Here is a 55672-nt window from a genome sequence, read left to right as displayed (position 1 = left end):
GAAGCGGAGCAAGCCGACTTCTGAGCGGCGGAGCTGCCGGTCACAGCAGGAAGGTCAGCACGATGTTCGCCAGCACCGCCGCGACGACGCCGAAAGGGGCGGCGCGGAACAGCAGCCGGGTGAACAGCGTGTTGCGCGCCTTTTCCTCCAGCGCCGAGCCGAGGATCAGGCTACCGCCCGACGAGAAGGGCGAGATCGAGGTCGCCTGCGAACCGACGACGATCGCCGTGAACAGCAGAACCGGGCTGACCGACAGGCTGGTCGCCAGCGTCGGCACCAGCGGGAACAGCGTCGGCGTCACCACGCCCAGCGTGCTGGAGAACAGCGACATCACGGCGGCGACGATGCCGAACACCACCGGCAGGAGCAGGGCCGGGATGCTGCTGCCAAGCCAGGCCGCCAGCGCTGCGATGGTCCCGGCCTTGATCGCGACGGAGATCAGCATCCCCATGCCGGAAATCATGATCAGCGTCGACCACGGCACCGACGCGATGGCCTTGCGCTCGTCGCCGAGCTTCAGCAGCAGGGCGATGACGGAGAAGACGCCGGCGATCAGCCCGATGTCGATCTTCGAATTGAGATAGGCCACCGTGGCGTTGCCGGGCATCGCCAGATGCAGCACCGGGCCGAGCAGGACCAGCGCCATCATCGTCAGAGTCAAGGTCAGCGTCATGCGCTGCCGGCCGTCGAGCGGCTCCGGCCGGCCGGTGTCGGCGAGCGAGGCGTTCAGGCTGCGGTGGTTGCCGAACAGGAACAGCATCGCGGTGATGACCAGGAACGGGATGATCAGCGTCGCCGCGAAGATGACCCCGCTGTAGAGGAAGGCGTCGGCGTCGCTGGTGCCGTTCGCCGTCATCAGGCCGCGGAAGATGATACCGCTCTGGCTCGACATGAAATTGGCGCCGGCCAGCGCGCCGTAATTGGCGCCCATCGCCCCCAGCACCATGTCCAGCCCGGTCCGCCGGCACATCAGCAGCGTGATCGGCGCCATGAAGGCGAGCACGGTGTAATAGCCGGCGCCCATCGCCGCGATCAGCGTCGCCGTCACCAGGATGGCGTAGGGCAGAACCCACGGCACGTTGCGGCAACGGTACAGCATATGCTCGGCCAGCTTTTCCAGCGTGCCGTTGACCAGAGCGAAGCTGTAGAACAGACAGACCGAGAAGATGACGAAGAAGATCTTCAGCGGCCACATCTCGATGACGGCGCCGGGTTTCAGCCCGAGACCGAAGCAGCCGAGGATATAGGCGAAGGCGATGGCGAACAGGCCGATGTTGATCTTGGTGACATAGCCCAGAACGACGGCCAGGGCGATGGCCAGCACGATGACGAGGGTCATCGGTTTCCTCCCAGTTTCTGTATTTCAGTCGAATTGGAAAAGCGTTGCCGGATTCCGGACCAGGATCTGCGCCCGCTCCGCCGGATCGGGGATCAGCGCATGCAGCCGGCTCACCTCGGCGGCATAGCCGGTCTCCGCCTCATGCTGGGTGTGGGGCCAGTCGCTGCCCCAGACGAAACGGTGCGAACCGCCGCAGGCCGCGCGCAGCAGGTCCAGGCTGCGCGCCGCGAGGTCGGGCGTCAGCCCGGCACGGTAGGGGGCGGAGAGCTTGACCCAGACGGCCGGCGTCCGGCGCAGCACATCGAGGAAATCGGCATGGCGGCGGATTGCCGGATCGATGCCGCCCTGCGGCAGGCCGAAATGGTCGATCACCACAGTGACGCCGGAGTCGGCGATGGCAGGCACCACCTCCGCGAGGTCGTCGAAGCGGCGCTGGATCTCGACCTGCCAGCGCCGGGATGCCAGGCGGCGGAAGAAGTACTGCCAGGCTGCCGCCCCATAATCCTCCAGATCCCGCCCGACGAGGTTCAGCCGCGCACCGACGAAGCCGAGGGCGCCGAGCCTGTCCAGTTCCTCCGCAGTCACGCCGGGATCGACGACGGCGACCGCGCGCAGCCGTTGGGGATGGGCGCGCAGGGCGGCTTCGATCAGGCTGTTGTCGGTGCCGAGGAAGCTGGGCTGGATCAGCACGCCATGGCTGAACCCCGCCTTGTCCTGCAGCGCGAACCAGTCCGACAACTCCGCCGCATAGGCCGGGCTGTAGCGCCGGCCGGCGGCCATCGGCAGGTCCGGGCGGAAAATATGGGCATGCGTGTCGATGCCCCTGATCGGGGGGTGTGCGGTCATCGGTCGATCCATACAGGCAATAGGGGGGCGGCCTCCGCCGCGAGGGGGAGGGTCCGGGAAAGGCCGCAATGAGGGAGCGCGCCGGAAACCGGTTCCGGCGCTGCGGGTCAGCTCAGGCGGCTGCGGTACCGGAAGCGCTCGGCGGGGCCTTGGGCGATGCGCCATTCGACCGCGGTGCCGTCCACGGTGAAGGCGGTGCGTTCGATCACCGCGGTGGGCGCCCCCTCCGCAAGGCCCAGCCGCGCCGCGACCTTGGCGGAGGCCGCCGCGAAGCTGACGTCATCGACGGCGCTGGCGATGAAAACGTTGAAGCGCTCGTGATAAAGCGGATAGAGCAGCGGCCCGAATTGGGACTCGTCCAACTCCACGATGCCGTCGAAACGGGCGCGCGGCAGCCAGATCTCCTCCGACAGCAACAGGGCGTCAGACTGGCCGCGCAGGCGGTCGAGGCGGATGCAGTCGGCGGTGCCGAGAATTTTGGCGACGGCGGCCGGAGCGATGGCGGCCGTGCGGGCGATGATCCGGCTCGACGGGATCGTCGCCTCGCCATCGGCGGACTGGACCGCGAAGAAACGGAACAGCGAGGCGTTGAAGGCGCGCTTGCGCAGATAGGTTCCGGAACCCTGGCGCCGTTCGAGAAGCCCCTCGTCGACCAGCGTCTGGATCGCTTTGCGCACGGTGCCGACCGACAGCCCGGTTTCGGCGGTCAGCTGGTTTTCCGACGGCAGCGCGGTGTCCGGCCCCCATTCGCCACGCGCCACCCGGGTGGCCAACGCGTCGCGCAGCTGCAGATAGGCCGGCAGCCGCCGATCCGGCAGTGGGGCTGAAGCAGAATCATGCTGTGGCATCGATATCCTCCCACAGCCATCCTGTCGCATATGGGTGCGGCGGTCAACAAGTTCTATATAGAACTATATGAGCGGCCTGCGGACACGACACGGCCCCCCTTGCGGCAGCGTTTCTCAACGCAGCCGCAAGGGGGGCCAACCGATGATCGGATGCAAAGGCTGTGGGCCGGAACCGCCCGTCAGACCTGGGCCATGCCGCCGTCGGCGAACAGCTCGATACCGTTGACGAAGCTGCTGTCGTCGGACGCCAGGAAGACGGCGGCCTTGGCGATCTCGTCCGGGTCGCCGACACGGCCCAGCGGCACCTGGGCGGCCAGATAATCCACCAGCCCCTGCTGCTGCGCCGCGTCGGGACCGGCCAGTTCGACCAGACCCGGCGTGCGGACCGGGCCGGGGCTCAGCGTGTTGACGCGGATGCCGCGGTCCTTCAGGTCGAGGATCCAGCTGCGGGCGAAGTTGCGCACAGCCGCCTTGCTGGCGCTGTAGACGCTGAAGGCCGCCGTGCCCATGCTGCCGGCGGTGGAGCCGGCGAGGATCACCGAAGAACCGCGACCGAGCAGCGGCAGCGCCTTCTGTACGGTGAACAGCACGCCCTTCACATTGCGGTTGAAGGTGTCGTCGAACTGGTCCTCCGTGATCTCGCCCAGCGGCAGCATGCTGCCGCCGCCGGCATTGGCGTAGAGCACGTCGAGCCGGCCCGCCTCGCTCTTGATTTGCGCATAGAGCCGGTCGAGATCGGCGAGGTTGGACGAATCCGCCTGCACCCCGGTCGCTTTGCCGCCGGCCGCAACGATCGCCGCGACCGCAGCATCCAGTTCGCCCTTGCGGCGGCCGGTGAGATAGACGGTGGCGCCTTCGGCGGCGAACCGCTTGGCCGCGGCGAGGCCGATGCCGCTGTTGGCGCCGGTGACGAGGGCGATCTTGCCGTCAAGCTTGCGTGACATCTGAAATCTCCTTGGGAATGGGTCATCTTCTGGAGACAAATCTATCGACGGCGGATACACACCGAAATAGAAACGGTTGAAAACCATCGTTGCAGAATTGCGCAGGATTGACGATGTCGAAGCTGCCGGATTTCGAAGGGCTGGCGATGTTCGCCAAGGTGGCGGAGGAACGCTCCTTCGCCGCTGCGGCCCGTGCCATGGGGGTGTCGGTCGCCACCGTGTCGCGTGCGGTCAGCCGGCTGGAGGAACGGCTGGGCGCGCGGCTGTTCAACCGCACCTCGCGCCGGCTGGCCTTGACCGATTTCGGCCATTCCCTGGCCGAACGCGCGACCCGTCTCTATGACGAGGCGGAAGCGGCGGAAAACGCGGTGCGCGAGATGTCCAGCCGCCCGCGCGGCCTGATCCGGTTCGCCGTGCCGATGTCGTTCGGGCTGCGCTGGGTGACGCCGCTGCTGCCGGAGTTCTTCCGTCTCTATCCGGAGATCTCCATCGACCTCCACCTGAGCGATGCCACCGTCGATCTGGTGGGGGACGGCTTCGACGCCGCTCTGCGCATCGCGGTGCTGCCGGACAGTTCGCTGGTGGCGCGGCGGCTGTGCGGGGTGTCGCCGGTGGTGCTCGCGGCCCCCAGCTATCTCGCCCGCCATGGCGAGCCGCGCCATCCGCGCGAGCTGAACGGCCATCATTGCCTGGGCTACGCCTATCGCCGGCGGCAGGACATCTGGCACTTCACCAACGGCGCCGGCGAGGAGGAAAGCGTCACGCCCTCCGGCCCGCTGCGCGTCACCAACGCCGACGCGCTGGTGCCGATGCTGCTGGAGGGGCTGGCCATCGCCGAACTGCCGGAATTCATGGCGGCCGAGCATCTGGCAACGGGACGGCTGACCGCCATCCTGACCGACTGGTCGCTGCCGAAGGGCGGCCTCTACTTCATCACGCCGTCGGCCCGCACGCGGCCGGCCAAGGTCGGCGTGCTTGCCGATTTCCTGATAGAGCGCCTGTCGGAACCGGCCTGGCGCCGCCGCATCGACGGTGCCGGAAGTTAGTCCCTCAATCCAGCGCCAGCAGCGGCCCGAACGCCTCCTCCAGGCTGCTGCGGTGCAGGCCGATCTTCGCCGGGTTGCCCGGCGTCACATTCACCGCGCGGATCAGGCGGCGGACCACCCGGCCGGCCGTCACATCCACGTCGATGATGTTGACGCAGCCGTAATCCTGCTCGAACGCCGACAGCGCCGACAGGCCGGCGCCGCAGGCCCAGGACAGCAGCATGCGGTTGACGCCGTCATGGGCGATCAGCGCCAGATGGGTCCAGCCCGGCTGCCGCACCAGCGCCTCGACGGCCGACACCACGCGGTCGCGCACGGCGGCGAAGCCGTCGCCGCCGGCGAAGCGCCCGTCCTCCGTCGCCGCCTCGAAGCCATAGACGTAAGCCGCCTCCCGCTGCTCCTTCGGCACCTCCGACAACCGGCCGGCGCGGATTTCCAGGAAATCGGGGTGGTCCTCCACCGGCAGACGGTGCGGCGCGGCGACCGGTTCGGCCGTCTGCCGCGTGCGGGCAAGGCCGGAACACAGCACGCGGTCCAGCGGCACGCCGGCCAGCAGGGCGCCGGCCGCCTGCGCCTCCGCCCGCCCGCGGTCGGTCAAGGCGGCCAGCTTCGGGTTCAGCGGTTTGCCCTCGGCGTCGTAATAGGCGACATGGCCGTGACGCAGCAGGTAGATGCGGCGGCGCGCGACCGTGCCGGGCAGCGGCGGAAACAGGCTCATCGCTCGGCGTCCTGTCCTTCGGCGGCCAGACGTTTGGGATTGCTCAGCGCCAGCCTCGCCCGCGTGATGTCCTTCAGCACCGCCCGCAAGGCCGCCTGTTGGTCAGGCGTGTCGAAGCGTCCGGCGTCGATGGCGGCGCAGAGCTTCGGCAGCAAATCCGGAAGGTCGCCGTCCTCGCCCAGCAGGCCGCCAACGGCGGCAGCCAGGGCCGGTTCGGCCGCGGTGCCGGCCGCCAGCTCCCGCTCCGCCACCCCCAGCGCATTGGCGATCATCAGCGCGGTGAAGCGCTGCTCGGCCGGAACCACCAGCAGGATCGCCTCGCGGAAGCTGCGGAGCGCGATGGCGACCAGATCGCGGGCGCCGGGATCGTCGTTGATCATGCTCCACCTCCGAACATGGGGAAGCCGCCGACGCGGTCGAGGTGGCGCAGCAGATCCATTTCGATCTCCGGCAGCATCCGGCCGGTCAACGCCAGTTCCAGCGACGGTTCGGTGCCGGAAATGTGGCGCTGCGCCTGCTGGATGGCGATGACCGCCCAGCGCATGCAGGCCGCGGCCTCCCAATAGGCGACGGCGTCCGCATCCACCCGCCGCCCGGCGGTCTCCTCATAGCCGGCATAAAGGTCGGTGCGGTCGGCGATGCCGCCGGCCTCACGGTCGTTGCGGCCGAAGCGCCAGCAGGCGGCGCAGAACCAGCCCAGATCCTCCATCGGGTCGGACCAGCCCGCGAATTCCCAATCGATGATCGCGGTGAGCCTGTCCCCATCGACCATGTAGTTGCCGGTGCGGTAGTCGCGATGGCACAGCACGAGGTCGCCGGCCGGCGGCGCGTTCCGTTCCAGCCAGCGCAGCCCATAGGCCAGCACCGGATCGCTGGCGGCATAGCGCCCGGCCCAGCGGCGGAAATCGGCCGCCGCCTGCAGGGCCGCCGTCGGTTCGGGCAACGCCAGGAACTCCAGCCCTTCCGCACCCGGCCGCACCCGGTGGATCAGGCCGAGCTGCCGGCCGAGTTCACGGGCCAGATCGCGCCGCGGCTCCTCGCTCTTGACCATGCGGAAACCGGCGGCGATGCCCGCCGCCCGCCGCATGATGTAGAAGGGCGCGCCCAGCATCGCCGGATCGGCGCCGACGAACAGCGGCTCCGGCACGGTGGCGCCGACGGCGAAGACGGCGCGCAGGACCGCGGCCTCCTCCGCCTTGCCCAGGCTGGCCGACACGCCCGACGCCGAACCGGTGCGCAGCACGCAAGGGTGGTTCCCCGCCAGCGGGCCGCCGTCGATCTCCAGCGTGACCGCGAGGTTGAGCGAGATGGCGCCGCCGCTGAGCCGCCCCTCGTCGATGACGGCGACCGCCCGCGCTTCCGCCTGCCCGGCCAGCCAGGACTCCAGCGCCGCTTTCCGGGCGGGATCCAATCCGGGAGTGGGCTTCGGAGCGCCGCTCACCGCCAGCCCCAGAAATCGTCGCCCTCGGCGAGGTAGCTGCGGCTCAACACCATCTTGTGGACCTCCGACGCGCCGTCGACCAGCTTGGCCTGCCGGGCGTAGCGGTAGATCCACTCCAGCACCGTGTCCTTGGAATAACCGCGCGCGCCGCAGAGCTGGATCGCCGTGTCAGCCGCCTTGAACAGCGTGTCGGCGACCTGGACCTTGGCCATCGACACTTCCTTGCGGGCGAAGCTGCCGCTGTCCAGCGCGTGCGCCGCCTTCATGGTCAGCAGCCGGCCGATCTCGATCTGCATCGCCGTCTCGCCCAGCATCCACTGCACGCCTTCATGCTCGGCCAGCGGAATCCCGAAGCTCTCGCGTTCCTTCACATAGGCGCCGGCGATCTCCAGACAGCGCTTGGCGAGGCCGGTCCAGCGCATGCAGTGGGTCAGCCGTGCCGGGCCAAGGCGGATCTGCGTCGCCTTCAGCCCGTCGCCGACCTTCATCAGCACATTCTCGTCCGCAATCTCCAGCCCGTGGAAGATCAGCTCGCAATGGCCGCCATGCTCCTCCGGCCCCATGATCGGGATGCGGCGCTCGATGCGCCAGCCGGGCTGGTCCTTGTCGAACAGGAAGGCGGTCAGACCCTTGCGCGGATCGTCGGACGTGCGCGCCATCAGGATGAAGTGCTGCGCGGCGTCGGCCCCGGTGATGAACCACTTGCGGCCCGTCACCACCCAGCGGTCGCCCTTGCGCTCCGCCCTGGTCTTCATCATCGACGGGTCGGAGCCGCCGCCCGGATGCGGTTCGGTCATGGCGAAGGCGCTGCGCACCCGCCCCTCGACGATGGGGGCGAGCCAGCGCTCCTTCTGCGCCGGGGTGCCGACCATGCTAAGGAGCCGCATGTTACCGTCGTCGGGGGCGGCGGCGTTGAAGCAGACCGGCCCAAAGATGGAGCGGTTCATCTCCTCGTAGCAGGCGGCGACGCCGACCATCGGCAACCCGTGGCCGCCGGCCTCCTTCGGCAGTTGCAGCGTCCACAGCCCGGCCGCTTTCACCTTGGCGCGCAGCGCCTCCAGCGGGGCTTCGGCGATGTTCTCGTGCTCGTCCCAATTGGCGCGGTCGGCCTCGACGGGAAGGATCTCCTGCTCGACGAAGGCGCGGACGCGGCGGCGATAGTCTTCCAGCTCCGGCGGAAGGGTGAAGTCCATGGAACCGCTCCTTAATCTTTTTAAAGCGAGGAGACCAGATGGCCGCCGTCGACGGCCAGCACCGATCCGGTCATGTAGGCGCCGGCATCGGACGCCAGTAGAAGCAGCGGCCCGTCCAGATCGGCCAGCCGGCCGAGCCGGCGCTGCGGGATGCGCTTGACCAGCGCCTTGCCGGCGTCGCTGGCGAAGAAATCGGCGTTCAGTTCGGTCTCGACATAGCCGGGGCAGAGCGCGTTGACGCGGATGCCGTAGCGCGCCAGTTCCAGCGCCATCGCCTTGGTCAGCTGCACCAGCCCGCCCTTGGCGGCGATGTAGGACGACACCTGCCCCGCCACCCGCATGCCGAGGATGGAGGCGATGTTGACGATGGCCCCGCCCTGCTTGTCGTCGCGCATGCGCTGCGCTACCGCGCGCGCCACGCGGGCGCAGCCGGTCAGGTTGGTGTCGACCACCCGGTCCCACTCCTCCTCGCTCATGTCGAGGAAGGGGCGCGTGGCGGTGACGCCGGCATTGTTGACGAGGATGTCGATGCGGCCCAGCGCGTCCCACGCCTCCCCCACCGCTGCGGTGACGGAGGCCGGATCGGTCACGTCCATGGCGACGACGACGGCGCTGCCGCCGGCGGCTTCAATGGCGGCGCGCGTTTCGGCCAGCGCGTCGGTCCGCCGCGCGGCCAGCGCGACACGGGCGCCCGCCTTGGCCAGAACACCGGCGAAATGGCGGCCGAGACCGCTGGAGGCGCCGGTGACCAGCGCCGTCTTGCCGGTCAGGTCGATGGAGACGCTCATGCTTCCTCCCATGGTCGGGATTTCCTGACGAGGCGGCCGAGGCACGGCCCCGAACAGCACCCTTGAAAAAACGAGCGAGCGCTCGCTTTATATCCTTACAGCCGATCCTGTGCAAGAACGATCGGTGTCGCAAACGATAGGGCAGCCGGGTATGAGCAGCTTGCGGGATTTCCAGGCACGGCACGATCTGTCGATGGAGGCGCTGTGCGCGCGCATCCTGGAACGGCATGCCGCGACCATCCGGGTGAAGAAGCCGGCGGTCGCCATTGCCAACCTCGCGCGGATCGTCGAAACCACCCTGACGCTGGCGAACCGCAAGGGCTTCCATTCCACCAGCCTGCGCGACCTGACCGAACAGTCGGGGCTGAGCATGGGCGCGCTCTACGCTTATTTCGACAGCAAGGACACGCTGCTGATGATGATCCTGGGTCAGGTCGTCGGCGTGGTGGAGGAGGTGCTGGGCCGCCCGCCCGGCGGGCTGGCGAACGACCCGGCCGGCCGGCTGCGCTGGCTTCTGCGCACCCACCTGTTCCTGACCGAGACCATGCATCCCTGGTTCGTCTTCGCCTATATGGAGGCGAAGTCCTTCCCCAAGGACGGGCGCGACCTTGCCGTCAGCAGCGAGATGATGACGGAGGGCATGATCGCCGACGCGCTGGCCGACGGCGTCGCCCGCGGCCTGTTCGCCGTGCCCGACGTGACGATGACGGCGGCGCTGATCAAGCCGATGCTGCAGGACTGGTACGTCAAACGCGCCAAGCACCGCCGCCGCGGCATCACGCCCGACCTCTATGCCGAGCAGCTGATCGCCTTCGTCGAGGCGGCGGTGGGGCTGAGGCGCGCCTAGGTCACGGACACCTGATCGCGCAGCACCCGCTTGGTCACCTTGCCGTTGGCGTTGCGCGGCAGCGCATCTCCCAGCAGCGTGACGTAATCTGGCACCTTGTACTCGGCGAGATTGGCGCGGCAGAAGTCGCGCACGTCGTCGGCGGTCAGGCTGCCGGACTTGGAAATCACGAAGACATGGATCTTCTCGCCCAGCACCGGATCGGGATGGGCGACCACCGCCGCCTCCACCACGTCGGCATGGCGGACCAGCAGGTTTTCGACCTCGACGCTGTAGATCTTATGGCCGCCGCGGTTGATGACGTCGTTCTTGCGGTCGTAGAGCCGCAGATAGCCCTGCTCGTCCAGCGCGCCGATGTCGCCGGAGCGCCAATAGCCGTCGACGAAGCTGTCGCGGGTGGCATCCTCGCGGTTCCAATAGCCGCGGATGGTCATGGGACCACGGATCCAGACCTCCCCGCTCACCCCCGGCGGGCATTCGCGGCCCTGTTCGTCGATGATGCGCAGGTCGCCGCAGGGCACGCACATGCCGACCGAATCCAGGCAGGCGCGGGTGTGGCCGATGGGGACCACGCTAATGATGGTGGCGCATTCGGTGGAGCCGTAGGCGTTCAGCAGATGCAGGTCGGGCAGACGTTCCGCCATCGCCTCCACCGTCGCTTCGGGCATCGGCGCGCCGCCGAAGCCGCCGATCCGCCAGGATGACAGGTCGTAGCGGCTGAAGTCGGCGCGCAGCAGGCAGAGATTGTACATGGCCGGCACCAGCACGGTGGTGGTCATGCGCTCCCGGCTTGCCAGCTCCAGGAAACCGGCGACGTCGAAGGCCGGCATCATCACGGTGCAGCCGGCGACGCGGATCATCGCCATGATGACGGCGACCAGCCCGGTGACGTGGGACGCCGGAACCGCCAACACCGCCCGCTCGCCCTCGCGATAGTCCCAGCATTCCTCGAAATGCATGGCGGAGTGGATGATGTTCACGTGGGACAGCAGCGCGCCCTTCGGCTTGCCGGTGGTGCCGGAGGTGTAGAGGATGACGGCGGTGTCCTCCTCCCGCTGCGGCGCTGCGGAGTCCGGAAGCGGGGCGCCGGTTTCCAGCAACTCCTCGAAGGGGCGGCAGCCGTCCGCCACGCCGCCGGCCGAGACGCGCGAGACGAGCGACGGCACCTCCCCTGCGTCGGGCATGCGGTCGGCGAGCGCCGCGTCGTGGATCAGAATCGAGGCGCCGCAGTCGTTCAGGATGCCGGCAATGCCCGGCCGCTGTTCCCGCGCGCTGACCGGCACCGCGACGATGCCGGCACGGGCCGCCGCCAGCAGGGCGATCAGGAATTCCGCGCGGTTGCTGAGCACCAGCGCCATGCGGTCGCCCGGCCGGGCGCCTTGCGCCAGCAGGACCGCGGCGGCGCGCGTCACCAGCGCGTCCAGTTGCCCGTAGCTGTACCGCCGCTCCCCATCTACCAGAGCCTCGCCATGCGGCCGGCGGGCGACGGCGGCGCGGAGCATGGCGTCGATGGTGGCGGGACGCTCGCTGTAGCATGGTACGAGACGCGTGCCGAAAAGCAGCTCGCGCCGTTTGGGAACGCCCGTTCCGTCCGGCCAGGCCATGCCCGTCCTCCCTGACGATTTCGTTGAAATGAATGGCGGCGGCATTGCGGTGGTGGTGGTGCCGCCCTTGTCGCTGTTGCAGAAACTATGTCATCCTATGAACTGAGTGTCAAACAGCGGCACCGTCAGTGCAGCAAACAAAATGGGCTGGCGCGGTCCTCGCGCCGGCCGATCGGGAGGAAACCGATGCCGACACCCCATTATGTGACCCTTACCGACGGCCAGATGCGCGTCTGGCGCAGCGGCTCGGGACCGGATCTGCTGGTCCTGCCCGGCCTGATCGAAGCGGCGTCGGTGTGCGCCGACAGGCTGTCGTGCGCCCTGCCGGGCTGGACCGTCACCGCGCTCGACCTTCCGGGAACCGGCGGGTCGGTCACCTGCTGGGCGGAGGACATCGCCGGGCTGGCCCGCCTGATCGCCGATGCCGCCGGCCGGCTCGGCCTGCCCGCCTGTCCGCTGCTCGCCTTCGATCTCGCAGCGCCGCTGGCCCGTGCCTTGCCCGAGGCGGGGTGGAGGCCCGACGAGGTGCTTCTGGTCAATGCCGCCATGGCGGAAGGCTGGAGCGAGCGCAGACTGCACCCCGCCCCGCTGGCGCCCCGCGCCGACGGAACCCATCTGGCGGTGCTGTGGGCGCATCTGCGTGACGCCCATGTGCTGGAACCGCGCGACGCCGGCCATCCGGCCAAAGCCGGCGCCCCCCTGCCCGCCCCCGCCGAACTGGACGCTATGCTGCGCAACGCCGCCGGAGCACCGGCGCGCTACGAGGCGCTGTGGTCCATCTGCCTTGACGCGGTGCGGAGCACGTCAGAGTCCACCGATGGGACGGTTCGGTTCGAGGGGCTGGACGAGGCCGCCGCTCATCTCGCGCCGATGGCCGCCGGCCGAAAGCCCGCCGGGCCGTTGCCGCCGACGCGGCCCTTCGCGGATCCGCTGCGGGTCTGGCACGACTACGCCGACACGCCCGCCGGCCGGGTCCATCTGCGCCGCGCCGGGCGCGGCCGGGCGCTGCTGGCCTTCCAGTCGGCGCCGGGGTCGTCGGCACCGCTGCTGCCGCTGTTGCATGGGTTGGCGCCGGGACGGGAGGTCATCGCCCCCGACTATCTCGGCAATGGCGACTCCGACAAGCCGGAGCGCGCGGTGGACATCGGCGTGCTGGCCGACGACATGCTGGCGCTGGCCGATGCGCTTGCTCTGGAGAGCTTCGACCTGTGGGGAACCCACACCGGCGCGCTGGTCGCGCTGGACCTGACCGTGCGCCATCCCGACCGTGTCGGCCGTGCCGTGCTGGAGGCGCCGGTGCTGATCCCCGCCGACTTCAGCGCCGACATCCTCGACCACTATTTCCCGCCGCTGGCCCCCGACCGCTGGGGGCTGCATCTGCTCCAGGCCTGGAACATGCGGCGGGACATGTTCCTGTTCTGGCCGTGGTACCGGCAGGAGCGTGCCGCCGCCCGCGCCATCGGCGTTCCCGACGCGGCGGTGCTGCATGACTGGACCATGGGCTTGCTGGCGAGCGGCGGGCATTACGACCGCTCCTACCGCGCCGCCTTCCGCTACGACACCCGGGCGGCATTGGTGCGCCTGACCCGGCCGGCCCTGATCTGCGCCGGCCCGGCCGACATGCTGGTCGAAGGGCTGGCGGAGGCGCGGACGCTCGCCCCGGCCGGAACCGAGGTCATGCCGACCCCCGCCACCGTCTGGTATCCCGGCCAGGGTGACGAGGCGGTGCGGGCGACCATCGACTGCTACGCCGCTTTCCTGACTGCAGGGTCGGACATGGCGAATCCGCACCCGGTGGCATAGCGTGACACCACGCCCGCCCCCGCCTCAGCCGCCGATGGCGGATTGGGCGCGGGCGGCGCGGTGCAGCGGCGGCGCCGACAGGGAATAGAGGTTGGCCGAGATTTCGCGCACGGCCTCGCGCATCTCCTCCAGGAAATTGGGCTGGCCGTTGCGGACGATGTGGGGGGTCAGGCCGGTCAGGCTGACGGCGGCCACCAACCGGCCGTCGGGATCGAACAGCGGCATGGCGATGGCGGCCAGCCCCTCGATCACGTCATCGACCGCCACCGACCATCCGCGCCCGCGCACCTCCTCCAACTCCTTCGCCAACTGGCGCGGGTCGGTGGTGGTGTGGGGGGTGAGGCGCGTGGTCCCGCGCGCCAGCACGCGGTCGACCTCCGTCTCCGGCAGATAGGCCAGCAGCACGCGCGGCGCGGCACCGCAATTCATCGGCAGCTGCCCGCCGACGATCCACCAGCGCACCTCCACCGAGCGGTCGCTGTGGAACTGGTCCAGGCACACGGCCGATCCGTCGTGATAGACCGACAGGAACACGGTGCTGCCCGTGGTCTTCGCCAGCCGCGACAGGATGGTGGAGGCGATCTGGCGCAGGTCGCGCCGTTCCGGCACCGCCCCCGCCAGCTTCAGGATCTCCAGACCCAGGCTGTATTTCTGGCTCTGCGCATCGAAGACGGCGAAGCCGTCCTGCACCAGCGTCAGGAGGATGCGCCGCGCCGTCCCCTTGTCGAGCTTCGCGGCGGTCGCGACCTCCGTCAGGGTCAGGGTCGGTCCCTCCTGATAGAAGCTGCGCAGCACGGCCAAGGCCCGCGACACCGCGCGGACGCTCAGTCCGTTCTTTTCCGTGCCCTGGTTGTCGTCCTGTTCGGTGTCCATACGCTCAAGCCCCTTATGGATGTCCCGCATCTCGAGTCCAGGCGGAAGCCCCGCCGCCCGGCACAGCCGACGGAGGGTGGCGAAACCGCCCTCATCCCGTCGCGGTAGCAGCGCGCCGGCTAGCATTGAAGAGCCGCGCTCCCTTGCGCAACCCCTTTCCGCCATCCCCGGCGCGGCCCACCGTTCGTGTCAAACAGTGACACCATTTTTGCCTGTTGACACTGCAGAGCGCAAATGGTTTCCTTTGCCAACAAACAGAACAAGCGCGCCGCCATCGCCTTCGCGGATGGCCGGCGCCCCATGTTCCGGCCCGCCGCTGTCCCCCGCTTTTCCGGACCGGCCGCCGGCACCCTGCACGAGGGGAGGACAATGCACACCATCGCCCTGGGTGCGTTCACGGTCACGCGGATCGAGGAAATGCTGACGCCGGGTTTCGACCCCGGCTTCCTGTTTCCGGCCTATGACGAGGCGATCCTGACCAGGAACCCCGAACTGGCCGAGCCGAACTTCCTCGACCCGGCGTCGCGGCGCCTGATGTCGAGCATGCACAGCTGGCTGATCCGCACCGGCCGCCATGTGATCCTGATCGACACCGGCTGCGGCAACCACAAGGAACGCCACACGCCGGGCTTCGAGCGCTTCCACATGCTCGACAAACCCTATCTGCGCCACCTCGCCGAGGCCGGCGTGCGGCCGGAAGACGTGACGCTGGTCATCAACACCCACCTGCACATCGACCATGTCGGCTGGAACACACAGCTGGTCGACGGGCGCTGGGTCCCGACCTTCCCCAACGCCCGCTACATCTACGGCGCGCAGGAGTTCAAGCACTGGCGCAGCCCGGAGGGCGGGCTGATCGGCATGCCGGGCAACGGCCCGGTCATGGAGGACAGCGTCATGCCGGTGTGGGAAGCCGGTCAGGTCGACCTGATCGAGGACGGCGACAGCATCCTCGACGGCCTGTCGGTGGAGCTGGCCCCCGGCCACACCGCCGGGCAGATGTTCGTCCGGCTGGAGTCGGACCGCCATGCCGCCTACTTCACCGGCGACTGCCTGCACCAGCCGATGCAGGTGGCGCGTCCCGACTGGAACAGCCGCTTCTGCGAGGATCAGGTCCAGGCGGTGGCGACCCGCCGCCGGCTGCTCGACCATGCCGCCGACCGCGGCGCCCTGGTCTTCCCCGCCCATTTCGGCGCGCCCCACACCGGCTATGTGCGCCGCACTGGCGAGACCTTCCGGTTCGAACCGCTCGCGGCCTGATCGAAGTCAGTCCGACCTTACCCGAAAGGGACATTCCATGAGCATTGCCGCCCTCGACGGCCCGGCCACCCTGCTCGACACCCTGCGCACGGCGCTTGGGTCCGACGGCCTGCTGGATGACGAGACGAGCCGCAACTTCTACGCCAACGACGTGTTCTGGCAGCCGGGCATCCCGCCGCTCGCCATCGCCCTGCCGCGCGACCGCGACGCCGTCGCCGCCACCGTGCGCGCCGCGCATCAGGCCGGCGTGGCGGTGGTGCCTCGCGGCGGCGGCATGTCCTACACCAAGGGCTACCTGCCCGAAGGCCCGAACTCGGTCGTCATCGACAGCCGCCGGCTGAACCGCATCCTCGACCTGAACACCGACAGCCTCTATGTGACGGTGGAGACCGGCTGCACCTGGGCCGCGCTGAACGAAGCGCTGGAGGGCACGGGCCTGCGCACCGGCTATTGGGGGCCGCTGTCGGGCATCAACGCCACCATCGGCGGCGCCCTGTCGCAGAACAGCGCCTTCTTCGGCTCCGCCCTGCACGGCACCGTGGCGGAAAGCGTGCTGGGCGTCACCGTGGTGCTGGCCGACGGCCGCACCGTCACCACCGGATCGGGCGGGCGCGTCGGCACCAAGCCCTTCACCCGCTCGGGCGGTCCCGACCTGACCGGCCTGTTCCTGGGCGACAACGGCGCCATGGGCTTCAAGGTGGCGGCGACGCTGCGGCTGCACCGCCGGCCGGAGCACACCGATTTCCTGTCCTTCGGCTTCGCCACCATGCAGGCGATGGCCGCCGCCCAGGTGGAGATGGCGCGGGCGCGCTGCGTGTCGGAAGGCTTCGGCATCGACCGCACCAAGGTCGAGCATTCGGCCAGCGTCAACAAGCTGTCGGACGGGCTGAAGACCCTCGGCAACGTGGCGAAGGCCGGCAAGTCGCTGTTCCAGGGCGCCAAGGAGGCGCTGAGCGTCGCCACCGCCGGCACCGCCTTCCTCAAGGACCACAACTTCACCCTCCATCTGGTGGTGGAGGGGCGCAGCGAAACCCAGCTGCGCGAAGCCATGCAGACGGTGCGCGAGATCGGCGCCCGCCACGGCAAGGAGATCGAGAACAGCGTGCCGAAGGTCATGCGCTCCAAGCCCTTCGGGCCGGTGCGCGGCATGCTGGGGCGCGAGGGCCAGCGCTGGGTCCCGATCCACGCCATTTTCCCGCTGGGCGACGCCGACAAGGTGGTCGCCGCCAACGACGCCTTCTTCGCGGAGAAGCGCGGCTTCATGGAGCAGCACGGCATCATCTATTCGGTGATGACCATGACGGTCGGCAACGACTTCTTCCTTGAGCCGGCCTTCTACTGGACCGACGAGATCACGCCGCTGCACGCCGCCAGCCTGGGCGACGAGGTGGTGAAGCCCTGGCGCGACCGCCCGGCCAACCCGGGGGCGCGCAACGCGGTGGCGGAGCTGCGCCGCGCGACGCAGGAGCTGTACTGCAGCCTGGGCGGCGTCAGCTGGCAGGTCGCCCGCGACTATCCGTTCCGCGAGATCATGACCCCCGAAACCTGGTCGCTGCTGGAGGGCGTCAAGCGCGCCGTCGATCCGCAGGGGCTGATGAATCCCGGCTCCCTCGGCCTCGGCCGCTGAGGACCGGGAGCGGAGACATCCACGCCATGGGCTACACCATCACCGAGAAGATCCTGGCACGCGCGGCGGGGCTGCCCGCGGTGCGCGCCGGACAGGACATCAAGGCGAAGCCGGACTTCGTGCTGGCCTACGATTTCCCCGGCTACACCGACGTCTATTTCAAGACGATGAAGGAGGATTTCGGCATCGAGCGGGTGGCCGAGCCGGAACGCTTCGGCATCTTCATCGACCACATGGTGCCAACCGCCACCGCCAAGGAGGAAGAGCTGCACATCAACACGCGCACCTGGTGCGCGGAGAACAATGTGCCGCTGTTCGAACGCCACGGCATCGGCCATCAGGTGGCGGCGGAGGTCGGCTATGCGACGCCGGGCGCCTTCGTCGTCCATTTCGACGGCCATGTCAGCCAGCTCGGCACCTTCGGCACGCTCGCCATCGGTCTGCGCCGCAATGTGATGGAGGCCTTCGTCAGCGACACCGTGTCGATCCGCGTGCCCGATACGGTGCGGGTGAACCTGCGCGGATCCTTGCGGCCCGGCGTGATGGCGCGCGACGTCTTCCACCATCTGGTGCGCCGGCTAGGGCCGAGTTCCTGCCGCTTCCAGGTTCTGGAGCTGGGCGGCCCGTCGGTTGCGGCGATGTCGACGGAAGGGCTGCAGACCATCACCGGCCTTGCCATGTTCACCGGCGCCCTGACCGCCATCGTCAATCCCGACCCGGTGCGGCTCGACTATGCCCTGCCCCGCGCCCGCAAAAAGCTGGAGCCGGTGTCGAGCGATCCCGACGCCCGCTATTCCGCCGTTCACGACATCGATTTGTCGGACCTGGAACCGATCGTCGTCGTGCCGCCAACCCCGGCGGACACCCACGACCTGACCGAGTTCCTCGGGCTGGAGATCAATGCCGGCTATCTCGGTTCCTGCGCCTCGGGCCGGCTGGAGGATCTGCGGGCGGCGGCCAAGGTGCTGGAAGGCCGGCGGGTCAAGACCGGCGTCTCGCTGCACATCGTGCCGACCAGCCAGGAACTGATGGCGGCGGCGGCGCGCGAAGGGCTGGTCTCCACCCTGGTGGAGGCCGGGGCCTTCGTCTCCTCGCCCAGTTGCGACTATTGCTTCGGCCGCATCGCGACGATGACGGCGGGCCAGCGCGCGGTGTCCACCGGCACGCTCAACGTCCGCGGCCGGATGGGCAGCCCGGACTCCGAAATCTACCTGTGCAACGCCGCGGTGGTCGCCGCCTCCGCCATCGAAGGCCGGATCGCCGATCCGCGCCCCTACCTGTGAGGCCGGCGATGAGCGAAGCCACACTGAATATGCCGGTGATGAAGGGCCGCGTCGCCTTCATCTTCGACGAGGTGAATTTCGACGTCGACCAGATCGTCGGCGTCAAGAACATCAAGATCACCGACGTGGCCGAACTGGCGCAGCTCGCCATGCAGACCTACGACCCGGATTTCGCCAAGTCGGTGCGGCCGGGCGACCTGCTGGTCGGCGCCGACAATTTCGGCTACGGCCACCCGCACTACCCGCCGATGAAGGCGATGCGCCATCTCGGCATCGCCGGGGTGATCGCGGAGTCCTTCTCCCCCGGCTATTGGCGCGGCGAGGTCAGCATGGGCTTCCCGCAGGTCAGCTGCCCCGGGATCCTCGGCTTCGTCCGGCGCTGGGACGAGATCGAGGTGGACTGGGCGGCCGGCGTGGTCCGCAACCACAGCCAAGGCACCGAAATTCCCTATGAGCCGCTGCCGCAGGCGGATGCCGAGATGATCGAGGCCGGCGGCCTCGTCCCCTTCCTGAAGCAGCAGGCGGCCCAGCAACGCGAACAGAAGGACCATGCCAATGTCTCGGGGACCTGAATTCCGCAACCGCATTCTGGCGCAGAAGACCGTCTGGTCGGCCGGCGCCTATGACGCCCTGTCCGCCCGCTTCATCGAGGCGGCCGGCTTCGACGCGCTGATGACCTCGGGCTTCGGCGTCTCGGCCTCCTTCCTCGGCCAGCCGGATGCCGAGCTGTACACCATGTCGGAGAACCTGACGGTGGTCCGCAATGTGGTGTCGGCGGTCAACGTCCCGGTCATCGCCGACATCGACACCGGATACGGCAACGCCATCAACGTGATGCGCACGATCCGCGAGTTCGAGGCGTCGGGCGTCTCCGCCGTCATCATGGAGGATCAGGTGGCGCCCAAGCGCTGCCCGATCTGCGTCGGCGGGGTCGAGGTGATCCCGATGGACGAGGGCGTCGCCAAGATCCAGGCGGCGGTCGAGGCCCGGCGCGATCCCAACATGCTGATCATCGCCCGCACCGACGTGGTCGATCCGGCCGCCGCGATGGAACGCGGACGCGCCTATGTCGCCGCCGGCGCCGACATGATCCAGCCGATCAGCAAATGCTTCAAAGATATCGACGGCTTGCGCGCCATGCGCGAGGCGGTCGGCGTGCCGCTGTCGCTCCAGCTGCTCGGCTGGCTGGAGAAGCTGTCGGCCGACGAGGTCGAGGAGGTTGCCGGCATGGCGACCTACGCGCTGGTGCCGCTGATGACCGTCGCCTCGGCGCTGAAGGAGAATCTGGCGGCATTGGCGGAGCGCCGCTCCACCCGCGACCTGCCGCGGCCGGTGACCGACCACAACAGCTTCATCGACTTCATAGGCTTCCCGCAGATCGAGGAACTGCAGAAGCGCTACCTGAAGACCGCCTGACGATCCTTTGCCGGCGCGCACCACCCGCCGGTCCCAGGGCCAATCAAAAAGCGGCCAACCAAAAGACGACCAATCCACGGAGGAACCCCATGTTCGGTAGGCGCACTCTCCTTGCCGCCGCGGCGGCCCTGGCCCTGGCCATTCCCGTCGCCGGCACCACCGGCGCCCAGGCGCAGCAGCCCCCGGTCCGCATCGCCGTCATCGGCCCGATGAGCGGCACCGGCGCCTTCGAAGGCCAGCTCGGCCTGGAAGGCGCGCAGGCGATGGCCGCGGTCATCAACGCCAAGGGCGGCGTCGCCGGCCGCAAGCTGGAACTGCTGACCTACGACGACAAGGGGTCCCCCGAGGACGGCGTCAGCGCCGCCAAGCGGGCGATGGAGCAGGACAACGTCGACATGATCATCGGCGGCTGGTTCAGCGCCGTCGCCCTGTCGATGAAGGAAGTGACGCGCGACAAGATCATCACCGTCATGACCAGCTCCCAGCACCCGAAGGTGACGGAGGAGGGGCACAAGTACCTGTTCCGCCTGAACGCCACCTCGGCGATGATGTCGGAGTTCTATTCGAAGGCGATCTGCGACCGCATCAAGCCCAAGTCCATCGCCTTCATGAACGTCAACGACGACTGGGGCCGGTTGGAGCTGGACAACTACACCAAGCTGCTGACCGCCTGCGGCATCGAGGTGAAGGGGCACGAGTTCTACAACCGTACCGACACGGACTTCACCACCGCCCTGACCAAGCTGAAGTCGCTGAACGCCGACGCGATCTATGTGGCCGCGATCAACACCTCGCAGGGCGCGACGATCTACCGGCAGATCAAGCAGACCGGCTACCGCGGCAAGGTCATCGCGTCGGCCGGCAACATGAACCCGAAGCTGGTCGAGCTGTCCGGCAATTCGCTGGAGCAGGTCTACTCCGCCTCGCCCTTCACCGAGGACGGCAGCGCCCCGTCGCTGAAGCCGTGGCTGGAGCAGTACCGCAAGGACTATAAGAACGAGCCGTCCTTCATCGCGGCACTCGGCGCCCAGGCGGTGCAGACCCTGGCCTTCGGCGTCGAAGCCGCCGGCGGCGACCCGCGCGCCTACGACAAGATCGCCGCCGCGTTGAAGTCGCAGGAGGTGCCGACGGTGATGGGCGAGCTGCGCTTCTCCGACAAGGGTCAGGCGAGCCAGGCGATCCATCTGGTGCAGGTGCAGAAGAAGCAGATCGTCAGCGTCCGGGACTGAGCGGCCGGTAGCGAAAAGCCCTCTCCCGTCCCGGGAGAGGGAGGGGACCCACGAAGTGGGGAGGGTGAGGGGTAGGGCAAGACTCCCGAACCGCATGGTTCCTTGGATCACCCCTCACCCTTCCCACCGCTTCGCGGCGGGCCCCTTCCCTCTCCCGGGGCGGGAGAGGGGGACTCCCGACAGGAAGAATCGACATGGATTTCACCGTCTTCGCCCAGCAGATCGCGAACGGCCTGGTCAACGGGATGGCCTATGTGCTCATCGCCACCGGGCTGACGCTGGTCTTCGGGGTGCTGCGCATCGTGAATTTCGCCCATGGCGAGTTCTATATGCTCGGCGCCTACATCACCTATTTCGTCGGTACCCTGCTCGGGCTCGACTACATCGCTGCGGCGGCGATCTCGGCCGTGGTGGTGGCGGGGCTCGGCGTCGTCGCCAACAAGCTGATCTTCTGGCCGCTGCGCCGCGACCATGAATTCACCATCCTGCTGTCCAGCCTGGGTCTGGCCCTGCTGATCGCCAACGGCGGCGAGCTGCTGTTCGGCGCCGATCCGAAATATGTCGAGAGCCCCTTCGCCGACGAGGTGCTGGACATCGGCACGGTGACGCTGACCCAGCAGCGCATCCTGGTCTTCGCCGCCGCGGTGGTGGCGCTGGTCGCGGTCTATCTGTTCATCCGCTATTCGCGCTTCGGCAAGATGATGCGGGCGACGGCGCAGAACCCGGACGGCGCGGCGCTGACCGGCATCAACATCGGGCTGGTCCACACCTACACCTTCGCGCTGGCCTGCGGGCTGGCGGCACTGTCGGGCGCGCTGGTCGGCCCCACCGTGATGATCTTCCCGACCATCGGCAACTGGGCGGTGCTGAAGGGCTTCATCGTCGTCATCATGGGCGGTCTCGGCAGCGTCACCGGCGCCCTGTTCGCCGGCCTGCTGCTGGGCGTCATCGAATCGCTGGGCGGCGGCTACATCTCCCTCGGCTTCATGGAGGCGATCGGCTACGCGATGATCATCGCGGTCCTGCTGTGGCGCCCCAACGGCCTGTTCAGCACGGCGCGGGGTCTGCGATGAACACCAACTCTCATGGGCATTCCCTGGCGATTGCCGGCGGCGTGGCCGCGCTGGCGGTCCTGCCCTTCCTCGCCGGCAACGCCTATCTGGAACATCTGCTGGTGCTGTGGATGCTGTATGCGCTGCTCGCGCTCAGCCTCAACATCGTCATCGGCTATCTCGGCGAACTCACCTTCGGCCATGCCGCCTTCGTCGGCGTCGGCGCCTACACCTCCGCCATCCTTTCCACGCAGCTCGGCCTGCCGCCGCTGCTTGGGCTGCCGATGGCCGGATTGGTGGCCGCGGCGTTCGGGCTGGTGATCGGCTATGCCGCCCTGCGGGTGGTCGGGCCGCAGTTCGCCATCCTGACGCTGGGCTTCGGCGCCATCCTGTTCACCATCACCAACCATTGGGTGGACCTGACGCGCGGGCCCATGGGCATCACCGACATCCCGCCGATGGCGATCGGTCCGCTGGCCTTCGACAGTGCCCGCCCGACCTATTATCTGGTGCTGGCGCTGGTGCTGGCGACCGCGTGGCTCTGCCATGCGCTGGTCAGCAGCCGCACCGGCCGCGCCTTCCTGGCGGTGCGGGAGAATGCGCCGCTGGCGGCCTCGCTCGGCATCAACGTCTTCCACACCAAGCTGCTGGGCTTCGTCGCTGCCACCGCCATCGCCGGCATCGGCGGCGCCATCTACGCCCACTATATCCGGGTCATCACCCCCGACATCATGGGCGTCCACAATGTCGCCGCCCTCATCATCGTCGTCATCATCGGCGGGCGCGGCACCATCCTGGGGCCGATCCTGGGGGCACTGGTCTATATCGGCCTTCTGGAATCGCTGCGCGTCGCCGGTCCGCTGCGCATGGTCATCTTCGCGGCCCTGCTGACCGGCACCGTCGTCTTCCTGCCGGGCGGCCTGGTCAGCCTGTGGCAGCGCTGGCGCAACAGCCACAAGGCGGAGAACAACCTGCCGGCCACGCCCACCGGCCTGCCCAGCACCGAGGGAGGTGCGAAATGAACGCCGCCGCTCAGGAAATCCCGGCAAAAGAGATTTTGGCGGTCAGCAACCTGACCCGCATCTTCGGCGGCCTGACCGCGGTGCGCGACGTCACCATGACGGTGCAGGCCGGCGAGGTGGTCGGGCTGATCGGGCCGAACGGCGCCGGCAAGACGACGCTGTTCAACATGCTGGGCGGCTCGCTGCCGCCCTCGTCCGGCAGCATCCGCTTCGATGGCACCGACTGCACCGGCGCGCCGTCTCACGTCATGGGCCAGCGCGGCGTGTCGCGCACCTTCCAGATCACCAGCCTCTTCCCCAGCCTGACGGCGCTCGACAATGTGCGCAGCGCCGCCTACCGCACCACGCGGGCCGGCTGGGGCGCGTCGATCCTGCGCAACGCCGCCTACCGCCGGGAAGAGGCGGAGCTTCGGCGCAAGGCCATGGACATTCTGGTCTTCTGCGATCTCGACCACCGCGCCGACACGCTGGCCGACGCCATGTCCTACGGCGAGCAGCGCCGGCTGGAGATCGCCATCGCGCTGGCCGCCGAGCCCCGCCTGCTGCTGCTGGACGAGCCGGCCGCCGGCATGAACCCGGAGGAGGGCCAGCGGCTGGTCGAGATGATCCGCCGCATCCGCGCCCGCGGCGTCACCGTGCTGCTGGTGGAGCATCACATGCGGGTGGTCGCCAGCGTCTGCGACCGGCTGGTGGTGCTGGACCATGGGGTGAAGATCGCCGAAGGGGCGCCGGCACAGGTGCTGAACGATCCGGAAGTGATCCGCGTGTATCTGGGACGGGAGCCGGTCGATGCTTAAGGTCGAAGGTCTGAAGGTCCGCTATGGCCACCGCGAGGCGGTCCACAATGTGTCGCTGACCGTCGAGGAAGGGGAACTGGTGACGCTCGTCGGCTCCAACGGCGCCGGCAAGACGACGACGCTGAAGGCGATCTCCGCCCTGCTGCGGCCGAGCGGCGGAACGATCACCTTCGACGGCGAGCGCATCGACCGGCTGGCGCCGCATCAGGTCATCGAACGCGGGCTGGTCCATGTTCCGGAAGGTCGCCAGCTTTTCCCCGAGATGACGGTGCTGGAACATCTGGAGCTGGGCGCGCTCCGCGGCCGGCCGGGCAGCATGGGCTTCGCCGAGCGGCTGCGCTGGGTCTACGAGCTGTTCCCCATCCTGGCCGAACGCCGCACCCAGAAGGCCGGCACCATGAGCGGCGGGCAGCAGCAGCTGGTCGCCTTCGGCCGCGGGCTGATGGCCAACCCGAAATGCCTGATGCTGGACGAGCCGACGCTGGGGCTGGCGCCGATCATCGTCGACACGCTGGCCGACACGATCAGGAACCTGCATGGCTCCGGCATCACCATCCTGCTGGTCGAACAGCGGGTGGATCTGGCGCTGCGCCTGGCCGACCGCGCCTATGTGCTGGAGACCGGGCGGGTGGTGATGGAGGATTCGGCCAAGACCCTGCTCGCCGATCCGCGCATCAAAACAGCATATCTCGGGCTGTGACGGCCATGTCCGGCACGGAGGTGGTGGAGCGGGCGCGGGCGATCCTCGGCCCGGCGCATGTGCTGGTCGAGCCGGCCGACATGGCGCCCTTCCTGGCGGACTGGCGCGGGCGCTACCGGGGCGCCGCGCTGGCGGTGGTCCGCCCGGCCGATGCGGCGCAGGTTGCGGCCATCGTCCGGCTGTGCGGCGAGACGGGCACGCCGCTGGTGCCGCAGGGCGGCAACACCGGGGTGGTCGGCGGCGCCATTCCCGACGACACCGGCCGCAGTCTCGTGCTCTGCCTGTCGCGCCTCAACCGCATCCGCGAGGTCGATCCCATCGGCGACAGCCTGACGGTGGAGGCCGGCTGCACCCTGGCCGCCGTCCAGGCCGCCGCCGAAGAGGCCGGCCGGCTGTTCCCGATGAGCCTGGGCAGCGAGGGCAGCTGTCAGATCGGCGGCACCATCGCCACCAATGCCGGCGGCACCGCCGTCCTGCGCTATGGCCCGATGCGCGACCTCGTGCTGGGGCTGGAGGTGGTGCTGCCCGACGGCACGCTGTGGAACGGGCTGCGCGCGCTGCGCAAGGACAACACGGGCTACGCCCTGAAGCACCTGTTCATCGGGGCGGAGGGAACGCTGGGCATCGTCACCGCGGCGACGCTGAAGCTGTTTCCCCGGCCGCAGAGCGTCGCCACCGGCTTCCTCGCCCTTCCCTCTTTGGAAGCAGCCTTGCAGGTGTTCGCCCGCCTGCGCGGCGCGCTGGGCGACCGGGTGACCACGGCGGAAGTCCTGTCGGAGGCGCAGCTTGCCTCGGTGCTGACCCATGTGCCCGGCACCGTCCGGCCGCTCGGCACCGTCATGCCCTGGTATTTGCTGGTCGAGATCACCGATCCCATGCAGGGACTGGATCTTTCCGGCCGGCTCGAGGACCTGCTGGGAAGCGGACTGGAGGACGGCAGCATTGCCGACGCCGCCGTGGCCCGCAGCCATGCCCAGGCCGCCGCGATGTGGACGTTGCGCCACAGCGTGTCGGAGGCCAACCGCAAGAGCGGCATCGTCATCGGCCACGACACCGCGGTGCCGGTGGCCCGCATCCCCGACTTCGTCACTCGCGCCACCGCGGCCATCGAGGCGGTGCGGCCGGACGCCCGCGTGGTGGCGGTCGGGCATATCGGCGACGGCAACATCCATCTGGTCGCCATCCTGCCGGAAAGCCTCCGGACATCGGCCGAACCGCTGGACCGCATCGCCCACGCGGTCAGCGCCGCGGTCCACCGCGAAGCCGTCGAACTCGGCGGCACCATCAGTGCCGAGCACGGCATCGGCCAGAGCATGCGCGACGCGCTCGCCGCCTTCAAGGGACCGGCGGAGATGGCGCTGATGCAGGGCATCAAGCGCCTGTTCGACCCGCAGGGATTGATGAACCCGGGCAAGGTGGTGGCGGCGGTCCGACGCTGACGACCGTGCCGACGGCTCAGGCCACCGCCGTTATCACATGCGCCTGGATCTTGCCGTCGATAGGGCCGTCCGCGAAATGCCGGGCGACAGCCTGGGCAGCGAGATTCGTCACTTCGTCGAGACGGCTTGCATCCCGCGCCTCGATCTCAAGGCGCATGGGCGTTCCCTGGCAAAAGCCGGTTGCCGGATCGGCAGGCGTTTCCGCCCGGCTGCGCAGAGTCACGGTCTCGATCCCGATGTCGGAGAAGCCGGCTCCTTGAAGTTCGTCGCGGATCCGCCCGGTGTCATGGTAGCCGTGCGGCGTCCGCGCCATGAAACCGGGCGGATCATCGGGAAAGGCCGCAGCGACGGCGGCGCTGACGACCCCGGCGATCTCGTTGTCTTCGATCCGGTCCCACACGCTGAACAGGAAGCGGCCGCCCGGTTTCAGCACCCGGCGCGCTTCGGCGAAACCCGCGGATTTGTCCGGAAAGAACATCACGCCGAACTGGCAGACGAGGGCATCGAAGCCGGCGCTCTCGAAGGGCAGGCTCAGCGCGTTCGCCTGCTGCCATGTCACCTGCGGCGCGTCCAGTTTCTTGGCCGCATGGTCGAGCATCGGCTGATTGAGGTCCGTCGCGACGAGTTCGACGCTTGCCGGCAGTGTCTGGACCAGGGCGCGCGTCACGATTCCGGTTCCGGCCGCCGTTTCCAGAATCCGTCCCTCCATCCCCGCAAGCCGCCGCGCCATGTCGCGCGCGTAGGGTTCGAAGAGGAGGGGGCCGAGATAGCGGTCATAGATCGCCGGAATCGCCCCCGCGAATGCCTTGTCCACGTCGGCCATGTCGCCCCCCATTTCAAAATGCGGGATCGCTCAACATATTCCCCGCTGACGATGCGGGCGACGGCCATTTGGGGGCGGAGGCATGCTCCTTGGATCCGGCAATCGACGAAATCGCAACGAAAAAGGCCCCCGAAGCCGTGCGTCGCGGCATGGCTCCGGGGGGCTTGCGGTCTTCGTGGAAAATGGATGGCTCAGCGATCCGACTTGGTGACCAGCCGCAGGACCAGCGCGGCGGCCGAGGCGGCGGTGGCGACGGCGACCACGCCGTTCCAGCCCCAGGCGGCCAGGGCCTGACTGCCCAGCGTGGCGCCGGCGGCCATGCCGATGAACATGCCGACCATCAAGACTGCGTTCAGGCGGCTGCGGGCGGCCGGGTCGATGCCGTAGACGATGGTCTGGTGGGCGATCAGCGAAGCCTGGACGCCCAGGTCGAAACCGACGGCGCTCGCCACCAGCAGCCACAGGCGGGCCCCCTCGGGCAGCAGCGGCGACAGGGCCATGGCGGCGAAGGAAACCACGGCCAGACCGGCGCCCAGCCGGGTCATCAGGGCCGGACCGCGGCGGTCGGCGATGCGGCCGGCGACCGGCGCCACCAGCGCACCAGCCGCGCCGGCCAGACCGAAGGCACCCGCGGCGGCGGCACCCAGATGGAACGGCGCGCCATGCAGCATCACCGCCAGCGTCGACCAGAAGGCGCTGAAGGCCAGCGACAGCAGCCCCTGCGCGATGGCCGCCCGGCGCAGGCCCGGATGACCGGCCCACAGCGTGACGAGCGACCCCAGAAGCTCGCCATAGCCGAGATCGGTCGTCGGCGTGAAGCGCGGCAGACCGCGCCACAGGGCGGCCCCCAGCAGGGCGATGCTGCCGGCGGCGGCGACGAACACGGCGCGCCAGCCGAACTGCTCGGCGATGACACCGCTGACCACCCGCGACAGCAGGATGCCCAGCAGCAGCCCGGTCATCACCGTGCCGACCACCCGGCCGCGATGTTCGGCCGGCGCCAGCGTCGCGGCGGCGGGAACGATGTCCTGCGCCAGCGTCGCCGACAGGCCCATCACCAGGCTCGCCGCCAGCAACCCGCCGATGGAGGGCGCGAAGCCCGCTGCCAGCAGGGCCGCGACCAGGACCGCCGCCTTCGCCAGGATGATGTTGCGGCGGTCGAAGCGGTCGCCCAGCGGCGCCAGCAGCAGGATGCCGAAGGCGTATCCCAGCTGCGTCAGCGTCGGCACCCAGCCGACCGTCCGGTCCGCCGCGCCGATGTCGGCGCCGAGAACGCCCAGCATGGGCTGGCTGTAATAGAGCGAAGCCGCCGCCAGGCCGGCGCCCGCCGCCAGCAGAAAGACCAGCGGCCGGCTGATCCCGGTGTCGCGCGCCGCTGCCCGCGACAGCGGTGTTGCCAGCGGGCTTGCATGCGCGGATTGAATGGTTGACATCGGTCTAATCCCCCTCAAGAGCGTGCGAGTGCGTGATTGATGGGGAGTATGGCGGCCGGTCCGATCGAACGGTAGCCGAACCCAGTGTAGATTTTCTATACGTTGTACGTATGAGCGCTGATCTTTCCGCGGTCGGTAGCGACCGCATCGCCCTGCTTGAGACCTTCGTCCGCATCGTCGAGTCCGGCAGCCTGTCGGCCGCCGCGGCGCAGATGGGCAGCACCCAGCCGACGGTCAGCCGCCGGCTGCAGCAGCTGGAGCGGCTGCTGGGCATCCGGCTGTTGCAACGCTCCACCCACCGGATGAACCTGACGGAGGACGGCACACGCTGCTACGAGCGGGCCAAGGATCTGCTGGCGGGCTGGCAGATGCTGGAAAGCGACGTGCGCGGGGCCGACGACCAGCCGTCCGGCCATCTGCGGATCGTGGCGCCGCACGCCTTCGGGCAGCAGCAGCTGATCGGCCCGGTGGCGGATTACCTGCGCCGCTATCCGAGCATGACGGTTGAATGGTACCTGCACGACCGCATGCCGGACTTCATCGGCGAGGGCATCGACTGCGCCATCCGCGTCGGCGAGGTGGCGGATCCCTCGGTCGTCGCCCTGCGGCTGGCGGAGGTGCCGCGCATCGTCGTCGCCTCCCCCGACCTGCTCGGCGACCGGCCGTTGCCGCGCCATCCGGACGAGCTGGCGGAGCTGCCCTGGCTGGCGCTGCGCACCTTCTACCGGGACGAGGTGGAGCTGACCCATGCCGGAACCGGCGAGACGGCCCGCTTTCCCATCCGGCCGCGCCTGTCCACCGACGGGCTGCAGGCTATCCGCAACGCGGCGATTCTGGGACTCGGCGCCGCCATCGGCTCGCAATGGGCGTTGGTGGACGATCTGGCGGCCCGGCGGCTGGTGCAGCTGGCGCCGGACTGGCGGGCGGCGACCCTGCCGGTCAGCCTGGTTTATCCGCCCTCCCGCCACCAGCCGGCCCGCCTGCGCCGCTTCATCGAGGTGATGCGCGTCGCCGTGCCCATCGCCTTCCGCGCGGTCCAGGCTCCCTAGCGCAAGACCGCGCGGGATTTGCTATGGTCGCCGCGACCTGTTCAGGAAGGCCGATGTTCATGCACGAGTATGTCCGCAAGATCCTCACCGCGCGCGTCTATGACGTCGCCATCGAAAGCCCGCTCGATCCGATGCCGCGGCTGTCGCAGCGCCTGAACAACATCGCGCTGCTGAAGCGCGAGGACTTGCAGCCCGTCTTCTCCTTCAAGCTGCGCGGCGCCTACAACAAGATGGTCGGCTTGGCCCCGGAGGTGCGGGAACGCGGGGTGGTGTGCGCGTCGGCCGGCAACCACGCTCAGGGCGTGGCGCTGTCGGCGCAGAAGCTGGAGATCAAGGCGGTGATCGTCATGCCGCGCACGACGCCCGCCATCAAGATCCAGGCGGTGAAGAGCCGCGGCGGCAAGGTCGTCCTGCATGGCGACGTCTTCGACGACGCCTATCTCCATGCCCGCCAGATTGAGGCGGAGAAGGGGCTGACCTTCATCCACCCCTATGACGACCCCGACGTGATCGCCGGCCAAGGCACCGTCGGCATGGAGATCCTGCGCCAGCACCCGCACCCGCTGGATGCCATCTTCGTGCAGATCGGCGGCGGCGGGCTGGCCGCCGGGGTGGCCGCCTACGTCAAGTTCCTGCGCCCCGACGTGAAGGTGATCGGGGTGGAGCCCGACGACGCGGCCAGCATGGGCGCGGCCATCGCGGCGGGGAAGCGCGTGCAGCTCGATCAGGTCGGGCTGTTCGCCGACGGCGTCGCCGTCCGGCAGGTCGGATCCGAGACCTTCCGGCTGTGCAGCGAGCTGCTGGACGAGGTCATCACCGTCAACACCGACGAGATCTGCGCCGCGGTCAAGGACATCTTCGAGGACACCCGCGCCATCACCGAACCGTCGGGCGCGGTCGGTCTGGCGGGCCTGAAGAAATACGCGGAGCGCGAGGGGCTGCAGGGCAAGGGGCTGGTGGCGATCGGCAGCGGCGCCAACATGAACTTCGACCGGCTGCGCCACATTGCCGAGCGGGCCGAGATCGGCGAACGGCGCGAGGCGCTGCTGGCCGTCACCATCCCGGAGCGGCCCGGCGCCTACCGGCAGTTCATCCAGGCGCTCGGCAAGCGGTCGATCACCGAGTTCAACTATCGCTATGCCGACGACCGCGAGGCGCAGATCTTCGTCGGCGTCCAGTTGACCGAGGGTGATGCGGAAAAGCGCCAGATCATCGAATTGCTGCGCGGCCTGGACTGCCCGGTGCTGGACATGAGCGACAACGAAATGGCGAAGCTCCATGTCCGCTACATGGTCGGCGGCCGGGTGCGCGGGCTGAAGGACGAACTGCTCTACCGCTTCCAATTCCCCGAACGGCCGGGGGCCCTGCTGAAGTTCCTGAACGGGCTGGCGCAGGACTGGAACATCTCGCTCTTCCATTACCGCAACCATGGTGCCGATTACGGGCGGGTGCTGGCCGGCATCCAGGTGCCGGAAAAGGACCGCGCGCGGTTCCGGCGCTGCCTCGACGATCTCGGATACCCGTATTGGGACGAGAGCGGCAACCCGGCCTACCGGCTGTTCCTGGCCGAACCGCAGCCAAGCTGACCGGGGCGGCGGCCGAACTTGACCCCGACCATCGTTGCGGTAAGCCTGAGCCTGAATCCGTCATGAGGAAAGATTACGCGATGTCGAACACTGCCTCCAAAACCGCAATCGTCACCGGCGCCACCTCCGGATTCGGCGATGCCATCGCCCGGCGTCTGGTCGCGGAGGGCTGGCGGATCGTCGCCACCGGCCGGCGCCAGGACCGGCTGGATGCCCTGGTCGAGGCGCTGGGCGGGCCGGCGGTGGTCCACCCGCTGTGCTTCGACATCCGCGACGAGGCGGCGACCCGCACCGCGCTGGAGTCGCTGCCGCAGGAGTTCGCCGACATCTCCGTCCTGGTCAACAATGCCGGTCTGGCGCTCGGCACCGCGGCGGCGCAGGACTGCGACCTGGAACAGTGGCGGACGATGATCGACACCAACGTCACCGGGCTGGTGACGATCACCCGGCTGCTGCTGGCCCGGCTGATCGCGCAGCGCGGGCTGATCGTCAACCTTGCCTCCGTCGCCTCCAACTGGCCCTATCCCGGCGGCAACGTCTATGGCGGCACCAAGGCTTTCGTCCGGCAGTTCTCGCTCGGCCTGCGTAGCGACCTGTCGGCCCAGGGCGTGCGTGTGACCTCCATCGAGCCCGGTCTGGCGGAAAGCGAATTCACCCTGGTGCGCACCGGCGGCAACAAGGACGCCTACGACGCGCTCTATGCCGGGGCCAACCCGCTGCAGCCGGAGGACATCGCCGAGACGGTGCGCTGGGTGGTCTCGCTGCCCCCACACGTCAACATCAACAGCGTGGAGATCATGCCGGTGAGCCAGTCCTGGGCCCCGTTCAAGATCCACCGCGACACGCCGGCCTGAGGTCGGGCGAGGCGGTCAGAACCCACGCGGTTCGTCCAGCCAATCCTCGCACCGCAGACCCGCCACACGGTCGAACTCGCCGAGGTTGCCGGTGACCACGACCAGCCCGCGGCTGCGCGCGTGGCCGGCGATCATCAGGTCATACGGGCCGATCACGCAGCCCCGGCGCTCCAGATCGGCCCGGATGTCGCCGTAATGTCCGGCCGCCTCGTCATCGAAGGGCAGCACTTCGAGCCGGGCGGTCAGCCGTTCGACCTCCCGGCGTTTCTCGGCCGGTCGGTCGGACTTGGCGGCGCCGTGCAGAAGCTCCGCCAGCGTCACCGCCGAGATGCACAGGCCGTCCGCTTCCGCATTGAACCTGACACGGGCACTCTGGGGACGGTCGCGCAGGACGCGGATGCAGACATTGGTGTCCAGCATGTAGCGCAGCATCACCACGCCTCGCGCTCCTGCATCTCCGGCTGGTCGCGGTCGGGGAACGCGATGCCGGGAGACTGGAAGAAATCGTCCCACACGCTGTCGGCCGGCACGATCAGCCGCCGCGCGCCATCGCGCAGGATGACCACCTCGCGGACATGCGCGGGAAAGGACACGTCCTTCGGCAGGCGAACGGCCTGACTGCGGTTGGACTGGAACAGGGTCGTCCGGACCGTCATGGCGCACCTCCCTTGTATATCCCTATCGTATATCCCAGCGGTTTCCGGGTCAACCCGACACGATCCTGCGGAAGCCGACGTCCTGGCACGCGGTCACCGCTGCAAACGCGGAAAGATTGCGCCGCATCAGATATATTAGTATCCATTGACCCCGGCCAGGGTCACGCGCCGGCTTTCTCCCACCGGAACGCGTCTGCCCAACCATGCCCCTTGCCTTCCACATGATGCCGCTTGTCGGCACGATCCTGCTGCTTGCCTCCCGCCGTGTCAGCCTTCTGTCGGCGGGCGTCGTCGGCATGGCGCTGGCGCTCGTCACGATGATCGTCACCATGGCCGCTGCCCAGCCGTCGGCCGGTCCGGTGTTGGAGATGGCGGCGGCCAAGGCGGGTGAAGGCGCGTGGCTGGCATGGCACGCGATGTCGATCATCGCCGCCGGACTGCTGTTCCACCGCGCATTCGAGGCGCGCGGCGCCCGCTCCGCCGCGGTCGCACAGGAGAACCGCCGGCGCGCCGTCTTCGTCGCCTGCTTCCTGGTCGGCCCCTTCGCGGAGTCGGTGACAGGGTTCGGCATCGGGCTGGTCGTCGCCCTCGCCATGCTGCGCACCATCGGGCTGCCGCCGGTGCAGTCGGCGGCGCTCGGCCTGTTCAGTCAGGTGCTGGCCGCCTGGGGCGCGATGGGCGTCGGCACGCGGGTCGGGGCCGAGCTGATCGGCGTGTCCTTCACCGAACTCGGAACCGCCAGCGCCCTGCTGATGGCGGTGGTTCTGCCCTGTCTTCTGCCGGTGTTCTGGGGGTTGATCCACTCCTCCGGACTGCGCTCCGGCTTTGCCGACCGGTTGTCGGACGTCGCGCTTCTCCTGTGTCTGGCCGGGCTGATCTGGCTCACCAACCTGTTCGTGGCGCCGGAACTGGGCGGCGGGCTGGCGACCGGCCTGCTGTTGCTGGTGGTGGAGGGGCCGCGCCTGCTGCGCAGCGGCGTCCGCGTCCGGGATCTGGTCGGGCGGCTCTGGCCCTACGGGCTGCTGATCGCGGCACTGATGGCCACCCGCCTGCTGCCACCGCTGTCCGACTGGACCGGGCGGTGGCTGGTGCTCGACCCGTTCGACGGTCTCGCCCCGCTGGCGCTGCTGCGCCATCCGGCGACGTGGCTGGTGCTGATCGCCGGCATCCTGCTGTCCGGCTTGCCCTCGACCGAGGCCGGAAAACTGGTCCGCGCCTCCCTGCGTGCCGCCCTGGTGCCGATGGCGGCGACGTTGGTCTTCGTCGAGTTCGCCACCTTCATGGCCGCGTCCGGCGGAGCGGCGATGTTCGGCGAGGCATGGCGCGAGGCGGCGGGGCGATTCGCCGTTCTGGCCAGCCCGGTCTTCGGCGCCGCTGCCGGGATGCTGACCGGCTCCAACACCGCCTCCAACGCCCTGATGATGCACATCCAGCTGAGCCTCGCCGCCGAAAGCGGCCTGCCGCCGATGCTGATCGCGGCAATCCAGACCGTGTCGGGCAGCATCTGCACCATGCTCACCCCTGGCCGCATCGTGCTCGCCGCCGGCCTCGTCGGACTGGAGCGGTCGGAGGGGGCGATCTACCGCCGCGCCCTGCCGATCGGGCTGGCCACCATCCTCGCCCTGCTCGCCGTCATCGTCGTGATGGCCGGCGTCAAGGCGCATGGACTGGCATAGCCGCCCCGCTCAGGCGAACCGCTTCGCCCCCGCGACACACAGCACGACCAGCCCGGCGGCGGCGATCATCGTCCAGGCCACCGGCTCGCCCAGCAGCAGCCCGGCCAGGATCAGGCCGAAGGCGGGCTGGAGCAACTGCAGCTGCCCGACCCCGGCGATGCCGCCCAGCGCCAGCCCGCGATACCAGAAAACGAATCCCACCAGCATGCTGAACACCGAGACATAGCCGAGCCCGATCCAGGCCGGCGCCGCGATGCCGGTCCAGTCGTCCGGCATGGTCGCCAGCGCCACCACAGCCATTGCCGGCAGCGCCAGCAGCAAGGCCCACGAGATCACCTGCCAACCGCCCAGCCGGCGCGACAGGGCCGCCCCCTCGGCATAGCCCAGCCCGCAGAGCAGGATCGCCAGGATCATCAGCAGGTCGCCGGCCAGCGACGCGCCGCCGCCCTGCCACAGGGCGAAGCCGGCGACGGTCAGGCTTCCCGCCGTCGCGAACAGCCAGAAGGCGGGCCGTGGTCGCTCCCGGGCCCGCAGCACCCCGAACAGGGCGGTGGCGAGCGGCAGCAGGCCGATGAAGACGATCGACTGCGCCGACGTGATGTGCTGAAGCGCCAATGCGGTCAGCAGGGGAAAGCCGGCGACGACGCCCAGCGCCACGATGGCGAGGGAGGGAAGGTCGCGGCGCGCCGGCCGTGCCTGCCGCAGCAGCGCCAGCAGCGCCGCCGCCAGGGCCGCCGCGATCACCGCCCGCGCCGCCGTCAGGAACAGCGGCGTGAAGCCGCCGACCGCGACCCGCGTCGCCGGCAGCGACCCGCTGAAGATGAGCACGCCGAGCAGCCCGCTGCCCCATCCTGCCGCCCCTCGTCCCGCTATCGACCGTCGCATCCCGTCTTCCCTTCCTGCACCGAACCTCGTGCCGCGATGCTAGCGCGAAGGCCCCTGGCGGAGACAGCGACAGTCCAATACAATTCCACCGAACTGTACTGGCTTACAGAGCAATACACTTTCCTGTGACGGAACCATGACGGGCAGAACGGGCACGCGAACCGCCGAGGTGATGGACGCGATCCGCCGCAGGATGGCGAGCCGCACCCTGTCGCCGGGGGAGAAGCTGCCCTCGATCCGCGGCTTCGCCGCCACCATGGGCGTGTCGCCCTCGACCGTAGTGGAGGCCTATGACCGGCTGGCGGCCGAAGGCGTGATCCGGTCACGGCCGGGGTCCGGCTTCTATGTCGGCGGCGCCACGCCGCCGCTGGCACTGGCGGAGGCGGAGCCGAGGCTCGACCGCGCCATCGATCCCTTCTGGGTGTCGCGGCAGTCGCTGGATGCCGGGGCGGAGATGCTGAAGCCGGGTTGCGGCTGGCTGCCGGCCGACTGGATGCCGAACGCGGCGATCCGCCGGGCGATCCGCCAACTCGCGCGCGCCGACGACGGCCTGCTGGCGGATTATGGCGGCACGCGCGGATCGCTGCCCTTGCGCCGGCTGCTGGCCCGCCAGTTCGCCGACGAAGGGATGGCGGCGGGCGCCGACCAGATCCTGCTGACCGCCTCGGGAACCCAGGCCATCGACCTGATCTGCCGCTTCCTGCTGCGGCCGGGCGACACGGTGCTGGTCGACGACCCGTGCTACTTCAATTTCCAGGCCCTGCTGCGCGCCCATCAGGCGCGGGTCGTCGGCGTGCCCTATACCCGGACCGGTCCGGACACCGACCTGTTCGCCCAGGCGCTGGCGACGCACCGACCGCGCCTCTACATCACCAACTCGGCGCTGCACAACCCGACCGGCGCGACGATGACGCCGCAGACCGCCCACCGGCTGCTCTGCGCCGCGGCAGCCCATGACCCCGCCGCCGATACCCTCACCATCATCGAGGACGACATCTTCGCCGGTTTCGAGCCGGAACCGTCACCCCGCCTCGCCGCCCTCGACGGGCTGGCCCGCGTCATCCGGATCGGCAGCTTCTCCAAGACGCTGTCCGCCTCGATCCGCTGCGGCTACATCGCGGCGCGGCCGGACTGGGTGGAGGCGCTGGTCGATCTGCAGGTGGCGACGAACTTCGGCGGCCCCAGCCCGGCCGCGTCCGAACTCATCCTCGCGACCTTGAACGACGGCAGCCATCGCAAGCACCTCGACGGTCTCCGCCGCCGTCTGGCCCGGCTCCGGCGCGAGACGGCCGCACGGCTGGAATCCCTCGGCCTGCGGCCATGGCTGATGCCACGCGGCGGCTTCTATCTCTGGTGCGGCCTGCCGGACGGGCGGGACGCCGCCGACGTCGCCCGCGCGGCATTGCGCGAGAATGTCGTGCTCGCCCCCGGCGACGTGTTCAGCGTCTCGCAGTCGGCATCCGGCTTTCTGCGCTTCAACGTCGCCCAGATGGGCGACCCGCGGATCTACGAGGCTTTGGGACGGGCGATGGCGAATACTCCCTCTCTACCCCGGGGAGAGGGTCGGGGTGAGGGGGATGCACATGCTGGATTTTCGGGAGAGTGCCGCCGCGCGCTCCCCTCACCCTAACCCTCTCCCCGGGGGAGAGAGGGGATTTTCCTCAGCGCCTCGTGCAGCGTCTGCAGCAGCGTGTCGATCCGGTAGGGTTTCGACAGCACCGCGATTCCTTCGGTGCGGGCCACCTCCTCGCTGTAGCCGGTGGTCAACACCACCGGCAGGCCGGGCCGCAGGACGGCCGCCTCGCGGCTGAGGTCGATGCCGCTCAGCCGGCCCGGCATCACCACGTCGGAAAAGAGCAGGTCGATCCGTTCGTCGCCGGCCAGCAGCGGCAGCGCCTCGTCGGCGGAGCCGGCGCGCAGAACGGTCCAGCCGCTCTCCTCCAGCGCAGCGGCGACGGAGGAGGCGACGACCGGATCGTCCTCCACCATCAGAACCCGTGCGCCCGCGATGAACGGCCGGGCCGCGTCGGCGGCGACGGCCGGCACCCGCGGCACCCCCGCCGTGGCGCGCAGCAGCAGGACGATGCGGGTTCCCTCCCCCGGCCGGCTTTCGATCCAGACGGTGCCGCCCGCCTGCCGAGCCAGCCCATAGACCTGCGCCAGACCGAGGCCGGAGCCCTTGCCGACCTCCTTGGTGGTGAAGAAGGGGTCGAAGGCCTTCGCCGCCACCTCCGGCGTCATTCCCGTTCCGGTGTCGGCGACCGTCAGCCGCAGGAACTCCCCCTCCAATCCCGCCCCATCCAACCCAGATGCATCGCCGGGACCCAGCGTCCGGTTCTCCGCCGCGATGGACAGGGTGCCGCCCTCCGGCATCGCGTCGCGGGCGTTCACCGCCATGTTGATCAGAGCCAGCTCGAACTGCGTGGGGTCCGCCTCGATGGGGTGGAGGCCGGGGGCGAAACGGGTTTCCAGCCGGATGTCGGCGCGGAGCGCACGTTCCAGCAGGCCGGCCATGCCGAGCACGCGGTCGCGCACGTCGATCGGCTCAGGGCGCAGGCTGTCGCGGCGGGCGAAGCCCATCAGCTGCTGGACCAGCTTGGCGCCGCGGTCGACCGCCTGCATGCCCGCCTCCAGCAGCGGCGCCAGCTTCGGCTCGGCGCTGCGGCGGCCGATCATGGTCAGGCAACTGCTGAGCGCCTGGAGCAGGTTGTTGAAGTCGTGCGCCACGCCGCCGGTCAGCTGGCCCACCGCCTCCATCTTCTGCGCCTGGCGCAGCTGGTCCTCGGCCCGGCGCAGCGCCGCCTCGGACTCCTTGCGCGCGGTAACGTCGCGTCCCACCGCATGGATGAAGCGGTCGTCCGGCACCGCGGTCCAGGAGATCCAGCGATAGGATCCGTCCTTGTGGCGATAGCGGTTCTCGAACCGCAGGGTGGTCAGGCCGCATTCCAGCCGGCCGGCCTCCGCCACCGTCGCCGCAAGGTCGTCGGGATGGACGAAGTCGAGGAACGCCACATCCTGCAGCTCCGCCTCCTCCCAGCCCAGCAGGGTGGTCCAGGCCGGATTGACCGCGGTGATCGTGCCGTCGAACCGCGCCACCAGCATGATGTCGGTCGACAGCCGCCACATGCGGTCGCGGTCGGCGGTCCGTTCCGCCACCCGCTGCTCCAGCGTCGCGTTCAGGGCGCGCAACGCGTCCTCGGCGCATTTGCGGTCGGTGATGTCGTAACAGGCGCCGAGAATCCGCGCCTCCCCATCCTTTTCCCCCGCCATGGCCTGCGCCCGCCGGGCGATCCAGCGCTCCGCCCCGCTGTCCGGCCGCCTGATGCGGTATTCGACATAGCCCACCCCATCCGTCGGCACCTGTCCGGGGCGCAGCGTGTTCAGATTGGCCCGGTCGTCCGGGTGGATCAGGGCGACCAGCTCCTCCAGCCGCACCAACGGGCGTTCCTCGATGCCCCACAGGCGGCAGAACTGGGGCGATACCGCCAGCATGCCGTCGACGCGCAGTTCGAAGGTGCCGACCCCGCCGGCGTCCTGGGCGATGTGCAGCCGCTGCTGGCTCTCGCGCAGCGCCTCCTCCGTCCGCTTCATGCCCGTCACGTCGCTGCCCTGGACGAACATGCCCATGACCCGGCCCTGGTCGTCGCGGATCGGCTGGAAGACGAAGGTGACGAAGCGCTCCTCCAGCGGCGCGCCGGGACGCCGGGCGATTCGCGCCGGCATCCCCTCGCCGACGAAGGGCTCGCCCGTCGCATAGACCTGATCGGCCAGCTCGAAGAATCCCTGGCCGACGATCTCCGGCAGCGCCTCCCGCGCCGGCTTGCCGATGATGTCGCGGCGGCCGATCAGGTCGAAATAGGCGTCGTTCGCCATCTCATAGACATGGTCGGGTCCGCGCCAGACATACATGAAGCCCGGCGCCTGCCGGAACAGCGCCCGCAGCCGCTCGTTGGCGAGCCGAATCTCCTCTTCCGCCCGCGCGCGCTCCACTGCCGACGTTGTCTCGGCGACGATGCAGAGGAAGCCGCCGACCCGCCCGGCCTCGTCGGTGATCGGCGTGTAGGAGAAGGTGAAATAGCAGTCCTCGGTTGCTCCGTTCCGCTCCAGCGGGACCCGCAAATCCTCGTGCCGCAACGGCTCCCCGTCATAGACGCGGCGGACGAAGTCGCCGGCCACCGGCCAGGCGTCGGGCCAGACCTCCCTCATCGGCCGCCCCAGCGCCTGCGGGTGACGGGCTCCCAGAATGTCCAGATAGGCGTCGTTGTAGAGGAAGGTGACGTCCGGGCCCCAGCCGATGAACATCGCCTGCCGCGACCGCAGCATCAGGCCGACCGTGAAACGCAGCTCCTGCGGCCAGTCATCCATCGGGCCGAGCGGCGTGGACGCCCAGTCATGGCCGCGCATGAGCGCACCCATCCCTGTCGCCCCGGTCGAAAAGACAGGCGGAGACTCTCCGGCCGACAGCGGGCTCACCGGCGCCGCCCGGCGCCGGCAGGAAGCGGATAAGCTTGGACGTTCATCAATGCGGGCGAGCGATCGGGGATGGATTGACAGCCTTATCCCACGCAAACGGAGCATTGTGATAGCTGTCCAATCGTCAGCCCCGATCAAGTTTCAGCGATGGATTTTCCTGAGGAGACAGGTCAGCCCACCGTCCGCCTGCCGGCGACCGCGTGGTAAATCCACAGGACGACGATGGCGCCGAAGATGGCGACCAGAATGCTCCAGATGTTGAAGCCGGTGATGCCGGCACCGCCGATGATGCTCATGAGGAAGCCGCCGACCAGCGCGCCGACGATCCCCAGCACGATGTCCATCATGACACCCTGCCCCGACTTGTTCACGATCTTGGAGGCGATGAAGCCCGCGATCAGGCCGAGAATGATCCAAGCGATGATACCCATGGCCGTTACTCCTCTGCGGTGAGTGGTTGTTGGTTAGGGCCCCCGCCGTATCGGCGCCACAGAACGTTGATCTCCGAACCGAGGAGGATCACCAGCCCGGCGATGTAGAGCCAGAGCATCAGCGTGATGACCGCGCCGATGCTGCCGTAGGTGGCGTCGTAATCGGCGAAATGGCCGGCATAGAGCGAGAAGCCGAGCGAGGCGGCGATCAGCAGGGCGGTGCCGACCACGCTGCCGGGGGTGATGAAGACGAAGCGCTCCCTGATGTTCGGGCCATAGCGGTAGATCACCGCGAAACCCAGCAGCAGCGCCAGGACGATGACGACCCAGCGGAAGGTCGCGAAGAATGTCAGCAGCACGCCGGAAAAGCCGTACCGGTTGCCGATCCAGTCCTGCAGGATGCCGCCCAGCACGATCAGCGAGAAGGCGCCGATCACCATGACTTCGAACAGCAGGCTCAATCCCAGCGCCACCAGCCGGGCGCGGACGAAGCTGCGCGCCTCCTTGACGTCATAGGTGATGTTGAGCTGCTGCATGACGGCATACATGCCGGTGGTGGTCGCCCACACCGTTCCCAGCAGGCCGAAGGACAGCAACCCGCCGCGCCGCTCCCCGGTCACCTGCCCCACCACGTCGCGGACCATGCCGGACGCCTGATCGGGCAGCGCCTGCCCCAGCAGATCCATGATCGCCCGATCGACATTGTCGATGGGCAGGTAGGGGATGATGCTCATCGTCGCGATCAGCGCCGGGAACAGGGCGAGCGTCAGGTAGAAACCGAGTGCGGCTGCCCCGTTGAAGACATTGTCCTCGGTGGTGGCGTGATAGAGGTCCCGGAGAAATCGTCCGGGAGACACCCCATTGAGCATGGCGGGATTTCCCTGCCGGGGAGCGGCCCCGCGGCGGACTGTGCCGCGCGGGGCCTTGCGTCCTCAGCTCTTGCCCTTCAGGGCGTCCTTGACGCCGCCGACGGCGTTCTCTGCCTTGCCCTTCGCCTTGTCGGCCGCGCCCTCGGCCTTCATCTTCTCGTCGCCGGTGACCTCGCCGACGCCCTTCTTGATGCTGCCCTTGGCCTTGTCCATGGCGCCTTCGGTGCGGTCCTTGTCCATGTGGTCCTCCTGATCGTAAGGATTCGGCCGGAATGAAGCCGGCCTTCGCCATAGACAACGCTCCAACGGGCGGATCGTTACGGTCAGGCCGGCTGTGACATCGCCGCCGGCGGCGATTCCGCCGCCTCGCCGGCCAATTCCCTGGCCGGCGCCGTCGCCAGCGCCGTCTGCAGATACTCCAGGAAGGCCCGCTCGGCGCGGTTCAGCTTGGCCTGCTCGTTCCAGATCAGGTGGACGTTGACCGGCGCGATCCCTTCATAGGGCGGCAGTTCCCACAGCAGCCCGTCATCGACGTCGCGGGCGGCGATGTGTTCGGGCAGCGGGCCGATGCCGAGACCGCAGAGGATCATCCGCCTCACCTCCTCCAGATTGGCGGAGGACGCGACGACGCGGCCGGCGAATCCCTCCCGCGCGCGGAACAGGGTCAGCGGCGACAGGGCGCCGTCGATCTGGTCGGAGGTGAAGGAGACGAAATTCTCGTGCCGCAGCTCGGCTATGTCGATGTCGTGCTGACCGAACAGCCGGAATCCCGGGCCGCAATAGAGCCGGTAGGTCTGGCGCAGGAAAATCTGGCTCGACAGCCCCGGAATCGGTTCGCGCAGCAGGCAGATTGCCATGGCGCCGACCCGCTGCTGCAACGCGATGTGCGCGTCGGCAGACGCCATCACGTCGATGCGGAAGGTCACCTGCGGGTACATCCGGTGGAACTCCCGCAGCGAGCGGTCGAGCAGCGGCGTCTGGATGCGGCTGGTCATCAGGATATGGACATGGCCGCTGATCTCGTCCTTGGCGTCGCGCACCAGCGCGCCCAGGCGCGACACGGTGGCATGGATCGACACCGCCTCGTCATAGACCTGCTCGCCGGCGGCGGTGACGGCGAAGCGTCCGGGGCCGCGGTCGATCAGCGTGCGGCCAAGCTGTTCCTCCAGCCGCTTCAGCGCGAGGCTGACCGCCGGCTGCGTTAAAAACAGGCGGACCGCGGCCTTGGTGAAGCTCCCCTCCTGCACGATCACCATGAAGGTGCGCAGCAGGTTCCAGTCCATCTGCTGGCCAAGACGGGCCAATGCCTGCCGTTCCGCCTCGCTTTCGTTCAACGCCCTGCCCTCTCCGTCGGTGCCCGATTCCGGTGCATCCCTGCCGCCGCCCAAATTCTACGCACATGATCGCACTGTGAGCAACTGCGGCATAAATCAGATTCATGGGGGAAATGAAAAATGCTTATTTGCCTGATCGATTTGTTCATCGCCTAATCGACACATGGCGACCCTCAAACATCGCCAAGCCGCACACTGCATAACGCGCCGATATGGCGGTCATATCCATTAGGGATAGGCCGCAACGCAACAGATTCGTCTTTTTCCACTCGCCCGCGCAATCATACCGCAGAGGCGAAAAGGATTTGGGCAGAGGATTCGGAATGACACGAGATACGGCAGCCCGTCTCGACCATGCCTTGCCGGACCCCGGCCTGCGCGCCGCAATCCTGGATGCCGCCGATGCGGCGCAGGGCGGGTGCGTGTCGCATCTCTCCGACCTCGTCCGCCAGCCGTCGCTGCTGGGGGAGGAATCCTCAGCCCAGGCGCTGATGGCCGAGCGCTTCGCCGCGCTGGGGCTGGAGGTCGACCGCTTCGACATCGACGAGCAGGCGATCTCCCGCATGCCGGGCTTCTCGCCGCCGGTGCTGCCCGGCGCCTATGCCGGGCGCGAGAACGTCGTCGGCGTGCACAAGCCGCGCGAGGCGAAGGGCCGCTCGCTGATCCTGAACGGCCACATCGACGTGGTGCCGGCCGGCCCGGCGGAGCTGTGGACCACCCCGCCCTTCGAGCCGCGCATCGCCGACGGCCGGCTTTACGGCCGCGGCGCCGGCGACATGAAGGCGGGCATCGCCGCCTACACCGCCGCCTTCGGCGCCTTGCGCACGCTGGGCTACCAGCCGGCCGCCCCGGTCTATCTGCAGTCGGTGATCGAGGAGGAGTGCACCGGCAACGGCGCGCTGGCCTGCCTGCACCGCGGCTATCGCGCCGACGCCGCCGTGATCCCGGAGCCGTTCAACCATTCCATCTCCGTCGCCCAGGTCGGGGTGATGTGGCTGCGGCTGGTGCTGACCGGCACGCCGGCCCATGTGCTGGACACCTCGGCCGGCGTCAACGCCATCGAGGCGGCCTACGCCCTGGCCGCCCACCTGAAGGCGCTGGAGGTGCGGTGGAACGAGCCGTCCTGCCGCCATCCCGCCTTCTGCGGCCATGCCCATCCCGTCAACATCAATCTCGGCCGGATCGAGGGCGGCGAGTGGCCGTCGTCAGTCCCGACGCGCTGCACGCTCGACCTCCGGCTCGGCTTCTTCCCCGGGCAGGAGCCGGAGGCGGTCCGCGCCGAGGTCGCCCGGGCGGTGGAGCAGGCGCGCTCCACCGACCCGGCCCTTTCCGGCGTCGGCGTCGAGTTGCAGTGGAACGGCTTCCAGGCCGCCGGCTGCGAGATCGACCCGGCCCACCCGCTGGTCACCATGCTGGCCGACAGCCATCGCGCCGTGCGCGGCGGCGATCCGGAACTGGTGGCGCTGACCTGCACCACCGACGCCCGCTTCTTCCAGCTCTATGGCGACACGCCCGCCACCTGCTACGGGCCGGAGGCGACGCGCATCCACGGCATCGACGAGTCGGTGTCGCTGGACAGCCTGCGCGACGTGACCCGCGTGCTGGCGCTGTTCATCGCCGGCTGGTGCGGCCTGGAACCCATCTGACCTCTTATCCGACGAGACCCGCCCGATGATCGCCGCCACCTTGAAAGCGAACGCCGCCCACGCCCCCCACGCCACGCGCGACTGCTCCGACGTGGAGTGGAAGGTGCGCACCGATCTGGCCGCCGCCTACCGGCTGTTCGACCGGTTGGGCATGACCGACCTGATCTACACCCACATGTCGGCGCGGATCCCCGACACGCCCGACCATTTCCTGATCAACCCCTATGGCCTGATGTTCCACGAGGTGACGCCCGACAACCTCGTGAAGGTCGACATCGACGGCAATCTGGTGGACGGGCGCGACGGCGACGCCATCAACCCGGCCGGCTTCACCATCCACAGCGCAGTGCATCATGCCCGCCCGGACGTCGGCGCGGTCATCCACCTGCACACCGACGCCGGCATGGCGGTCAGCGCCCAGGCCGACGGGCTGCTGCCGATCACCCAGCATTCGCTGCGCTGGTACAACCGCCTCGCCTACCACACCTACGAAGGCATCGCTTTGGATCTGGCGGAGCGGGAGCGGCTGGTCGCCGATCTCGGCAGCCATCACAGCATGATCCTGCGCAACCACGGCCTGCTGACCGTCGGCCAGGACGTCGCCGAGGCGGCGGTGCTGATGTACTATCTGGAGCAGGCCTGCAAGCAGCAGATCATGGCGATGGCCGGCGGCCGGCCGCTGATCTATCCGTTGCCGGAGGTCTGCGAGCACACCGCCCTGCAATATGAACGCGCCTATCCCCGCGCCGGGGTGCTGGAATGGGACGCGCTGCTGCGCTGGCTGGACAGCACGTCCGGGCCGGTGGGGCCGCGGTGAGTGGGTAAGTTAGACCCCCACTGGAGTTAGACCCCCACCCTGACCCTCCCCCGCTGGGCGGGGGAGGGGACAAGCGCTGATACGGGAGAGTGGCGGCAGTCCCTCCCCCGCCCAGCGGGGGAGGTTAGGTGGGGGCAATCGCCAGCCCACACCCTCCCAATCAAAAACCATCGACACGACAGGGTCGCTAACACCACCGAAACACTTCTGGAGACGAGGACACCCGATGACCAGACGCCTTACCGGTATCCCCGCCAGCTTCCAACGCGGCTTCCGCCGCAGCGTCCACCGTGCCGCCGCCGCCGGCCTGCTGGCAGCCGCACTCGCCATTCCCGGCACGGCCGCCCTGGTCGCCGCCCCGGCCATCGCCCAGGAGACGCCTGTCCGCGGCGGTGTCCTCAACTCCATCGTGCAGCCGGAGCCGCCGACCCTGATGCTGGGCCTGAACCAGCAGGGCCCGACCCAGACCGTCGGCGGCAAGATCTATCAGGGCCTGCTGACTTACGATCAGAAGCTGAACCCGATGCCGTCGCTGGCCAAGAGCTGGACGATCTCGCCGGACGGGCTGACCTACACCTTCAAGCTGTTCGAGAACGTCAAGTGGCACGACGGCAAGCCCTTCACCGCCAATGACGTGGTCTTCACCACCTCCAAGTTCCTGATGGAGGTCCACCCGCGCGCCCGCGCCGTGTTCAGCCGTTGCGAATCGATCACGGCGCTGGACGACCACACCGTCGAGTTCAAGCTGAAGGAGCCGTTCCCGGCCTTCATCCAGGCCTTCGAGGTGTCGTCGGCGCCGATCGTCCCGGCCCACATCTACGAGGGCACCGATTACCGCGCCAACCCGGCCAACAACACCCCCATCGGCACCGGCCCGTTCAAGCTGAAGGAATGGGTGAAGGGCAGCTATATCCAGCTCGTCCGCAACGAGGATTACTTCAAGGAAGGCCTGCCCTATCTGGACGGCATCACCTTCCGCGTGATCCCGGACGCCGCCAGCCGCTCGCTGGCGCTGGAAAGCGGTCAGGTGCAGCAGACCCAGTACAGCGACCTGGAGCCCTTCGAGGTTCCGCGCATGAAGACGCTGCCGAACCTGACCATGACCACCGCCGGCTACGAGTTCGTGGCGCCGATGGCGTGGCTGGAGATCAACCACCGCGTCAAGCCGCTCGACGACAAGCGTTTCCGCAAGGCCATCGCCTACGCCATCGACCGCAAGTTCATCCGCGACAAGATCTGGTTCGGCCTGGGCCGCGTGCCGACCGGTCCGATCAACTCGGTGGTCAAGTTCTATGACCCCAAGGTGACGACCTACGAGCCGAACCCGGAGAAGGCCAAGGCCCTGCTGGACGAGATGGGGCTGAAGCCCAACGGCCAGGGCGTGCGCGCCACCGTCAAGCTGATGCCGATGCCCTACGGCGAGACCTGGACCCGCCTCGGCGAGTATATGAAGCAGGCGCTGGGCAAGGTCGGCATCGCCGTGGTTCTGGAGAGCACCGACGCCGCCGGCTGGGCGCAACGCGTCGCCAACTGGGATTACGAGATCACCACCAACTTCCTCTACCAGTACGGCGACCCGGCGCTGGGCGTCGCCCGCACCTACATCTCGTCGAACATCCGCAAGGGCGTTCTGTTCACCAACACCATGGGCTATTCCAACCCGAAGGTCGACGAGCTGTTCGCCAAGGCGTCGCAGGAGATCGACCCGGCCAAGCGCCAGGAACAGTACAGCGAGGTCCAGCGCATCCTGTCCGACGAGCTGCCGGTCGTCTGGCTGCTGGAGATGGAATTCCCGACCTTCCTCGACAAGCGGGTGAAGAACGCCAACACGACGGCCATCGGTGTCAACGACACCTATGAGAGCGTCTGGCTGGCGAAGTAACGCGACGCTGCACTTGCCCCCACCCTAACCCTCCCCCGCTGGGCGGGGGAGGGGACTCGGACCTTTCCCCGAAAAGCGCCCAATCTCCCTCCCCCGCCCAGCGGGGGAGGGTCGGGGTGGGGGCAAGCGGTCCAGGGGCTCGCACACAGGATTTATGCCCATGCTGGGATTCGCCCAACTCTTCGCGAGCCGCCTGGTCAAGGCCGCCGCGATCCTGATCGCCATCGTGGTGATGAACTTCTTCCTCGTCCATGCCGCCCCCGGCGACCCGGCCATGGTGATGGCGGGCGAGGCGGGGGCCGCCGACGAAAAGTTCGTGACGCAGCTGCGCGAGCAGTTCGGGCTCGACCGGCCGCTCTACGAACAGCTCGGCACCTATGTCGGCAAGATCGTGCAGGGCGATCTCGGCTTCTCCTACCGGCAGCAGCGGCCGGTCTGGGACATCCTGGCGGAACGGCTGCCGGCCACGCTGGTGCTGACGCTGACCGCCTTCATCCTGGCGCTTGCCGCCGGCGTGGCGCTGGGCACGCTGGCGGCGGTCACCGTCGGCACCTGGGCCGACAGCGCCATCACCGTCGTCGCACTCCTGGCCTACGCCACGCCGATCTACTGGATCGGCCTGATGCTGAGCCTGTTCTTCTCCATCCAGCTCGGCTGGCTGCCGGCCTTCGGCTACGAGACCATCGGCGCCGGCTATACCGGGCTGGCCCATGTCGCGGACGTGGCGGTCCACCTGATCCTGCCGGTCATCACGCTGGCGCTGTTCTACATGGCGAGCTACGCCCGCCTGACCCGCGCCTCGATGCTGGAGGTGCGCAGCCTCGATTTCGTCAAGACCGCCAAGGCCAAGGGGCTGTCGCAGAGCCGCATCGTCACCCGCCACGTCCTGCGCAACGCCATCCTGCCGGTCATCACCGTGGCGGGCATCCAGGCCGGGCAGCTGGTCGGCGGGTCGATCCTGATCGAAACGGTGTTCGCCTGGCCCGGCATCGGCCGGCTGGCCTTCGAGGCGGTGCTGCAGCGCGACTATCAGGTGCTGCTGGGCATCTTCCTGGTCACGTCGATCATGGTGATCCTGTTCAACATCCTGACCGACATCCTCTACGGCCTCGTCGATCCGCGCATCCAGGTGTCGCAATGATGATGAAATCCGATTTCTGGCGGGCCTTCGCCCGCAACAAGGGCGCGGTCCTGGGGCTGGTGATCCTGATCGCCATCGTGGTGCTGGCCGTCTTCGCCTCCGTCCTGTTCCCCGGCGATCCGTGGGACATGGCGACGGCCCCTTTCCAGCCGCCGCTGTCCGACGACGCGCTTCTCGGATCCGACATGCTGGGCCGCGACATCGCGTCCGGCATCGCCCACGGGGCGCGGGTGTCGCTGCTGATCGGCCTGACCTCCACCGCCGCCGCGCTGGCCATCGGCGTCACGCTGGGGGCGCTGGCCGGCTTCCACGGCGGCAAGGTGGACGACGCCATCATGCGCTTCACCGAGCTGTTCCAGACCATCCCCAACTTTGTGCTGGCCGTGGTGCTGGTCGCCATCTTCACCCCCAGCCTGACCACCATCGTCGCCGCCATCGCAATTGTCAGCTGGCCGCCGCTGGCACGATTGGCCCGCGCCGAGTTCCTAAGCCTGCGCACCCGCGAGTTCGTCCAGGCCGCCATCACCACGGGTCAGAGCAACACCACCATCATCCTGCGCCAGATCCTGCCCAACAGCCTGTCGCCGATCATCGTCTCGGCCTCCCTGATGGTGGCGACCGCCATCCTGCTGGAAAGCTCGCTCAGCTTCCTCGGCCTCGGCGATCCCAACGCCATGAGCTGGGGCTACATGATCGGCGCCGCCCGCACGGTGATCCGGCAGGCCTGGTGGATGAGCGTCTTCCCCGGCCTTGCCATCGTGCTGACCGTGCTGGCGCTGAACCTCGTCGGCGAGGGGCTGAACGATGCCCTGAACCCGAAGCTCGCCCGGTCGCGGGGCTGATCCGATGAGCCAGTCCGAAATGCTTCGCACCGCGACGGAGACCGCAGCCATGACGACCACGCCGCTTCTCGATGTGCGCGGCCTCAGCATCGCGCTGCCGCCGGGCGCCGACCGTCCGCTGGCGGTGGACAACCTGACCTTCACCCTGAACCCCGACGAGATCCTCTGCGTGGTCGGCGAGTCCGGCTCCGGCAAGTCGATGACCGCGCATGCGATGATGGGCCTGCTGCCCGCCCCCCATGTCCGCGTCGCCGGCGGCAGCCTGCTGTTCAAGGGCAAGGACGTGCTGACCATGCCGGAGGCGGAGCAGCGCGCCCTTCGCGGCGGCCGCATCGCCATGGTGTTCCAGGAGCCGATGACCGCGCTGAACCCGCTGATGCGGGTCGGCCGCCAGATCGGCGAGTCCTTGCGCGAGCACACCGACCTGCCTGCCCCCGCCCGCCGCGCCCGCGTGGTGGAGCTGCTGGCCCAGGTCGGACTGCCCAACCCGGCCGAACTGGCCGAGGCCTATCCCTTCCGCCTGTCGGGCGGCCAGCGCCAGCGCGTGATGATCGCCATGGCGCTCGCCTGCCAGCCCGACATCCTGATCGCCGACGAGCCGACCACGGCGCTGGACGTCACCACCCAGAAGCAGATCCTCGACCTGATCCGCTCGATCCAGGCCGAACGCCACATGGGCATGATGTTCATCACCCACGACTTCGGCGTGGTGGCGGAGATCGCCCACCGGGTGGCGGTGATGCGCCACGGCAAGCTGGTGGAATACGGCCCGGCGTCGGACGTGCTGAACCGGCCGCAGCATCCCTACACCCGGCAGCTGATCGCCTCCGTCCCGCACTACATCGAACACCGCGACGACCACGCCAAGGCCGGCGCCCCGCTGCTGGTCGCCGACAAGGTGCGAAAGGTCTTCCATGTCGGAGGCGGCCTGTTCAAGAAGTCCAAGGAGGTCATCGCCGGCGACGACCTGTCGCTGACCATCCACCCCGGCGAAACCGTCGGTCTGGTCGGCGAATCCGGCTCCGGCAAATCGACGCTCGGCCGCTCCATCGTCGGCCTGATCAAGCCGGATTCGGGCCGCATCCTGTTCGAGGGCACCGACCTGCTGTCGCTCGACCGCCGGGGCTTCCGGCCCTATCGCCGGGCGGTGCAGATGGTGTTCCAGGACCCCTACGCCTCGCTGAACCCGCGCCACCGCGTCGGCGACATCGTGGCCCAGGGGCCGGTGGCCTTCGGCGAGGACCGGGCCAAGGCCTTGACCCGCGCGCGGGAGCTGCTGGCGATGGTCGGCCTCGACGGCTCGGCCGCCGACCGTTTCCCGCACGAATTCTCCGGCGGCCAGCGCCAGCGCATCGGCATCGCCCGCGCGCTGGCCATGGAACCGAAGCTTCTGGTCGCCGACGAGCCGGTGTCCGCCCTCGACGTCTCGGTCCAGGGGCAGGTGCTGGAACTGCTGGACGACATCCGCAGGCGGCTGAACCTCGCCATGCTGTTCATCACCCACGATCTTCGGGTGGCTGCCCAGGTCTGCGACACCATCGCCGTGATGCGCCGCGGCAAGATCGTGGAACTCGGCACGGCGCGGGAGGTGTTCACCCACCCGCGCGACGCCTACACCCGCAGCCTGCTCGACGCCATTCCCGGCAAGGCCTGGCAGATTCCGGACGACCTGCAACAAGTTCCGGCAGGAGCGCACTGAATGAAGGTCGCCATCATCGGGGCCGGCGCGGTCGGCGGTCTGCTGACCGCCCGGCTCGGCGCCACCGAAGCCGAAGTGACGCTGGTCGCCCGGCCGAACTCGGCCGCCGCCATCCGCCGCAACGGCCTGACCATGGTGACGCCGCTGAACCGCGTCGCGCGGCTCAACCCGCGCGTTACCGACGACAGCCTGTCGCTGGGGCCGCAGGATCTGGTGTTCCTCTGCGTCAAGTCCCATGCGCTCCGCGGCACCATCGACACGCTGACCCCGCTGCTGGGGCCGGAGACCGCCATCGTGCCGATGGTCAATGGCATCCCCTGGTGGTACCCGCACCGCCAGCCGGAGCCCCTGGCCGACCGGCCGCTCGCCAGCGTCGATCCCGACGGCCTGCTGTGGCGCTCCATCGACCCCGACCGCGTGGTCGGCGCGACGACCTTCGTCGCGGTGGAGGGCGACGGCCCCTGCCGCCTGCGCCATGTCAGCGACCAGCGCTTCGTCTTCGGCGATGTGGCCGGCCGCGACAACCCGGCGGTGGACCGCATCGTCACCCTGTTCGGGCAGGCCGGCTTCCAGCCCGCCAAGACCACGGATATTCGCCAAGCGATCTGGGTGAAGCTGTGGGGCAACCTCGCCTTCAACCCATTGAGCGTGCTGACCGGATCGACGCTCGGCCGGCTGTGCAACGATCCCGGCACCCGCGAGACCGGCCGCGCCATGATGCTGGAGGCCAAGGCGGTGGCCGAAAAGCTGGGCGTGGTCTTCACCACCAGCGTCGACGAACGCATCGCCATGGCGGCCGGCGTCGGCGACTTCAAGACCTCGATGCTGCAGGACTACGAGGCCGGCCGCCGGCTGGAGCTGGAGGCGATCCTGGGGTCTGTGATCGAGCTGGCGGAGCGGACCGGCGTGCATGTGCCGATGCTGCGCGCCGTGCTAGCGATGGTCGACCTCAGGGCGCGGGAGCGGCGGGAGGTGGCGGCTTAGTCCTCGCTCACTTACTTGCCCCCACCCTAACCCTCCCCCGCTGGGCGGGGGAGGGGATAAGTGCTTGATCGGAAAAGCGGCGGCAGTCCCTCCCCCGCCCAGCGGGGGAGGTTAGGTGGGGGCATTCGAAGCCGACACCTCTCAAATCAAACGTCAGAAATAATTTCTCCGGAGCCACCATGCCTCTCCCCTCCAACCTGCCGATCGACGCCGACCGCCTGTGGGACAGCTTGGCCTCGATGGCGAAGATCGGCGCCACCGCCAAGGGCGGCAGCTGCCGCCTCGCTTTGTCGGACGAGGACAAGGCCGGCCGCGACCTGTTCGTCTCCTGGTGCGAGGCCGCCGGCTGCACCGTCAGCGTCGACCGCATCGGCAACATCTTCGCCCGCCGCAGGGGCCGTGACGACAGCCTGCCCCCGGTGGTGATGGGCAGCCATCTCGACACCCAGCCGACCGGCGGACGCTTCGACGGCGTGTTCGGCGTGCTGGCGGCGCTGGAGGTGGTGCGCTCGCTGAACGACCGCGGGGTGGAGACCCTGCACCCGGTCGAGGTCGCGGTCTGGACCAACGAGGAAGGCTCCCGCTTCTCGCCGCCGATGATGGGCTCCGGCGTCGTCACCGGCGTCTTCACCTTGGACGAGATCCTCGACAAGGTGGCGCAGGACGGCGCGCGGCTGGGCGACGAACTGGTCCGCACCGGCTATGCCGGCGAGGCACCCGTCGACCACCCCATGCACGCCTACCTTGAGGCCCACATCGAACAGGGCCCGGTGCTGGAGGTCGAAGGCAAGGAGATCGGCGTCGTCACCGGCGCCCAGGGCCAGCGCTGGTACGAGGTGACGGTGACGGGGGTGGAGGCGCATGCCGGCCCGACGCCGATGCGCCTGCGCCGCGACGCGCTGGTTGCCGCCTCGGCCATGGTGCAGGCGGTGCAGCGTGTCGGTCTGGAGACGGCCGGCGATCCCTGCGCCACCGTCGGCATCCTCGATGTCCACCCGCATTCGCGCAATGTCATTCCCGGCCGCGTCTTCTTCACCGTCGACCTGCGCCACCCGAATGCCGACACGCTGGCCGACATGGACCGCCGCTTCCGCACCGCGGTCGCGGAGATTGCCGAGCAGCATGGGGTGAGCGCCGAGATCGCCGATTTCTGGCACTTCCCGCCGACGCCCTTCGCCCGGCCGCTGGTCGACAGTGTGCGCGACGCCGCCGCCGGCTTCGGCTTCAGCCACCGCGACATCGTGTCGGGCGCCGGCCATGACGCGGTCTATGTGGCGGGCAAGGTGCCGACGGCGATGATCTTCATCCCCTGCGAGGACGGCATCAGCCACAACGAGGTCGAAAACATCTCCCCCGCCGACGGCGCCCGCGGCGCCGCCGTGCTGTTCGAAACACTGGTCGCCACGGCCGGACGGCCCTGAGCACGTCCGCTCTCTGGAGAGTCCCCCCATGAAGTTCGTCCATCACCCCGATGCCGCCCTGCACCGCCCCGCGACCTATTTCAACAAGGGTCTGCTGCGCGCCCTGCCGGAGAAGCCGGAGCGGGTCGGCGCGCTGGCCTCGCTGATCGAGAAGCGGGGCGAGACGCTGATCCGGCCCGACGATTACGGCCCCGCCCCGCGCGCCGCGGTGCACACGCCGGCCTATCTCGCCTTCCTGGAGACGGCGCACGCGCGCTGGGTGGCGGAGGGCGACATGGGCGATGTGGTGCTGCCCAACGTCCACCGGATGCAGGCCGCCCCCAACTACCCCACCAGCATCGTCGGTCAGGCCGGCTGGCACATGTTCGACACCGCCTGCCCGATCGGCGAGGGCACCTGGGCCGCCACCTGCGCCGCCACCAACGCCGCCATCCATGCAGCAAAGCTGGTCGCCACCGGGGCGGACAGCGCCGCCTACGCGCTGTGCCGGCCGCCGGGGCACCATGCCACCCGCGATATGGCCGGCGGCTTCTGCTACCTGAACCATGTCGCCGTCGCGGCGGAATCGGTGCTGCCACTGCTGCGCGCCCAGGGCCGGCCGGCGCGCGTCGCCATCATCGACGTTGACGTCCACCACGGCAACGGCACGCAGGACATCTTCTACGAGCGCGACGACGTGTTCTTCGTCTCGGTCCATGGCGACCCGGCGGAGTTCTATCCGCACATGGCCGGCTACGCGCAGGAACGCGGCATCGGCCGCGGCGAGGGCTATAATCTGAACCTGCCGCTGCCCATCGGCAGCGACGAGGCGACGGTGCTGGCGACCATCGGCAAGGGCCTGGACGAGATCCGGCGGTTCGCGCCGGAGATGCTGTTCGTCTCGCTGGGCTTCGACACCTTCATCGGCGACCCGCTGGCCGCCTTCGGCGTCACCACGCCGGGCTTCGCCCGCATGGGCGCGCTGATCGCCGCCGCCGGCCTGCCGACGGTGCTGGTGCAGGAGGGTGGCTACGCCATCGACGACCTGTCGGCCAACCTGTCCAGCTTCCTCGACGGCTTCGAAGGCAAGACAGCGGCATGACCGCCATCGCCGCCACCGGAGCCGGCCGCGATCCGGTCAAATACCTGCTGATCGCCGTCATAAGCCTGTTTTGGGGCCTGAACTGGCCGGCGGTGAAGACGATCCTGACGCAGGTGCCGATCTTCAGCCTGCGCGCCATCGGCTTCACCGCCGGGGCGGTGCTGCTGCTGGGGGCGGCGCGTCTGGCCGGGCACCGGCTGCGGGTGGAGCGGACGGAATGGCCGTCGCTGGTGGCGGCGGGGCTGTGCAACGTGCTGGTCTTCAACCTGTGCACGGCGCTCGGGCAAAGCCTGATGGCGACCTCGCAGGCGGCCATCGTCGCTTTCACCATGCCGGTGTGGGCGACGCTGCTGGCGATCCCGCTGCTGGGCGAAAGGCCGGGGCCGCGTCAGATCGTCGGGCTCGCCAGCGGGCTGGCCGGGCTGCTGGTGCTGCTGGGACCGGCCGCACTGTCGGCGCCCCCATCGGAACTGGCCGGGCCGGCGGTGATGCTGGTGGCGGCGGTGGCCTGGGCTTTGGGCACCATCGTGATGAAGCGGCGGGTCTGGCGCACCCACCCGATGGTCATCACCGGCTGGCAATATGTGCTGTGCGCCCCGCCGATGATCCTGCTGGCGGCGACGGAGACGAGACCGGCGCTGTCCGAGCTTCACCCTGCGGTGTGGGTCGGCTTCACCTGGCACATTTTCTGTTCGCTCTGCGCGGCGCAGGCTCTGTGGTACGTCACCGTCCGCCGCCTGACGGTGGGCGAAGCGGCGGTCAGCACCCTGCTGATTCCGGTGGTCGGGGTCGGCGGCGCCGTGCTGCTGCTGGGCGACCCGGTGACGCCGCGGCTTGCGGCAGCCCTGGTGCTGATCCTCGCCGCCGTCGCCTGCGTGCTTGGACCGAAGCCGGTCGGGCGCAAATAGCTCCCTCTCCCGCCCCGGGAGAAGGCGATTATCACCCGAGTTGCCGCTCCACCCAAGCAGCGGCGCCGGACAGGCTGCGGAAATCGGCAACGGCACGGACGGGCAGGCCGGGATGCCGCTCGGCGGCCATCCGCGCCAGCGCGTTACCGGGGCCGGTTTCCAGCAGGACGGTACAGCCCATCTCGATCAGCCCGTCCAGGCAGGCCGCCCAGGCGACTGTTTCCGTCATCTGCCGGGTCAGCGCCGCGACCGCCCGCTCGCGGGTGTAGACCGGGGTGCCGTCGATGCCGGCCAGCACCGGCAGCGGCGGAGCCTGCAGGCCGCTCGCCGCCAGAATCGGTGAGAACTCCGCCGCAGCGGGCGCCATCAGCCGCGTGTGCGAGGCCACGGTGACCGGCAGCGGCGTCACCGCGGCGCCCAGCGCCAAAGCCGCCGCCTCCACCACCGCCAGCACGGTCTTGCGCCCCCCAACCACGAAGCGGTCGGCACCATTCTCGATGGCGATGTCGGCACCGCAGTCGCGGCAGACCGCCTCCACTCGCGCCTTATCCAACCCCCGCACGGCCAACAACCCACCCGGCTCGGTGTCGGCGCGGTCCATCGCATCGGCCCGCCGCACCGCCAGCCGCAGCAGTTCGTCCACATCGAGTGCCCCCGCGACATGGTAGGCCGACAGTTCCCCCAGGCTGTAGCCGGCGACCGCGCGCACCGGCGGCAGATGCAGCCGCAGCGCCGCCCAGATCGCCGTCTGGACCGCGCAAAGCAGCGGCTGGGCGACGGCATTGCGCTGCATCTCGGCCTCCGGCCCGGCGACCAGCGCGCGCGGGTCCCGCCCCATGACGCCGGCGGCCCGATCCAGCACCGCCTGTGCCGCCGGCTCCCGCCGCAGCAGGTCGAGCATGCCCGAACCCTGCCCACCCTGGCCGGAGCAGAGAATCCCCAGGCTCATGGCCAGCCCGCCCGCAGGGCGTGGACGAAATGCGCCGCCGCCAGCATGTCGGCGCTGCCGCCGGGCGACAGCCGACGGGCGACGCAGGCGCGGTGCAGGGCCAGCGCCTCGTCCCGCC

Annotated in this window: 53 protein-coding genes (1 of these 53 cut by a window edge); 30 read left to right on the top strand and 23 right to left on the bottom strand. The window is 69.1% G+C overall.

Going from position 1 to position 55672, the window contains the following annotated elements; translation table 11 throughout:
* Positions 1-24, top strand: the final stretch of a protein-coding gene (locus B9N97_RS00265) for an MBL fold metallo-hydrolase (protein WP_085082171.1). Its footprint begins 987 nt before the window's first position; 24 of the gene's 1011 nt are visible here — the last part of the coding sequence; the start codon falls outside the window, past its left edge; it ends in the stop codon at positions 22-24.
* A 16-nt stretch (positions 25-40) separates the two neighbouring features.
* On the opposite strand, the gene B9N97_RS00260 is transcribed toward B9N97_RS00265, so the two are convergent.
* The 4 genes from B9N97_RS00260 to B9N97_RS00245 form a co-directional block, all read right to left on the bottom strand.
* Entirely contained in the window at positions 41-1339 is a 1299-nt protein-coding gene (locus B9N97_RS00260; protein WP_085082169.1) for an SLC13 family permease, read from the bottom strand.
* Positions 1340-1363: 24 nt separating this feature from the next.
* Positions 1364-2185, bottom strand: a complete 822-nt coding sequence (locus B9N97_RS00255; protein ID WP_085082167.1) for an amidohydrolase family protein — start codon at positions 2183-2185, stop codon at positions 1364-1366.
* 107 nt (positions 2186-2292) lie between these two features.
* Entirely contained in the window at positions 2293-3033 is a 741-nt protein-coding gene (locus B9N97_RS00250) for a GntR family transcriptional regulator (RefSeq protein WP_085082165.1), read from the bottom strand.
* Positions 3034-3212: 179 nt separating this feature from the next.
* Positions 3213-3977: an SDR family NAD(P)-dependent oxidoreductase gene (locus B9N97_RS00245; RefSeq protein WP_085082163.1), complete on the bottom strand. Its 765-nt coding sequence runs from the start codon at positions 3975-3977 to the stop codon at positions 3213-3215.
* 113 nt (positions 3978-4090) lie between these two features.
* Here B9N97_RS00245 and B9N97_RS00240 point away from each other — a divergent pair, with 113 nt between their 5' ends.
* Positions 4091-5023 carry a LysR family transcriptional regulator gene (locus B9N97_RS00240; RefSeq protein WP_085082161.1) on the top strand — a complete coding sequence of 311 codons (933 nt, stop codon included), beginning with the start codon at positions 4091-4093 and terminating at the stop codon, positions 5021-5023.
* A 4-nt stretch (positions 5024-5027) separates the two neighbouring features.
* Here the strand turns inward: B9N97_RS00240 and B9N97_RS00235 are convergent, their stop codons facing one another.
* The 5 genes from B9N97_RS00235 to B9N97_RS00215 are packed head-to-tail and all read right to left on the bottom strand — an operon-like array spanning position 5028 to position 9163.
* Complete coding sequence (locus B9N97_RS00235) at positions 5028-5741, bottom strand: histidine phosphatase family protein (protein WP_085082159.1); 714 nt, start codon at positions 5739-5741, stop codon at positions 5028-5030.
* Complete coding sequence (locus B9N97_RS00230) at positions 5738-6121, bottom strand: DUF6285 domain-containing protein (RefSeq protein WP_085082157.1); 384 nt, start codon at positions 6119-6121, stop codon at positions 5738-5740. The genes B9N97_RS00235 and B9N97_RS00230 overlap by 4 nt, the downstream gene beginning before the upstream one ends.
* Positions 6118-7182, bottom strand: coding sequence for a phosphotransferase family protein (locus B9N97_RS00225; protein ID WP_085082155.1), 1065 nt, complete (start codon positions 7180-7182; stop codon positions 6118-6120). The genes B9N97_RS00230 and B9N97_RS00225 overlap by 4 nt, the downstream gene beginning before the upstream one ends.
* Positions 7179-8375 (bottom strand): acyl-CoA dehydrogenase family protein, encoded by a 1197-nt coding sequence (locus tag B9N97_RS00220; RefSeq protein ID WP_085082153.1) that lies wholly within the window; start codon positions 8373-8375, stop codon positions 7179-7181. The genes B9N97_RS00225 and B9N97_RS00220 overlap by 4 nt, the downstream gene beginning before the upstream one ends.
* Positions 8376-8395: 20 nt before the next feature.
* Positions 8396-9163: an SDR family NAD(P)-dependent oxidoreductase gene (locus B9N97_RS00215; RefSeq protein WP_085082147.1), complete on the bottom strand. Its 768-nt coding sequence runs from the start codon at positions 9161-9163 to the stop codon at positions 8396-8398.
* A gap of 151 nt (positions 9164-9314) precedes the next feature.
* Between B9N97_RS00215 and B9N97_RS00210 the strand changes: the two genes are divergently transcribed.
* Positions 9315-10010: a TetR/AcrR family transcriptional regulator gene (locus B9N97_RS00210; RefSeq protein WP_085082146.1), complete on the top strand. Its 696-nt coding sequence runs from the start codon at positions 9315-9317 to the stop codon at positions 10008-10010.
* On the opposite strand, the gene B9N97_RS00205 is transcribed toward B9N97_RS00210, so the two are convergent.
* On the bottom strand, positions 10007-11614 hold the full coding sequence (locus B9N97_RS00205; RefSeq protein WP_085082145.1) for a class I adenylate-forming enzyme family protein: 1608 nt from the start codon (positions 11612-11614) through the stop codon (positions 10007-10009). The two genes, B9N97_RS00210 and B9N97_RS00205, sit on opposite strands and share 4 nt — an antisense overlap.
* A 186-nt stretch (positions 11615-11800) precedes the next feature.
* Here B9N97_RS00205 and B9N97_RS00200 point away from each other — a divergent pair, with 186 nt between their 5' ends.
* Positions 11801-13417, top strand: a complete 1617-nt coding sequence (locus B9N97_RS00200) for an alpha/beta fold hydrolase (protein WP_085082144.1) — start codon at positions 11801-11803, stop codon at positions 13415-13417.
* A 24-nt stretch (positions 13418-13441) separates the two neighbouring features.
* On the opposite strand, the gene B9N97_RS00195 is transcribed toward B9N97_RS00200, so the two are convergent.
* The gene (locus B9N97_RS00195; RefSeq protein WP_085082143.1) at positions 13442-14290 is read right to left on the bottom strand and encodes an IclR family transcriptional regulator; all 849 of its coding nucleotides are present in this window, start codon (positions 14288-14290) and stop codon (positions 13442-13444) included.
* A gap of 369 nt (positions 14291-14659) precedes the next feature.
* Here B9N97_RS00195 and B9N97_RS00190 point away from each other — a divergent pair, with 369 nt between their 5' ends.
* From B9N97_RS00190 to B9N97_RS00140, 11 genes are all read left to right on the top strand, one after another.
* Positions 14660-15550 (top strand): MBL fold metallo-hydrolase, encoded by an 891-nt coding sequence (locus B9N97_RS00190; protein ID WP_085083213.1) that lies wholly within the window; start codon positions 14660-14662, stop codon positions 15548-15550.
* Positions 15551-15587: 37 nt separating this feature from the next.
* Positions 15588-17177 (top strand): FAD-binding oxidoreductase, encoded by a 1590-nt coding sequence (locus B9N97_RS00185; RefSeq protein WP_085082142.1) that lies wholly within the window; start codon positions 15588-15590, stop codon positions 17175-17177.
* A gap of 26 nt (positions 17178-17203) precedes the next feature.
* The gene (locus B9N97_RS00180; RefSeq protein ID WP_085082141.1) at positions 17204-18460 is read left to right on the top strand and encodes a 3-isopropylmalate dehydratase large subunit; all 1257 of its coding nucleotides are present in this window, start codon (positions 17204-17206) and stop codon (positions 18458-18460) included.
* 8 nt (positions 18461-18468) lie between these two features.
* Entirely contained in the window at positions 18469-19032 is a 564-nt protein-coding gene (locus tag B9N97_RS00175; protein ID WP_244560473.1) for a 3-isopropylmalate dehydratase small subunit, read from the top strand.
* Complete coding sequence (locus tag B9N97_RS00170) at positions 19016-19876, top strand: isocitrate lyase/PEP mutase family protein (protein ID WP_244560472.1); 861 nt, start codon at positions 19016-19018, stop codon at positions 19874-19876. The genes B9N97_RS00175 and B9N97_RS00170 overlap by 17 nt, the downstream gene beginning before the upstream one ends.
* 89 nt (positions 19877-19965) lie before the next feature.
* Positions 19966-21105 (top strand): ABC transporter substrate-binding protein, encoded by a 1140-nt coding sequence (locus B9N97_RS00165; RefSeq protein WP_085082139.1) that lies wholly within the window; start codon positions 19966-19968, stop codon positions 21103-21105.
* Positions 21106-21299: 194 nt separating this feature from the next.
* Positions 21300-22178 (top strand): branched-chain amino acid ABC transporter permease, encoded by an 879-nt coding sequence (locus B9N97_RS00160; protein WP_085082138.1) that lies wholly within the window; start codon positions 21300-21302, stop codon positions 22176-22178.
* Entirely contained in the window at positions 22175-23179 is a 1005-nt protein-coding gene (locus B9N97_RS00155; RefSeq protein WP_085082136.1) for a branched-chain amino acid ABC transporter permease, read from the top strand. Before B9N97_RS00160 ends, B9N97_RS00155 begins: the two co-directional genes overlap by 4 nt.
* Positions 23176-23976: an ABC transporter ATP-binding protein gene (locus tag B9N97_RS00150; RefSeq protein ID WP_085082134.1), complete on the top strand. Its 801-nt coding sequence runs from the start codon at positions 23176-23178 to the stop codon at positions 23974-23976. Before B9N97_RS00155 ends, B9N97_RS00150 begins: the two co-directional genes overlap by 4 nt.
* On the top strand, positions 23969-24676 hold the full coding sequence (locus B9N97_RS00145) for an ABC transporter ATP-binding protein (protein WP_085082132.1): 708 nt from the start codon (positions 23969-23971) through the stop codon (positions 24674-24676). The genes B9N97_RS00150 and B9N97_RS00145 overlap by 8 nt, the downstream gene beginning before the upstream one ends.
* Positions 24677-24681: 5 nt before the next feature.
* Positions 24682-26115, top strand: coding sequence for an FAD-binding oxidoreductase (locus tag B9N97_RS00140; protein WP_085082130.1), 1434 nt, complete (start codon positions 24682-24684; stop codon positions 26113-26115).
* A gap of 16 nt (positions 26116-26131) precedes the next feature.
* On the opposite strand, the gene B9N97_RS00135 is transcribed toward B9N97_RS00140, so the two are convergent.
* Positions 26132-26938: a class I SAM-dependent methyltransferase gene (locus B9N97_RS00135; protein WP_085083209.1), complete on the bottom strand. Its 807-nt coding sequence runs from the start codon at positions 26936-26938 to the stop codon at positions 26132-26134.
* 191 nt (positions 26939-27129) lie between these two features.
* A complete protein-coding gene (locus B9N97_RS00130) occupies positions 27130-28371 on the bottom strand; it encodes an MFS transporter (protein WP_085082128.1) in 1242 nt (413 codons plus the stop codon).
* Between the two features lie 110 nt (positions 28372-28481).
* Between B9N97_RS00130 and B9N97_RS00125 the strand changes: the two genes are divergently transcribed.
* The 3 genes from B9N97_RS00125 (at position 28482) to B9N97_RS00115 (ending at position 31860) form a co-directional block, all read left to right on the top strand.
* Positions 28482-29420, top strand: coding sequence for a LysR family transcriptional regulator (locus B9N97_RS00125; protein WP_085082126.1), 939 nt, complete (start codon positions 28482-28484; stop codon positions 29418-29420).
* A gap of 23 nt (positions 29421-29443) precedes the next feature.
* Positions 29444-31006, top strand: coding sequence for a threonine ammonia-lyase, biosynthetic (gene ilvA / locus B9N97_RS00120; protein ID WP_085082124.1), 1563 nt, complete (start codon positions 29444-29446; stop codon positions 31004-31006).
* A gap of 80 nt (positions 31007-31086) precedes the next feature.
* Positions 31087-31860 (top strand): SDR family NAD(P)-dependent oxidoreductase, encoded by a 774-nt coding sequence (locus tag B9N97_RS00115; RefSeq protein WP_085082122.1) that lies wholly within the window; start codon positions 31087-31089, stop codon positions 31858-31860.
* A 15-nt stretch (positions 31861-31875) separates the two neighbouring features.
* Here B9N97_RS00115 and vapC read toward each other — a convergent pair whose 3' ends face one another.
* Positions 31876-32292 carry a type II toxin-antitoxin system tRNA(fMet)-specific endonuclease VapC gene (gene vapC, locus B9N97_RS00110; protein ID WP_085082120.1) on the bottom strand — a complete coding sequence of 139 codons (417 nt, stop codon included), beginning with the start codon at positions 32290-32292 and terminating at the stop codon, positions 31876-31878.
* Positions 32292-32516 (bottom strand): type II toxin-antitoxin system VapB family antitoxin, encoded by a 225-nt coding sequence (gene vapB, locus B9N97_RS00105; protein ID WP_085082118.1) that lies wholly within the window; start codon positions 32514-32516, stop codon positions 32292-32294. Before vapB ends, vapC begins: the two co-directional genes overlap by 1 nt.
* 203 nt (positions 32517-32719) lie before the next feature.
* On the opposite strand from vapB, the gene B9N97_RS00100 reads away from it, so the two are divergent.
* Positions 32720-34192, top strand: coding sequence for an L-lactate permease (locus B9N97_RS00100; protein WP_085082117.1), 1473 nt, complete (start codon positions 32720-32722; stop codon positions 34190-34192).
* A gap of 9 nt (positions 34193-34201) precedes the next feature.
* On the opposite strand, the gene B9N97_RS00095 is transcribed toward B9N97_RS00100, so the two are convergent.
* Positions 34202-35077: a DMT family transporter gene (locus tag B9N97_RS00095; RefSeq protein ID WP_085082115.1), complete on the bottom strand. Its 876-nt coding sequence runs from the start codon at positions 35075-35077 to the stop codon at positions 34202-34204.
* 136 nt (positions 35078-35213) lie between these two features.
* Here B9N97_RS00095 and B9N97_RS00090 point away from each other — a divergent pair, with 136 nt between their 5' ends.
* On the top strand, positions 35214-36707 hold the full coding sequence (locus B9N97_RS00090) for an aminotransferase-like domain-containing protein (RefSeq protein WP_085082114.1): 1494 nt from the start codon (positions 35214-35216) through the stop codon (positions 36705-36707).
* On the opposite strand, the gene B9N97_RS00085 is transcribed toward B9N97_RS00090, so the two are convergent.
* From B9N97_RS00085 to B9N97_RS00065, 5 genes are all read right to left on the bottom strand, one after another.
* A complete protein-coding gene (locus B9N97_RS00085) occupies positions 36704-39493 on the bottom strand; it encodes a hybrid sensor histidine kinase/response regulator (protein ID WP_208621103.1) in 2790 nt (929 codons plus the stop codon). The two genes, B9N97_RS00090 and B9N97_RS00085, sit on opposite strands and share 4 nt — an antisense overlap.
* Before the next feature lie 227 nt (positions 39494-39720).
* On the bottom strand, positions 39721-39981 hold the full coding sequence (locus B9N97_RS00080) for a GlsB/YeaQ/YmgE family stress response membrane protein (protein ID WP_085082112.1): 261 nt from the start codon (positions 39979-39981) through the stop codon (positions 39721-39723).
* Positions 39982-39986: 5 nt separating this feature from the next.
* Complete coding sequence (locus B9N97_RS00075) at positions 39987-40850, bottom strand: YihY/virulence factor BrkB family protein (protein WP_085082111.1); 864 nt, start codon at positions 40848-40850, stop codon at positions 39987-39989.
* Between the two features lie 63 nt (positions 40851-40913).
* Positions 40914-41090, bottom strand: coding sequence for a CsbD family protein (locus B9N97_RS00070; protein ID WP_085082110.1), 177 nt, complete (start codon positions 41088-41090; stop codon positions 40914-40916).
* An 83-nt stretch (positions 41091-41173) separates the two neighbouring features.
* Positions 41174-42184 (bottom strand): LysR family transcriptional regulator, encoded by a 1011-nt coding sequence (locus tag B9N97_RS00065; RefSeq protein WP_244560471.1) that lies wholly within the window; start codon positions 42182-42184, stop codon positions 41174-41176.
* 323 nt (positions 42185-42507) lie between these two features.
* Here B9N97_RS00065 and B9N97_RS00060 point away from each other — a divergent pair, with 323 nt between their 5' ends.
* The 10 genes from B9N97_RS00060 (at position 42508) to B9N97_RS00015 (ending at position 54605) form a co-directional block, all read left to right on the top strand.
* Positions 42508-43830: a M20 family metallopeptidase gene (locus tag B9N97_RS00060; RefSeq protein WP_085082109.1), complete on the top strand. Its 1323-nt coding sequence runs from the start codon at positions 42508-42510 to the stop codon at positions 43828-43830.
* 25 nt (positions 43831-43855) lie between these two features.
* On the top strand, positions 43856-44647 hold the full coding sequence (locus B9N97_RS00055; RefSeq protein ID WP_085082107.1) for a class II aldolase/adducin family protein: 792 nt from the start codon (positions 43856-43858) through the stop codon (positions 44645-44647).
* A 226-nt stretch (positions 44648-44873) separates the two neighbouring features.
* Positions 44874-46529: an ABC transporter substrate-binding protein gene (locus B9N97_RS00050; RefSeq protein ID WP_085082104.1), complete on the top strand. Its 1656-nt coding sequence runs from the start codon at positions 44874-44876 to the stop codon at positions 46527-46529.
* A 160-nt stretch (positions 46530-46689) separates the two neighbouring features.
* Positions 46690-47670 (top strand): ABC transporter permease, encoded by a 981-nt coding sequence (locus B9N97_RS00045; protein WP_085083206.1) that lies wholly within the window; start codon positions 46690-46692, stop codon positions 47668-47670.
* Positions 47670-48512, top strand: a complete 843-nt coding sequence (locus B9N97_RS00040) for an ABC transporter permease (RefSeq protein ID WP_085083204.1) — start codon at positions 47670-47672, stop codon at positions 48510-48512. The genes B9N97_RS00045 and B9N97_RS00040 overlap by 1 nt, the downstream gene beginning before the upstream one ends.
* A gap of 49 nt (positions 48513-48561) precedes the next feature.
* Positions 48562-50211, top strand: coding sequence for an ABC transporter ATP-binding protein (locus B9N97_RS00035; RefSeq protein ID WP_244560470.1), 1650 nt, complete (start codon positions 48562-48564; stop codon positions 50209-50211).
* A complete protein-coding gene (locus B9N97_RS00030; protein WP_085082100.1) occupies positions 50212-51195 on the top strand; it encodes a ketopantoate reductase family protein in 984 nt (327 codons plus the stop codon). It begins immediately after the preceding gene.
* Positions 51196-51374: 179 nt separating this feature from the next.
* Positions 51375-52616 carry a Zn-dependent hydrolase gene (locus B9N97_RS00025; protein WP_085082098.1) on the top strand — a complete coding sequence of 414 codons (1242 nt, stop codon included), beginning with the start codon at positions 51375-51377 and terminating at the stop codon, positions 52614-52616.
* Between the two features lie 28 nt (positions 52617-52644).
* Positions 52645-53697, top strand: a complete 1053-nt coding sequence (locus B9N97_RS00020; RefSeq protein WP_085082096.1) for a histone deacetylase family protein — start codon at positions 52645-52647, stop codon at positions 53695-53697.
* A complete protein-coding gene (locus B9N97_RS00015; protein ID WP_085082094.1) occupies positions 53694-54605 on the top strand; it encodes a DMT family transporter in 912 nt (303 codons plus the stop codon). Before B9N97_RS00020 ends, B9N97_RS00015 begins: the two co-directional genes overlap by 4 nt.
* Before the next feature lie 31 nt (positions 54606-54636).
* On the opposite strand, the gene B9N97_RS00010 is transcribed toward B9N97_RS00015, so the two are convergent.
* Entirely contained in the window at positions 54637-55554 is a 918-nt protein-coding gene (locus tag B9N97_RS00010; protein WP_085082093.1) for an ACP S-malonyltransferase, read from the bottom strand.
* Positions 55551-55658 carry a triphosphoribosyl-dephospho-CoA synthase gene (locus tag B9N97_RS36040; protein ID WP_085083202.1) on the bottom strand — a complete coding sequence of 36 codons (108 nt, stop codon included), beginning with the start codon at positions 55656-55658 and terminating at the stop codon, positions 55551-55553. The genes B9N97_RS00010 and B9N97_RS36040 overlap by 4 nt, the downstream gene beginning before the upstream one ends.
* Positions 55659-55672: the final 14 nt, after the last annotated feature.

The organism is Azospirillum oryzae, assembly GCF_900177515.1.
Lineage (GTDB): Bacteria > Pseudomonadota > Alphaproteobacteria > Azospirillales > Azospirillaceae > Azospirillum > Azospirillum oryzae_A.
Note: the sequence above shows the minus strand (reverse complement) of the source record. Positions and strands in the feature narration are given on the sequence as shown.

What these genes read in the sequence shown, in the direction of transcription:
- B9N97_RS00150 (WP_085082134.1), top strand. Translation starts at nt 23,176, where the DNA reads ATGAACGCCGCCGCTCAGGAAATCCCGGCAAAAGAGATTTTGGCGGTC.
- B9N97_RS00115 (WP_085082122.1), top strand. Translation starts at nt 31,087, where the DNA reads ATGTCGAACACTGCCTCCAAAACCGCAATCGTCACCGGCGCCACCTCC.
- B9N97_RS00155 (WP_085082136.1), top strand. Translation starts at nt 22,175, where the DNA reads ATGAACACCAACTCTCATGGGCATTCCCTGGCGATTGCCGGCGGCGTG.
- B9N97_RS00240 (WP_085082161.1), top strand. Translation starts at nt 4,091, where the DNA reads ATGTCGAAGCTGCCGGATTTCGAAGGGCTGGCGATGTTCGCCAAGGTG.
- B9N97_RS00250 (WP_085082165.1), bottom strand. Translation starts at nt 3,033, where the DNA reads ATGCCACAGCATGATTCTGCTTCAGCCCCACTGCCGGATCGGCGGCTG.
- vapB (WP_085082118.1), bottom strand. Translation starts at nt 32,516, where the DNA reads ATGACGGTCCGGACGACCCTGTTCCAGTCCAACCGCAGTCAGGCCGTT.
- B9N97_RS00260 (WP_085082169.1), bottom strand. Translation starts at nt 1,339, where the DNA reads ATGACCCTCGTCATCGTGCTGGCCATCGCCCTGGCCGTCGTTCTGGGC.
- B9N97_RS00020 (WP_085082096.1), top strand. Translation starts at nt 52,645, where the DNA reads ATGAAGTTCGTCCATCACCCCGATGCCGCCCTGCACCGCCCCGCGACC.
- B9N97_RS00195 (WP_085082143.1), bottom strand. Translation starts at nt 14,290, where the DNA reads ATGGACACCGAACAGGACGACAACCAGGGCACGGAAAAGAACGGACTG.
- B9N97_RS00165 (WP_085082139.1), top strand. Translation starts at nt 19,966, where the DNA reads ATGTTCGGTAGGCGCACTCTCCTTGCCGCCGCGGCGGCCCTGGCCCTG.
- B9N97_RS00085 (WP_208621103.1), bottom strand. Translation starts at nt 39,493, where the DNA reads ATGGGTGCGCTCATGCGCGGCCATGACTGGGCGTCCACGCCGCTCGGC.
- B9N97_RS00070 (WP_085082110.1), bottom strand. Translation starts at nt 41,090, where the DNA reads ATGGACAAGGACCGCACCGAAGGCGCCATGGACAAGGCCAAGGGCAGC.
- B9N97_RS00215 (WP_085082147.1), bottom strand. Translation starts at nt 9,163, where the DNA reads ATGAGCGTCTCCATCGACCTGACCGGCAAGACGGCGCTGGTCACCGGC.
- B9N97_RS00255 (WP_085082167.1), bottom strand. Translation starts at nt 2,185, where the DNA reads ATGACCGCACACCCCCCGATCAGGGGCATCGACACGCATGCCCATATT.
- B9N97_RS00090 (WP_085082114.1), top strand. Translation starts at nt 35,214, where the DNA reads ATGACGGGCAGAACGGGCACGCGAACCGCCGAGGTGATGGACGCGATC.
- B9N97_RS00170 (WP_244560472.1), top strand. Translation starts at nt 19,016, where the DNA reads ATGTCTCGGGGACCTGAATTCCGCAACCGCATTCTGGCGCAGAAGACC.
- ilvA (WP_085082124.1), top strand. Translation starts at nt 29,444, where the DNA reads ATGGTCGCCGCGACCTGTTCAGGAAGGCCGATGTTCATGCACGAGTAT.
- B9N97_RS00160 (WP_085082138.1), top strand. Translation starts at nt 21,300, where the DNA reads ATGGATTTCACCGTCTTCGCCCAGCAGATCGCGAACGGCCTGGTCAAC.
- B9N97_RS00180 (WP_085082141.1), top strand. Translation starts at nt 17,204, where the DNA reads ATGGGCTACACCATCACCGAGAAGATCCTGGCACGCGCGGCGGGGCTG.
- B9N97_RS00095 (WP_085082115.1), bottom strand. Translation starts at nt 35,077, where the DNA reads ATGCGACGGTCGATAGCGGGACGAGGGGCGGCAGGATGGGGCAGCGGG.
- B9N97_RS00185 (WP_085082142.1), top strand. Translation starts at nt 15,588, where the DNA reads ATGAGCATTGCCGCCCTCGACGGCCCGGCCACCCTGCTCGACACCCTG.
- B9N97_RS00045 (WP_085083206.1), top strand. Translation starts at nt 46,690, where the DNA reads ATGCTGGGATTCGCCCAACTCTTCGCGAGCCGCCTGGTCAAGGCCGCC.
- B9N97_RS00205 (WP_085082145.1), bottom strand. Translation starts at nt 11,614, where the DNA reads ATGGCCTGGCCGGACGGAACGGGCGTTCCCAAACGGCGCGAGCTGCTT.
- B9N97_RS00190 (WP_085083213.1), top strand. Translation starts at nt 14,660, where the DNA reads ATGCACACCATCGCCCTGGGTGCGTTCACGGTCACGCGGATCGAGGAA.
- B9N97_RS00055 (WP_085082107.1), top strand. Translation starts at nt 43,856, where the DNA reads ATGATCGCCGCCACCTTGAAAGCGAACGCCGCCCACGCCCCCCACGCC.
- B9N97_RS00175 (WP_244560473.1), top strand. Translation starts at nt 18,469, where the DNA reads ATGAGCGAAGCCACACTGAATATGCCGGTGATGAAGGGCCGCGTCGCC.
- B9N97_RS00200 (WP_085082144.1), top strand. Translation starts at nt 11,801, where the DNA reads ATGCCGACACCCCATTATGTGACCCTTACCGACGGCCAGATGCGCGTC.
- B9N97_RS00010 (WP_085082093.1), bottom strand. Translation starts at nt 55,554, where the DNA reads ATGAGCCTGGGGATTCTCTGCTCCGGCCAGGGTGGGCAGGGTTCGGGC.
- B9N97_RS00035 (WP_244560470.1), top strand. Translation starts at nt 48,562, where the DNA reads ATGACGACCACGCCGCTTCTCGATGTGCGCGGCCTCAGCATCGCGCTG.
- B9N97_RS00210 (WP_085082146.1), top strand. Translation starts at nt 9,315, where the DNA reads ATGAGCAGCTTGCGGGATTTCCAGGCACGGCACGATCTGTCGATGGAG.
- B9N97_RS00030 (WP_085082100.1), top strand. Translation starts at nt 50,212, where the DNA reads ATGAAGGTCGCCATCATCGGGGCCGGCGCGGTCGGCGGTCTGCTGACC.
- B9N97_RS00235 (WP_085082159.1), bottom strand. Translation starts at nt 5,741, where the DNA reads ATGAGCCTGTTTCCGCCGCTGCCCGGCACGGTCGCGCGCCGCCGCATC.
- B9N97_RS00100 (WP_085082117.1), top strand. Translation starts at nt 32,720, where the DNA reads ATGCCCCTTGCCTTCCACATGATGCCGCTTGTCGGCACGATCCTGCTG.
- B9N97_RS00245 (WP_085082163.1), bottom strand. Translation starts at nt 3,977, where the DNA reads ATGTCACGCAAGCTTGACGGCAAGATCGCCCTCGTCACCGGCGCCAAC.
- B9N97_RS00220 (WP_085082153.1), bottom strand. Translation starts at nt 8,375, where the DNA reads ATGGACTTCACCCTTCCGCCGGAGCTGGAAGACTATCGCCGCCGCGTC.
- B9N97_RS00230 (WP_085082157.1), bottom strand. Translation starts at nt 6,121, where the DNA reads ATGATCAACGACGATCCCGGCGCCCGCGATCTGGTCGCCATCGCGCTC.
- B9N97_RS00125 (WP_085082126.1), top strand. Translation starts at nt 28,482, where the DNA reads ATGAGCGCTGATCTTTCCGCGGTCGGTAGCGACCGCATCGCCCTGCTT.
- B9N97_RS00015 (WP_085082094.1), top strand. Translation starts at nt 53,694, where the DNA reads ATGACCGCCATCGCCGCCACCGGAGCCGGCCGCGATCCGGTCAAATAC.
- B9N97_RS00140 (WP_085082130.1), top strand. Translation starts at nt 24,682, where the DNA reads ATGTCCGGCACGGAGGTGGTGGAGCGGGCGCGGGCGATCCTCGGCCCG.
- B9N97_RS00025 (WP_085082098.1), top strand. Translation starts at nt 51,375, where the DNA reads ATGCCTCTCCCCTCCAACCTGCCGATCGACGCCGACCGCCTGTGGGAC.
- B9N97_RS00080 (WP_085082112.1), bottom strand. Translation starts at nt 39,981, where the DNA reads ATGGGTATCATCGCTTGGATCATTCTCGGCCTGATCGCGGGCTTCATC.
- B9N97_RS00075 (WP_085082111.1), bottom strand. Translation starts at nt 40,850, where the DNA reads ATGCTCAATGGGGTGTCTCCCGGACGATTTCTCCGGGACCTCTATCAC.
- B9N97_RS00130 (WP_085082128.1), bottom strand. Translation starts at nt 28,371, where the DNA reads ATGTCAACCATTCAATCCGCGCATGCAAGCCCGCTGGCAACACCGCTG.
- B9N97_RS00040 (WP_085083204.1), top strand. Translation starts at nt 47,670, where the DNA reads ATGATGAAATCCGATTTCTGGCGGGCCTTCGCCCGCAACAAGGGCGCG.
- vapC (WP_085082120.1), bottom strand. Translation starts at nt 32,292, where the DNA reads ATGCTGCGCTACATGCTGGACACCAATGTCTGCATCCGCGTCCTGCGC.
- B9N97_RS00060 (WP_085082109.1), top strand. Translation starts at nt 42,508, where the DNA reads ATGACACGAGATACGGCAGCCCGTCTCGACCATGCCTTGCCGGACCCC.
- B9N97_RS00050 (WP_085082104.1), top strand. Translation starts at nt 44,874, where the DNA reads ATGACCAGACGCCTTACCGGTATCCCCGCCAGCTTCCAACGCGGCTTC.
- B9N97_RS00145 (WP_085082132.1), top strand. Translation starts at nt 23,969, where the DNA reads ATGCTTAAGGTCGAAGGTCTGAAGGTCCGCTATGGCCACCGCGAGGCG.
- B9N97_RS00135 (WP_085083209.1), bottom strand. Translation starts at nt 26,938, where the DNA reads ATGGCCGACGTGGACAAGGCATTCGCGGGGGCGATTCCGGCGATCTAT.